General features: G+C 37.3%; 46 protein-coding genes. 22 read left to right on the top strand and 24 right to left on the bottom strand.

Annotated elements, in window-relative coordinates:
• Nucleotides 1-102: 102 nt before the first annotated feature.
• The 5 genes from ACRD62_RS18500 to ACRD62_RS18480 form a co-directional block, all read right to left on the bottom strand.
• Complete coding sequence (locus tag ACRD62_RS18500; protein WP_430821594.1) at nt 103-963, bottom strand: DUF4249 domain-containing protein; 861 nt, start codon at nt 961-963, stop codon at nt 103-105.
• 2 nt (nt 964-965) lie between these two features.
• Entirely contained in the window at nt 966-3314 is a 2349-nt protein-coding gene (locus ACRD62_RS18495; RefSeq protein WP_430821593.1) for a TonB-dependent receptor, read from the bottom strand.
• 193 nt (nt 3315-3507) lie between these two features.
• Nucleotides 3508-4110, bottom strand: a complete 603-nt coding sequence (locus tag ACRD62_RS18490) for a LysO family transporter (protein WP_430821592.1) — start codon at nt 4108-4110, stop codon at nt 3508-3510.
• Between the two features lie 6 nt (nt 4111-4116).
• Complete coding sequence (locus ACRD62_RS18485) at nt 4117-4404, bottom strand: LysO family transporter (protein WP_430821591.1); 288 nt, start codon at nt 4402-4404, stop codon at nt 4117-4119.
• Nucleotides 4405-4415: 11 nt separating this feature from the next.
• Nucleotides 4416-6194 (bottom strand): alanine/glycine:cation symporter family protein, encoded by a 1779-nt coding sequence (locus ACRD62_RS18480; RefSeq protein WP_430821590.1) that lies wholly within the window; start codon nt 6192-6194, stop codon nt 4416-4418.
• Between the two features lie 204 nt (nt 6195-6398).
• Between ACRD62_RS18480 and ACRD62_RS18475 the strand changes: the two genes are divergently transcribed.
• Nucleotides 6399-7889, top strand: coding sequence for an ATP-binding protein (locus ACRD62_RS18475; RefSeq protein ID WP_430821589.1), 1491 nt, complete (start codon nt 6399-6401; stop codon nt 7887-7889).
• Here ACRD62_RS18475 and ACRD62_RS18470 read toward each other — a convergent pair.
• From ACRD62_RS18470 to ACRD62_RS18425, 10 genes are all read right to left on the bottom strand, one after another.
• Nucleotides 7870-9999 carry a Tex family protein gene (locus ACRD62_RS18470; protein ID WP_430821588.1) on the bottom strand — a complete coding sequence of 710 codons (2130 nt, stop codon included), beginning with the start codon at nt 9997-9999 and terminating at the stop codon, nt 7870-7872. The two genes, ACRD62_RS18475 and ACRD62_RS18470, sit on opposite strands and share 20 nt — an antisense overlap.
• Nucleotides 10000-10093: 94 nt before the next feature.
• Nucleotides 10094-11326, bottom strand: a complete 1233-nt coding sequence (locus tag ACRD62_RS18465) for a DEAD/DEAH box helicase (protein WP_430821587.1) — start codon at nt 11324-11326, stop codon at nt 10094-10096.
• Between the two features lie 19 nt (nt 11327-11345).
• Nucleotides 11346-12533 carry a class I SAM-dependent rRNA methyltransferase gene (locus tag ACRD62_RS18460; RefSeq protein ID WP_430821586.1) on the bottom strand — a complete coding sequence of 396 codons (1188 nt, stop codon included), beginning with the start codon at nt 12531-12533 and terminating at the stop codon, nt 11346-11348.
• A 6-nt stretch (nt 12534-12539) separates the two neighbouring features.
• Nucleotides 12540-13142, bottom strand: coding sequence for a 3'-5' exonuclease (locus tag ACRD62_RS18455; RefSeq protein ID WP_430821585.1), 603 nt, complete (start codon nt 13140-13142; stop codon nt 12540-12542).
• 12 nt (nt 13143-13154) lie between these two features.
• Nucleotides 13155-13784 carry a DUF5063 domain-containing protein gene (locus ACRD62_RS18450; RefSeq protein WP_430821584.1) on the bottom strand — a complete coding sequence of 210 codons (630 nt, stop codon included), beginning with the start codon at nt 13782-13784 and terminating at the stop codon, nt 13155-13157.
• Nucleotides 13785-14007: 223 nt separating this feature from the next.
• Nucleotides 14008-15915, bottom strand: coding sequence for a RecQ family ATP-dependent DNA helicase (locus ACRD62_RS18445; RefSeq protein ID WP_430821583.1), 1908 nt, complete (start codon nt 15913-15915; stop codon nt 14008-14010).
• Nucleotides 15916-16094: 179 nt separating this feature from the next.
• On the bottom strand, nt 16095-16619 hold the full coding sequence (locus ACRD62_RS18440) for a hypothetical protein (RefSeq protein WP_430821582.1): 525 nt from the start codon (nt 16617-16619) through the stop codon (nt 16095-16097).
• Between the two features lie 184 nt (nt 16620-16803).
• Nucleotides 16804-17484 (bottom strand): SGNH/GDSL hydrolase family protein, encoded by a 681-nt coding sequence (locus ACRD62_RS18435; protein WP_430821581.1) that lies wholly within the window; start codon nt 17482-17484, stop codon nt 16804-16806.
• Between the two features lie 12 nt (nt 17485-17496).
• The gene (locus ACRD62_RS18430) at nt 17497-18489 is read right to left on the bottom strand and encodes a glycoside hydrolase family 43 protein (RefSeq protein WP_430821580.1); all 993 of its coding nucleotides are present in this window, start codon (nt 18487-18489) and stop codon (nt 17497-17499) included.
• Nucleotides 18490-18624: 135 nt separating this feature from the next.
• Nucleotides 18625-19506: a TonB family protein gene (locus ACRD62_RS18425; RefSeq protein WP_430821579.1), complete on the bottom strand. Its 882-nt coding sequence runs from the start codon at nt 19504-19506 to the stop codon at nt 18625-18627.
• A 210-nt stretch (nt 19507-19716) separates the two neighbouring features.
• On the opposite strand from ACRD62_RS18425, the gene ACRD62_RS18420 reads away from it, so the two are divergent.
• The 12 genes from ACRD62_RS18420 (at nt 19717) to ACRD62_RS18365 (ending at nt 33333) form a co-directional block, all read left to right on the top strand.
• The gene (locus ACRD62_RS18420) at nt 19717-21612 is read left to right on the top strand and encodes a mechanosensitive ion channel family protein (RefSeq protein WP_430821578.1); all 1896 of its coding nucleotides are present in this window, start codon (nt 19717-19719) and stop codon (nt 21610-21612) included.
• Nucleotides 21613-21623: 11 nt separating this feature from the next.
• Nucleotides 21624-23156 carry a carbon-nitrogen hydrolase family protein gene (locus ACRD62_RS18415; protein ID WP_430821577.1) on the top strand — a complete coding sequence of 511 codons (1533 nt, stop codon included), beginning with the start codon at nt 21624-21626 and terminating at the stop codon, nt 23154-23156.
• A gap of 99 nt (nt 23157-23255) precedes the next feature.
• Complete coding sequence (locus tag ACRD62_RS18410; RefSeq protein ID WP_430821576.1) at nt 23256-23882, top strand: carbonic anhydrase; 627 nt, start codon at nt 23256-23258, stop codon at nt 23880-23882.
• Between the two features lie 35 nt (nt 23883-23917).
• The gene (locus tag ACRD62_RS18405; protein ID WP_430821575.1) at nt 23918-24469 is read left to right on the top strand and encodes a GNAT family N-acetyltransferase; all 552 of its coding nucleotides are present in this window, start codon (nt 23918-23920) and stop codon (nt 24467-24469) included.
• A gap of 84 nt (nt 24470-24553) precedes the next feature.
• On the top strand, nt 24554-25369 hold the full coding sequence (locus ACRD62_RS18400) for a ZIP family metal transporter (protein WP_430821574.1): 816 nt from the start codon (nt 24554-24556) through the stop codon (nt 25367-25369).
• Nucleotides 25370-25611: 242 nt separating this feature from the next.
• Entirely contained in the window at nt 25612-27081 is a 1470-nt protein-coding gene (gene guaB / locus ACRD62_RS18395) for an IMP dehydrogenase (protein WP_430821573.1), read from the top strand.
• 212 nt (nt 27082-27293) lie between these two features.
• Entirely contained in the window at nt 27294-29219 is a 1926-nt protein-coding gene (locus ACRD62_RS18390; RefSeq protein WP_430821572.1) for a peptidylprolyl isomerase, read from the top strand.
• A 64-nt stretch (nt 29220-29283) separates the two neighbouring features.
• On the top strand, nt 29284-30144 hold the full coding sequence (locus tag ACRD62_RS18385) for a hypothetical protein (protein ID WP_430821571.1): 861 nt from the start codon (nt 29284-29286) through the stop codon (nt 30142-30144).
• Between the two features lie 147 nt (nt 30145-30291).
• On the top strand, nt 30292-31644 hold the full coding sequence (locus ACRD62_RS18380) for a peptidylprolyl isomerase (RefSeq protein WP_430821570.1): 1353 nt from the start codon (nt 30292-30294) through the stop codon (nt 31642-31644).
• Nucleotides 31645-31650: 6 nt separating this feature from the next.
• Nucleotides 31651-32604, top strand: a complete 954-nt coding sequence (locus tag ACRD62_RS18375) for a hypothetical protein (RefSeq protein ID WP_430821569.1) — start codon at nt 31651-31653, stop codon at nt 32602-32604.
• Between the two features lie 74 nt (nt 32605-32678).
• Nucleotides 32679-32999 (top strand): DUF2752 domain-containing protein, encoded by a 321-nt coding sequence (locus ACRD62_RS18370; protein ID WP_321405363.1) that lies wholly within the window; start codon nt 32679-32681, stop codon nt 32997-32999.
• Nucleotides 32992-33333 carry a TM2 domain-containing protein gene (locus ACRD62_RS18365; protein WP_430821568.1) on the top strand — a complete coding sequence of 114 codons (342 nt, stop codon included), beginning with the start codon at nt 32992-32994 and terminating at the stop codon, nt 33331-33333. The genes ACRD62_RS18370 and ACRD62_RS18365 overlap by 8 nt, the downstream gene beginning before the upstream one ends.
• 44 nt (nt 33334-33377) lie before the next feature.
• On the opposite strand, the gene lpdA is transcribed toward ACRD62_RS18365, so the two are convergent.
• The 4 genes from lpdA to ACRD62_RS18345 all read right to left on the bottom strand — a co-directional run bounded on the left by lpdA (nt 33378) and on the right by ACRD62_RS18345 (nt 38367).
• Entirely contained in the window at nt 33378-34769 is a 1392-nt protein-coding gene (gene lpdA / locus ACRD62_RS18360; RefSeq protein ID WP_430821567.1) for a dihydrolipoyl dehydrogenase, read from the bottom strand.
• A gap of 189 nt (nt 34770-34958) precedes the next feature.
• The gene (locus tag ACRD62_RS18355; RefSeq protein WP_430821566.1) at nt 34959-36056 is read right to left on the bottom strand and encodes a redoxin domain-containing protein; all 1098 of its coding nucleotides are present in this window, start codon (nt 36054-36056) and stop codon (nt 34959-34961) included.
• A 32-nt stretch (nt 36057-36088) separates the two neighbouring features.
• The gene (meaB, locus tag ACRD62_RS18350; RefSeq protein WP_430821565.1) at nt 36089-37207 is read right to left on the bottom strand and encodes a methylmalonyl Co-A mutase-associated GTPase MeaB; all 1119 of its coding nucleotides are present in this window, start codon (nt 37205-37207) and stop codon (nt 36089-36091) included.
• 74 nt (nt 37208-37281) lie between these two features.
• The gene (locus tag ACRD62_RS18345) at nt 37282-38367 is read right to left on the bottom strand and encodes a DUF1573 domain-containing protein (RefSeq protein WP_430821564.1); all 1086 of its coding nucleotides are present in this window, start codon (nt 38365-38367) and stop codon (nt 37282-37284) included.
• A gap of 288 nt (nt 38368-38655) precedes the next feature.
• Here ACRD62_RS18345 and ACRD62_RS18340 point away from each other — a divergent pair, with 288 nt between their 5' ends.
• Both ACRD62_RS18340 and fdxA read left to right on the top strand, forming a co-directional pair.
• On the top strand, nt 38656-39837 hold the full coding sequence (locus ACRD62_RS18340; protein WP_430821563.1) for a M20 metallopeptidase family protein: 1182 nt from the start codon (nt 38656-38658) through the stop codon (nt 39835-39837).
• 180 nt (nt 39838-40017) lie between these two features.
• Nucleotides 40018-40185: a 4Fe-4S ferredoxin gene (gene fdxA, locus ACRD62_RS18335; RefSeq protein ID WP_321405371.1), complete on the top strand. Its 168-nt coding sequence runs from the start codon at nt 40018-40020 to the stop codon at nt 40183-40185.
• Nucleotides 40186-40222: 37 nt separating this feature from the next.
• Here the strand turns inward: fdxA and ACRD62_RS18330 are convergent, their stop codons facing one another.
• From ACRD62_RS18330 to gldB, 3 genes are read right to left on the bottom strand one after another with little or no spacing between them, the layout of a single operon-like run.
• On the bottom strand, nt 40223-40762 hold the full coding sequence (locus ACRD62_RS18330) for a 5-formyltetrahydrofolate cyclo-ligase (protein ID WP_430821562.1): 540 nt from the start codon (nt 40760-40762) through the stop codon (nt 40223-40225).
• Nucleotides 40762-41556, bottom strand: a complete 795-nt coding sequence (locus ACRD62_RS18325; RefSeq protein WP_430821561.1) for a nitrilase-related carbon-nitrogen hydrolase — start codon at nt 41554-41556, stop codon at nt 40762-40764. Before ACRD62_RS18325 ends, ACRD62_RS18330 begins: the two co-directional genes overlap by 1 nt.
• 10 nt (nt 41557-41566) lie before the next feature.
• Complete coding sequence (gldB, locus tag ACRD62_RS18320) at nt 41567-42580, bottom strand: gliding motility lipoprotein GldB (protein WP_430821560.1); 1014 nt, start codon at nt 42578-42580, stop codon at nt 41567-41569.
• 69 nt (nt 42581-42649) lie between these two features.
• Between gldB and ACRD62_RS18315 the strand changes: the two genes are divergently transcribed.
• From ACRD62_RS18315 to ACRD62_RS18305, 3 genes are all read left to right on the top strand, one after another.
• Nucleotides 42650-43267, top strand: coding sequence for a porin family protein (locus tag ACRD62_RS18315; RefSeq protein WP_430821559.1), 618 nt, complete (start codon nt 42650-42652; stop codon nt 43265-43267).
• A gap of 24 nt (nt 43268-43291) precedes the next feature.
• Complete coding sequence (locus ACRD62_RS18310) at nt 43292-44941, top strand: NAD+ synthase (RefSeq protein WP_430821558.1); 1650 nt, start codon at nt 43292-43294, stop codon at nt 44939-44941.
• A 98-nt stretch (nt 44942-45039) separates the two neighbouring features.
• Nucleotides 45040-45747: a Crp/Fnr family transcriptional regulator gene (locus ACRD62_RS18305; protein ID WP_321405377.1), complete on the top strand. Its 708-nt coding sequence runs from the start codon at nt 45040-45042 to the stop codon at nt 45745-45747.
• 11 nt (nt 45748-45758) lie between these two features.
• On the opposite strand, the gene ACRD62_RS18300 is transcribed toward ACRD62_RS18305, so the two are convergent.
• Entirely contained in the window at nt 45759-48206 is a 2448-nt protein-coding gene (locus tag ACRD62_RS18300) for a bifunctional UDP-N-acetylmuramoyl-tripeptide:D-alanyl-D-alanine ligase/alanine racemase (protein ID WP_430821557.1), read from the bottom strand.
• A gap of 1 nt (nt 48207) precedes the next feature.
• A complete protein-coding gene (locus ACRD62_RS18295; protein ID WP_430821556.1) occupies nt 48208-48780 on the bottom strand; it encodes a thymidine kinase in 573 nt (190 codons plus the stop codon).
• Between the two features lie 71 nt (nt 48781-48851).
• Between ACRD62_RS18295 and ACRD62_RS18290 the strand changes: the two genes are divergently transcribed.
• The 4 genes from ACRD62_RS18290 (at nt 48852) to ACRD62_RS18275 (ending at nt 52101) form a co-directional block, all read left to right on the top strand.
• Nucleotides 48852-49661, top strand: a complete 810-nt coding sequence (locus tag ACRD62_RS18290; RefSeq protein ID WP_430821555.1) for a DUF8457 domain-containing protein — start codon at nt 48852-48854, stop codon at nt 49659-49661.
• Nucleotides 49662-49667: 6 nt separating this feature from the next.
• Entirely contained in the window at nt 49668-50345 is a 678-nt protein-coding gene (rsmI, locus tag ACRD62_RS18285; RefSeq protein ID WP_321405381.1) for a 16S rRNA (cytidine(1402)-2'-O)-methyltransferase, read from the top strand.
• Between the two features lie 22 nt (nt 50346-50367).
• On the top strand, nt 50368-51231 hold the full coding sequence (locus ACRD62_RS18280) for a Cbp1 family collagen-binding glycoprotein adhesin (protein ID WP_321405382.1): 864 nt from the start codon (nt 50368-50370) through the stop codon (nt 51229-51231).
• 171 nt (nt 51232-51402) lie between these two features.
• A complete protein-coding gene (locus tag ACRD62_RS18275; protein WP_430821554.1) occupies nt 51403-52101 on the top strand; it encodes a YjjG family noncanonical pyrimidine nucleotidase in 699 nt (232 codons plus the stop codon).
• Nucleotides 52102-52459: the final 358 nt, after the last annotated feature.

Below are 52459 nucleotides of genomic sequence, written 5' to 3'. Positions count from 1 at the left end.
CATATAAGCTCTCAGCTGGATGAAATAATTTAAGGAAGAACTCCATTTTTTTGAATAATAAAAAGAGGGTGCCTCAATTTTGGACACCCTCTTTCATTTTTTTTATCTCACAAACTGAACAGAATCCACTGTATAACTATAGGTATTAAAAAAACCAAGAGCCCCGTTACTAACATTTCCTTGAACATTTGCTGGAGGGCCACTAAATAAAGGAGCTTTAAAATTCACTTCTTCCTCCAAGGCTTCGAGATATAAATAAAACTCCTCAGTTATCCCTTGCATATATAGTTTAACCCAATCACCTTCTTTCAAGGTCAGCTCCATATCTTCTTCGTCGATTGTCTGAACCCATACTCCGCCAGCATAATTTCCATCAAAAAACTTATCATCCACAAAACCAAGATCAGAATATCTGTCTGTTAGTAAACTATCATTTAAGGCTATTGAAAAACTGTAAAAATCCTTTGTTTCTGATGGTTCCTGCGCAAACAATAACACTTTCCACAGATCCCATGTACTTTCATATTCCAATCGAACAGAATCAATTGGTGCCACGGGATTGATTCTAGATTCTGACTCATACACTTCAAAAACTCCATCATTATCAATATCTACATTTTCTATGGTAAGATGATAAGTTCTCCCGGGTAATCCATAATAATCCGAGGGAGTTAAGTAGTATCCCGGATACTGGATACTCTCTTCCAGTATTATTGTCTGGGCTTCATCCTGAATGGTAACCAACGCGCCTGAGATTCCTTCTGGTTCGGTATTGCTGTAATAACTAGACGAAGAAGTTAACCGAACAAGATGAGTTGTTGTGTCAGTTGAAATTTGGCCATCAACTACGAGTCTTGGCTCAGTATCATTTAGCTTAATAGTCATATCTTCAGTACAGGCATTGCTAATAAATAGAAGTAGCAGACTTCCGATAACTGGATATATATTGTTTTTAGCTTTCATAATCAGAATTTAAAGTTGTAGGTTACAGAAGGAATAAATGAGAATAAATACGTTTTTTGAGCCTTGGTAATGTTTGGATTATCTTCATCACGCACAAAATTAATGGTCCACGCATTTTTACGACCATAAGCATTATATACCGAAAAAACCCATTCTCCCTGCCATTTACGGTTTGGTTTGTTCTTGCCAGCCAGTGTCAATGATAAATCCAGACGATGATAATCAGGCATACGTTCGGCATTCCTTTCAGAATATAAGGGAACGATATCACCTCCAACCACATACCTGCCCACTGGAAAAGTAACAGGAGCACCCGTATAAAACACCCAGTTGGCCGACAAACTGGTACGTTCTGATAATTTCCGGTTTAACACAATACTACAATCATGTGTATGATCATAAGGCGATAGATATGGCTTCCCTCCGTTGATTTCAGGTACTGTACGTTCAACCCTTGATAGGGTATAACTAATCCAGCCATTCCATTTAGGCCGATTAAAGCGAAGCATCATTTCCAATCCATAGGCCTCTGCCTCACCAAATCGAAGCTCCCCTTCCAGATACTCATTCAATAAAAGATCCGGATGATCCTTAAAATCAATGCTGTTATCCATCTTTTTATAAAACCCTTCGATGGATGTTTCAATTGTATTTTCCTTAAAATTTCGAAAGAATCCTAAGGCAAACTGATCAGCCTTTTGAGGTTTTACATTTGGTGATGATGGAAACCAAACATCCAGAGGCGTGCCCGAAGTTGAATTAGAGGCTAAATGCAAATACTGAAATGTACGGTTATAGGATGCTTTGATCGATGCATTTTGACTGACAATAAATGTGGTTCCTATGCGTGGTTCAATACCATGATAAGTATTATATACCTCACCCGTTCCATATTTTTCCTGATGGGTAAACTCATAATTTTCATTGTAATAAAACTGAGTACCTGCACCAATATTCTGAAACACAGACCACCTTAAACCATATTTCAATATCAGCCAGTCTGATACTTTTTGAGTATTCTGTGCATAGATTGCATGTTCCAGCGACCTGTTTTCCGGCACCTTAATTTCACTATAAAGAGAGTTATCATCCGTTCCACGTGCTAAACCAGGAAGGATTTCACGAAAAATGGTCTGACCTCCAAACTCTACTGTATTTTCGGGATTTATATAATAATCGAAATCGAATTTAGCGCTCAGATCATACAAATCTGATTGCCATTCGAAGGAATCAGCACCTCCTTGTACAGTGCCCAAGGCATAATCATACTGTGAACCAATCACTGTAAAATTGGAAAACAGCTTTGGTGAGAAGATATGGTTCCATCGGAAAGTAACAGTTTTATTACCGTAATCCATTTTTGAAAAATCATTCTTAAAAACATCGCGTCCAAAATAACCACTCAAATAAATACGGTTATTTTCATTAATGGTATGATTCACCTTTGCATTTAAATCATAAAAATACAAACGGTTATCACGAACAGCCTCATCAGATGCAAGAGGCAAAAACAAATCAACATAAGTACGACGTCCACTAACAATAAAGGATGTTTTATCTTCAACAATCGGGCCTTCCAGTGTTAATCGTGACGAAATGGTTCCTATACCACCCGTACCGGAAAACTTCTTTGAATTTCCGTCTTTCATTCTGATATCAAGCAATGATGCCAAACGGCCACCATTACTGGCTGGTATATCGCCTTTATATAACTTTACATCCTTAATCGCATCATTATTAAACACCGAGAAAAAACCCATTAAATGCCCGGCATTATACACACTTGCCTCATCTAACAGAATCAGATTCTGATCGGGATTACCTCCACGAACACTAAATCCACTGGACCCTTCGCTGGCCGGAGATACTCCCGGCAATAGCTGAATGACCTTAACCAGGTCCGTCTCACCCATCAAAACAGGAACGTTTTTTATCGTTTTACTTTTCAGCTTCTCAACTCCCATTTGAGGTTCCCGCACGTTGGCATCTTTTTTCTCCGAAGTCACTACAATCTCTTCAATTGATTCGGATGATGGTTGTAAATCAATATTCATCACTCTATTTTCAGACAAAGTAAATTCTACTTCATAAGGATCATAACCCAGATATGCAAATACCAGATGATAGTTACCGGCAGGCAATGAAATTGAATAGAATCCATACAAATTGGAAATATTACCACTTTTGGTTTCTTCAATATAAACAGTTGCACCAATAAGAGCCTCACCAGTTTTAGCATCTTTGATGGTACCACTTATTGTTATTAAATCTTTTACTACAGGATCCTCCTCAGCAAAAACAGAGTTCGTAAAAAGGAACAGGATTAGAAAGGGTAAGATACGATTGATCATTTTAGATTAATTAGGTATTAATTGTGCTTTTCTTTTATTCATTTATCAAAGTCACATAAAATAAATGAAGGTTGCACCAAAAACGAAGCAGCATACAATCTCATACCGAATATTTAACATCAGTATTCCATATAACATTGAATTACATGAATTTAATATCACTTAAAAACAGTAAAGTTTTTGAAAATTTCTATTAAAACTCAAGGATAAGTGTCACCAATACAGGAACCAGTACGGTTAAGATAATACCACTAAAGATGGCAATGATACCATAATCCTTACCTGTAAATTTTACGATAACCGGCAATGTTGTATCCATAGATGTTGCTCCACCGGAAGCTATTCCGGCAAGCTTTCCAAAAAAACGCACCAAAAGAGGAACCGCCAGAAGCGTAAATATTTCGCGAAAAATATTTGAAAGGAGAGCAATAACCCCTAACTCCTGCCCACTTATTTTACTGATAAATATGCTGGATAATGAATAATAGCCAAACCCGGATCCTACGGCCATAGCCTGCTGAATGGTAATATCATTTAAAAATAATGCCACCACAGCTGTACCTGCCAGGCTGCCAAAAATCACAGTAAGTGGAACCAGTACAACCTTAAAATTCATTTTCCTTAACACAGAAAAAGCCCCTTTGTCACTACCAATACTAATACCCACCAAAAGCATTAAAACATACAAGGCGTAAGTAGTCAGATCATCATTCAATAACCAGTTTGGAAATAAGTCAAAATATCCTCCCAATAACCCAATTCCGAAAAAACTCAATATGATTAAGCTGCCTTTCATTACCAATTACTTATCCTGATATCTCTTAAAGAAAAAAACATATACCAACTTGGCAAGCAATACACTTCCGGCAACTGCGCCAAATGTTAATAACAAAGCTTTATAGCCAATCCTCGAAAAATTCTGAATGATATCGTCATTGATTCCCACTGAAATTCCAAGCAAAAACAGAAGCAGATAAACTGCGTATGTAACAGATTTATCCACTTTCTTTCTTGTCTTTTCCTTGTCTTTAAGTTGTCGACCAATAATTATCCCAACAACAAAAAGAAAAATTACAATGTATGACGTCATTACTTATTTCGTTAATCAACAGGCACTCCTTTTTCGTCAGGGAAACGATCTTTATATTCTGACCAAAAAGACTTGACCTCACTTTTCATTTCCCGATGTAAAATAAGTAAACCAATTAGGTTGGGAATTGTCATCAAAGCAATGGTAATACCAGATAATGTCCATATAATAGTAGTATCAACAAATGAAGCTAGGAAGAAACCAATAACATAAATTAAATGATACCAAATGACAGCTTTTGATCCCCAAAGATATGTGATGGCCCTATCTCCATAATACGACCATGAAATAGCGGTAGAAAAAGCAAATAACAACAAGCCAATTGAAACAATATATTTTCCCCACGAACCAAACCACCCCCTGGTAAAGGCAACTGTTGTTAGAGGCGCACTATGTAAGAGAGATTTACCTTCGAAAACAATTTTTTTATTATTATCATCTGTTGAAAATTGCGCTTTAATGCGGTCAATCAATCCCATTTCCTCTTCCTGTAAGGTCACAACTCCATCGTTAACTTCTATGCTACCAGTATATGGTTTCTTACCCTTCTTAATAACCACACCTTCTGCTAACGATCGGGCATGAATCAGTTGAACATCAGAGGTAATCTCACCATTTGCCACTTCCATATTGCCTGTAAACAAAGGCAATGTTTCCTCTCCTTTGATATGATTAGCCAACGCCAATCTTCCTTCCGGAGTTGTGTCATCATACTCAGCACCTTGAATAACTTGCAAATCTGCCATCTGAAAACGATTATCAAGCTTCTCGTTCCAAACTCCTGAAGCAAGTAACGTAAGACCTGTTAACGTACAAATAATAATGGTATCAATAAACGGTTCAAGCAAGGCTACCATACCTTCAGAAACCGGTTCATGAGCACGTGCTGCAGCATGAGCTATTGGTGCAGACCCCTGCCCGGCTTCATTTGAGAATAAACCACGATTAACTCCACGATTAAAAGCAAATGCCAAAGTTGCCCCCAGAAATCCTCCCGTAGCAGATGATCCGGTAAAAATATCAGCAAAAATAGCTTGAATCGAAGGCCAGATATTTTCATAATTCATACCAATAACTGAAATGGCTCCAATAAAATAAATAAGAGCCATCGCAGGCACCAGCCGCGATGTTACTTTAGCAATTCGTTTTATACCTCCAATGATTACAAATCCCAACAAAATAGCAAGAACGAAACCAGTAATTACATGAGGTAAACCAAACGTAGCAAATATTGAATTGGAAATACTGTTGACCTGCGGTAAACTACCGGTACCAAATGAAGACAGCACTGTTGCAAATGCAAATATGGCGGCAATCCATTTTCCAGTTTTAATGAGTTTACCAGAAGGCATTTTAATATTCAGACGTTCCCGCATAAAATACATTGGTCCTCCAGCAATCGATCCATCGGCAGCCTTTTCTCTGTATTTATGAGAAAGTGTTACTTCCACAAACTTTGTTGTCATACCTATCATGGCGGTAACTAACATCCAGAAAAGTGCTGCCGGACCACCTAAGTGAACCGCCAAAGCAACTCCTGCAATATTCCCAGTTCCAACCGTTCCGGAGAGAGCCGTTGTTAAAGCCTGGAAATGTGATGTATCTCCTTCATCACCTTCTTTATCATATTTCCCTCTAACGATGCGTAAAGCATATTTAAAATACCTGATTTGAGGAAATTTAAGATAGATTGTAAAGAATAGTCCGGTTCCTAATAATAACCAAACGAACCAATAATGGCTTCCAATATAAGAATCAATTAATTGTAGAAAATTATTCAGCTCTTGCATAAAATTCGGGCTTTTGAATTAACGAAAATTTAATTCGGATTTTTTCAGGTTATGCTAAAAAACAAATTTTTATTCGATTGACCTTTATTTTAACGATATTTTTCATCATTCTTATCTATTTCTTTTTATCTCTCATAAAAAAATGAGGTATTAAGGATACTTAAAAAAATCAAATCCCTTATATTTGAATTTCTAATACCTGAAATGCAAAAACCTAACACACAACAGTTCCGAAGTCTTTTTAAAGATGATGCCGTTTGGGGAGAACAAAAAGTTATCCACTTTCGCTGGTTTCTTATAATTGTAATTCTGTTTTTTGTAAGCTACATTTATCTGGAAGGATATGAAGAAAGAGCTCTCATCTCATTGCTGCTTTCGAGTGTTTACATTTTTTACAATGCAGCTCTCAATTTCTTATTAAAGAGATTTGGCAGCGCTACCTGGATTCGGTTTTTATCTGCAACATTTGACATCTCAATATTATCATTACACATATTTAACTATTCCTATTATTTTCAACCAATTGCAGTAACCACAGCAGCTTCAGTATTTCTGTATCCTGTATTAATTTTACTGGCTGTTTTACGGTACGATGGAAGATTAGTGATCTTTTCAACATTGTATTCAATTTTCTGCTTTAACCTTATTTACTTTTTACGATCGCCCCATATCTCTCCTGAGTTGCTTGAACAAGTTGCTTCAGCAGATTGGGCAGGACAAGTGTACAAGAGCACTTACTTATTACTAATGGGGTATTTCTTATTAGGAGTACCTGAGATGATTAAAAGATTAGTAAGCAAGCAACTGGTTTCAATAGAACAACAGAATTCTGTTAAGATCGACCTGGCTTTGGAAAAGCAAAAAAACGAAATGACTCTCTTTCAGTTAAGGAAGGAAAAAATCCTTAATAAAAAACTGGAAGAACATCAGGAAACCATTGAAGAACAAAAGAAAAGCCTTGAAGAAGCGATAGAAATAAAAAACAAATTATTCAGTATTATCGGTCACGATTTGAAATCTCCTTTTGCCGCTCAAACATCAATTGTAGATCTTCTTTTAGCAGATTTTAAATCATATAACAACGAAGATATTATCTCTATCCTTAAGTCTATTAAACGATCATCACATCAGGGTTTAGAATTACTTGAGAATATTCTTGATTGGTCGAGGCAGCAAAATAATATGATTAAACCTCGAACGCACGCTATTTACATTATGGATGTCGTTAACAATGCCCTTGGTCATCTCCATAACAATATCAACCATAAACGCATACGCATCCACACATTTATTAATCCAAACATGCAAATTATTGCTGATGAGGACATCTTAAATACTATTTTAAGAAATCTGATTTCCAATGCAGTAAAGTTTTCATATGTCGATGGCTCAATAAAAATAAGTACGCGCGAAAAAAACGATATGATTTATATCGAGATCAGTGATGAAGGAATTGGTATGAGCCCTGAACACGTTAGCATGATATTTGATCCAGGGCAAAAAATATCTACCCGTGGCACACAAAATGAGCCAGGTACCGGACTTGGATTATTTCTTTGTAAAGACCTGGCATCTATGATGGCAGCAAATATCGACGTTGAAAGTGAACAAGGGAAAGGAAGCACTTTTTCTATTGCCTTCCCTTCCATAAAAAATCCTGTTGAAAAGAAATTACTTAATTCAAACCTTTCATAGATAGCTGAATTCTTTTTCGCTGACGATCAACTTCCAGCACTCTTACTTTCACCTGCTGTTGAAGCTTAACCACCTGTGAAGGATCACTCACATATTGATTTGACAATTGTGAAATATGTACTAATCCATCCTGCTTCACACCAACATCAACAAAAGCACCAAACTTGGTTATGTTGGTTACTAGACCCGGCAACTCCATTCCTTCATGCAAATCATCAATCGAATAAATTCCTTCAGCAAATGAAAATGCCTTGATAGCTGCCCGTGGATCTCGTCCCGGTTTATCCAGCTCCTGCATAATATCATTTAAAGTTGGTAAACCTACTTTATCATTTGCATACCGCTTTAAATCAATTTTACTGCGCAGTGTTTTATCCTTAATCAGATCAGCCACTTCACAATTTAAGTCCTTGGCCATAGCTTTTACCAACGGGTACGATTCGGGATGAACAGCCGTATTGTCCAATGGATTTTTAGTTGATGCGATACGAAGAAAACCAGCACTTTGCTCAAAAGCTTTTGCTCCCAAACGAGGCACTTTCTTTAACTCATCACGAGAATCGAAAGCCCCGTTGGCTGATCGATAATCAACAATGTTCTGTGCCAGTTGAGGACCTAACCCGGATACATAAGTCAGTAAATGCTTACTGGCTGTATTCAGGTTAACACCCACCGAGTTTACACACGATTCAACAACCGTATCCAATGACTTCTTTAACTGAGACTGATCTACATCGTGCTGATATTGTCCAACACCAATAGACTTAGGATCAATCTTCACCAATTCGGCAAGCGGATCCATCAATCGACGACCAATTGAAACAGCTCCACGCACGGTTACATCGTAGTCAGGAAACTCCTCGCGAGCGACTTTACCTGCAGAATAAACCGATGCACCATCTTCACTAACCACAAAAACATCTACTTTTTGAGTAAAATTAAGGCCTTTTGCAAAAGCTTCTGTTTCGCGCGATGCAGTGCCATTACCAATTGCTATGGCTTCTATCTTATGCTTATCTGCCAGCTTTAAGATCAGATCCTTTGATTTTTGATATTCATTTTGAGGTGGGTGTGGATAAATGGTGGCATTCTCCAACAAATCTCCATACTGATCGAGACATACCACCTTACATCCGGTTCTGTATCCGGGATCTAAGGCCAGCACACGCTTCTGCCCCAATGGAGATGCCAACAATAATTGTCTCAGGTTATCAGCAAATACTTTTATTGCTTCATCATCTGATTTCTCCTTAAACAGATTTGAGAATTCTGTTTCGATAGACGGAGCCAATAAACGCTTATAAGCATCTGTAACTGCATCCTGCACCTGAGCAGCCGAATCAGTATCACTTTTCACAAAGTAACGATCCAATCGTTCCATAGCATTTTCAGCATCCGGTGCGATTGTGAGTTTCAGATAACCTTCTTTCTCACCACGACGCATTGCCAGGTAACGATGCGAAGGACATTTCTTCAACGGTTCAGACCACTCAAAGTAATCTTTATATTTTGCAGCTTCCTCTTCTTTACCTTTCACCACCTTAGATGAAATAACAGCCTCTTTCTCGAAAACAGAACGAACAATCTCACGTCCCACTTTATGCTCATTAATCCATTCTGCTATAATATCACGTGCTCCTTGCAATGCATCTTCTACTGTTGGCACATCAGCTTTAACAAAAGCAGCTGCACGCCCTTCCACATCACGTTCGTGTTGTTTCATGATGATTTTAGCTAATGGCTCCAGTCCTTTTTCACGAGCCATAACTGCACGGGTCTTACGTTTTGGCTTATAAGGAAGGTAAATATCTTCCAGCTCAGTGAGATTATAAGTAGCTTTTATTTTTGCTTTTAATTCTTCTGTTAACACTCCTTGCTCTTCCATCGACTTGAGAATGGTTTCTTTTCGTTTCTCAATCTCCTGAAGCTTTTCATAACGTTCCTTTACTGAACCAACCTGAACCTCATCCATGCTTCCAGTCATTTCTTTTCGATAACGGCTGATGAAAGGAATGGTTGCTCCTTCATCAAGCAGGGATAAAACGTTGGTCACGCCACGGGTTGCCAGATTTAGCTCTTTGGATATAATGTCAACAAACAAATTTTGCATGGTACGATATATTTAGATTTAAACACAAAAATTGCCTGAACTGGTTAGAGCAGGCAAAATATGTATGCTTCAATAAAAACGTTCTTTTAAAGGATTATTTCTTGTTATCCTTCTTTTTGAAGTTATTTTTCTTGTTCCCTTTATAACCACCTTTTCTCTTCCTGCCCTTTTTAAGATCCTCCGGATTATAAAGGGGTGCTTCTCCCAAATCGGGTGGCAATGGTATTTTATAAATATTGGTCTCTATCAATTGCTCAATACGGTAAAACTCGAGAATTTCCTTCTCATTAATTAAGGTTATTGCTACTCCCTGAGTGGCAGCCCTTGCTGTTCTTCCTACACGGTGCACATAATCCTCAGCATCGCGTGGCACATCAAAGTTAATAACCAAATCAATCTTTTCTATATCAATTCCACGAGCTATAATATCTGTAGCAACCAATATCTGAACATTACGGTTACGGAATTCACGTAATACATCCTCCCGTTCGGCCTGTTCAAGATCTGAGTGAATGGCTTTGGCGTTAAACCCATTGTTTAAAAGCGAACGGGCTATCTCTTTCACCTTTACCTTGGTGGATGAAAAAATAATGATGCTTGGGAGGTCTTTATCTTTCAATAATCCATTAAGCAATGGAATTTTTTGAGTATCATAAACCATGTAAGCCGCCTGTAATATTCCTTCTGCCGGTTTACTGATGGAGATATTCACTTCTTCCGGATTAATCAAAATATTTTTTGCCAACTCTCTTATTTTAGGAGGCATGGTGGCAGAAAACATCAATGTTTGCCTTTCTTTTGGAAGATGGGTTACAACCTGCATAATATCATCAAAGAATCCCATATCAAGCATACGGTCCGCCTCATCCAGGATAAGGTGCTGCAAGGTTGACATATTGACGTATCCCATACTCAGGTGCTGTATCAAACGTCCCGGAGTGGCTATCACAATATCAGCCCCGGTTGTTAAAGCATTCTTCTGACGATTCCATTCTTCCTTATCATTACCTCCGTAAATAGCTGTAGATGAAATATCCAGAAAATAACCAAACCCTTCCATTTGTTGATCAATCTGGATAGCCAGCTCGCGAGTCGGCACCAAAATCAAAGCATTGATTTTATTATGTCCGTTACGAACCAATTTATCCAGTACCGGAAGAAGATATGCTGCTGTTTTACCTGTTCCCGTTTGAGCACAGGCAATCAAATCATTTCCTTCTTTGATCACAGGTATAGTCTTTTCCTGAACAGGAGTTGCTTTCTCAAAACGCATGGCTTGTAAACCATCAAGCAACTCATCGGCAAAATTGAATTCTTTAAATTTCAATGGTATCGTATTACTAAGTCTATTCTACATAAATCACCAAACCTTTCAGGTATTCTCCTTCCGGATGATAGATATCCACCGGATGATCGGCAGGCTGAGTTAGTTGTTGCAATATACGAACTTTCCGATTAGCCTTTGCTGCTGCTGAGAAAACCATGGTTCGGAATTGTTCTTTACTGATAACCTGTGAGCACGAAAAAGTAAAAATAATACCTCCTGAACGAATCTGTTCAATGGCTTTTGCATTTAATCTTCGATAGCCCTGAATGGCATTCTTCACCACATTCTGATGCTTGGCAAATGCCGGCGGATCAAGAATTATCAGATCATATTTATCTTTTATACCTCCCAAAAACTTAAATGCATCTTCGGCATATGCCTGATGACGTTTATCGTCAGGGAAGTTTAACTCTACGTTATTATTGGTAATGTAAATGGCACGCTCTGAACTATCAACTGAATGCACCAGCTTGGCACCACCACGCATGGCATAAAAAGAAAAGCCTCCGGTATAACAGAACATATTTAGTACTTCACGTCCTTTACTATACTTCTCAAGTAATGCACGGTTATTACGCTGATCGACAAAAAAGCCTGTTTTCTGTCCTTTTTCCCAATCCACATGAAACTTCAATCCGTTCTCAAGGGCAATCTTCTCTGTTTTAGTACCAAAAACATATCTGTTAACAGCAGTTACATGAGCTTTATATGGTAATGTACCTTCCGATTTACTAAAAACCGATTTTAACCGATCACCCATCACTTCTTTTAATGCCTGAAGAATGGTTTCTTCAATGCGGTACATACCCACTGTATGCATCTGCACCACGGCAGTACCATTGTAGAAGTCGATAATTAGTCCCGGCAGATAATCACCTTCGGCATGAACCAAACGAAAAGCATTGGTATCAGGATTATCAATCAATCCAACCGACATTCTTAAATCAAATGCATTCTGAATTTTATTTTTCCAGAAATCATAATTAATCTCTTCCTGATTAAAAGTTAGTATTCGAACAGAAATTGATCCTATGATGGAATGACCAATGGCCAGAAAGTTCTCGTTATGATCAAGCACTTCTACCAGATCGCCCTCAACCAAGTCACCTTTAATTTTTTTAATGGCTCCTGAAAACACCCAAGGATGAAAGCGACTTAAGCTCTGCTCCTTACCGGGTTTTAAAACTAACTTTGGCAACTTTGCCATATATTATTAAATGCTTAATGTTTGTACTTCTTTCTTTGGAAACAAGGTCGTTAGCTTGTTATAAAGTTCAATGGCAACCCATGCATCAGTGGCAGCATAAATAACCTGACTGGTTGACAAATGCGGAGCTTCCCAGTTAGATAAACGCTGACGTTTGCTCACTCTGAAATGAAGCAATAAGCCAGCTAATTTACGTAAGCTGGTATCTTCAATGCCTACTTGCTTCACATAATCCTGCAACTCAACAAAACCAGCATGTTTAAATGGTATTAATCGTTGCAAGCCCCTGATATCATCTCTAATTCCTACTCCTACTTTAGCTATATCCGGATTTTCCATTAACCTGATTAATGCCGGATGCATACCTGTTTTATTTAATCTAAACAGATATCCCTTCTCGGTAGTTGCAAACTGCAACAACGACACTTTGTTTACCTTACCTTTCTGAAACGAAGGCTTTGTTTCGGTATCAAAACCAATGACTGAATATTGTTCCAATTCATGCACCAGTTCATCAATTCTTGTTTCATCTTCAACCACCATTACATCACCTTCAAAATGCTGTAATGGCAACTCGCTCAATGCCTCCTTCGAAATGGATTTCTGCATTCAAATGTTGTTTTAGCTAAGTTCTTCATCGTCATCCGACCATTCTTTCTGGAAACGATCGAACCATGATTCTTTTCTTTTTTCCTCTTTTACTTCTTCTTCCCCTTCTTCCTCATCCAGTTCATCCTCACCGTATAGCAGAGCATGAAGTGCCCGCAAGGTATTTACAGCCTTTTGACCCCAGTAGAGTTCGAAGTTACTCTGAACCACCGATACAGCATCATTCATTATCTCAGTAACACCAATCCGGTAGGCTGAAATAAAATCTTTTAAATCCTGATAAACATCTGCCAAGTCTTCGGCAATGTATGAAATAACAGGAGTATCACTTCGCTGCATATCCTGATTAAATACTTCAAGGTAATCATTAAAGCGTCCCATCAGTAATTCAAGTTTATTTTGAATATGAGCATAAGTCATCTCATCCACTGTCTTTTCAAGTTCATCTTCCATTTCGGCATCTAACTTGGGCAACATGCTTGCTTTTAAATACAAAAGAGGAATGATGCGGGTGGCAATTGTAATAAATTCTCTTCGAGGATATTGTTCGGCACTTTCCAGAAAATCGCAAAACTCTTTTGCTACCGTCACAAATTCAATTACATTTTTTGAATAGACTACATGCTTTAATGGCTCTTCCATAATGTGATAATAAACTCCCGCGCTACGTTCTGAAAACTTTTTATTGTTGAGCAAAAGTAAGAAAAAAAAAGCAGAGTGCATGATAAGTAAAAGCTAATACCTAATGACTGATTGCTTTTAGTTGAGCACAATAAGAAGTAATGGTTAATGATGAGTGATTAATGAATTTTTTTGTAACGATTACAATGTATACCTTAAGTTAACTGATTGCCGACAATACTTTTCAATTGCGCCACCACTCATACTCGCCCTGCTCATTTTCACCAATCACTTCATATTCTTCGAGCCAACGAATTACTTTCATTAAGTTATCGTCATCAATCTTCAAATTGACAGATAACTGATTGAGAGTCATAGCTTGATTTTTTAACTGCTTTTTAACCAGCCGCTCTATTTCGTCAAAGTCTTTAACCGACAATTCTGTTTTCTTCATTTGCTGGCAAACATCACAATGGCCACAATTCTCAATATTCTTCTGTCCAAAATAACTTAACAACAACTTACTGCGGCAGATATGATTCGTACTTCCGTATTCAATCACACTTTGTATACGATCTTCATACCGTGCCTTTCTATCCTGATAGACCTCTTTACGCAATTCGATATACTTATCGTCTTCGCGTGAGGTTGTATAGGTAATCAATGGTGTTTTTCGTTGTGGTATAAATTTGATGACTTTCAGCTTAGATAAAGTTACCAGGTACTCGTAAATTTTTTGTCGGGTAACATTCATACGCTTTGCTAAGACCTCTTCATTAATTGAAACGTATTCGGTAAATAATCCTGTATAAGAACGAAGCAAAAGTTTAATAAAATTATCATAAACTTCGTTAGCTACCTGAAATTTATACAACTCATCACGACGCATTATGAATATTACTTTCGATGATAGGTTAAGCTCTTCCGTAAATTCGATATAACCAGCCCGCTGCAATATTTTGAGGCTGTTAAAAACAACCATTACATTTAGTTTATAAGTGCTGCAGAATAATCCCATATCAAAGTCGTAAACCATACCAAATCCACTCCCCACAGCCAATTGAAAGAAGTTACCCAAAGCTTTGTATACATTTATAACGGTTTCTTTTTCGGGAAATGATATGGGTATACTTCTTTTCAGACGAGCTTTATCATTGTTAGACCAAAGTAATAAAGCATAAGCTTTTTTCTCATCCCGACCTGCTCTACCGGCTTCCTGAAAATAGGCTTCAAGAGAATCAGGAGCATCCATATGCACAACCAATCGCACATCCGGTTTATCAATGCCCATACCAAAAGCATTAGTCGACACCATTACCCGAATCTCACCATTGGTCCATTGTTTTTGCCTCTGATCCTTTACTTCCTGAGGCATACCTGCATGAAATGAAGATGCCGAAATACCGTTTTTTAATAACAACTCGGCATATTCCTTCGTTTTCTTACGGTTACGAACATAAACCACTGCACTACCAGGCACTTTTTTCAATACCATCAGCAATTGCTCTTCCTTATCTTCAGCATAACGAACTACATAAGCCAGGTTATCGCGTTTGAAGCTCTTTTCAAAAACATTTTCTTCCTTAAAATGCAGTTTCTGCTGAATATCTTTTACAACTTCAGGTGTGGCTGTAGCTGTTAATGCCAGTATCGGAACGCCAGGCAAATGCTCTCTGATCTCTGCTATTTTCAGATAAGATGGTCGAAAATCATAACCCCATTGCGAAATACAATGTGCCTCATCAATGGCCAGCATTGACACCTGCATGTGCGGTAATTTTTCGAGAAAAAGCTCGGTTCCGATGCGTTCAGGCGAGAGATACAAAAACTTGGTTCCGCCAAAAATGCAATTTTCAAGGATCGTGTTTATTTCGTCGCGTGTTAAACCCGAATGAATGGCGGCTGCCTTCACATCGCGACGCCGCAGGTTCTCAACCTGATCTTTCATCAGAGCAATGAGCGGTGTTACCACCAGGCAAATTCCCTCTTTGGCTAAACCGGGAACCTGAAAAGTCAAAGACTTACCTCCTCCGGTTGGCATCAAACCCAGTGTATCTTTACCTGATGCTACCGAACGGATAATATCTTCCTGCAAAGGCCTGAATTGCGTATAACCCCAATATTGTTTTAATATATGATGAAAGATGTCCATTTGTGAGGATAAAGTTAATCTGAACGATTGATATAATTTAAAAAAATTATCAACATCAGAAATTTTGTTAGCTCCAATTAATCAGAACTCACTTATCAACACAAATTACAAAAGGATAAATAAATCAGAAAGTACATAAACAAGTGACATGAAAACACTATTCATGCCACTGTAATGTTTTATAAAAATAAAAGAATAACAGCAATAACCAGCCCCACAGCTGTAAAAATCATTCCTCTTTTAAAAAGTCGTGAACTGACTTTAAACATCCAAAAAGAAGATATGGCCAAAAAGAACAGACAAATTCCATAAATTAATCCAAACCAGTGCACAATGCTTTTGCTCGAAGTCTTATGAAAACCATTTAAAGTATTAATCCACCCGGGTAAAGAATTTTCGGAATATGTTGCCAGACCAGTTGATTTATTATAGGTTCCATCTCCATTAAAAACAATGATATCTCCTTCTGTTTTTTCTATCTTAAATCTTCGCATATGCAATTCCTTACCCAGATCTGATTCCGAGATTCCCGGCTCCAGTTGCTTCTCAATAATCTTCTCTGATTTTAAGAAATTAGTATCGCGATAAATTAAAACCACCCCACTGATTGCATAAATAAGTGTCATCCCAATTACGAGGAATCCGATGTCGCGATGTAATGCACGCATGATCTTGTTCAAAGACATTTTTCCTTGTTTCTCCATTTTTGTCTAATTAAAATTCTTGTAAGCAATTTGGAAGTAGCTGATGAAGGATTTATTAGATAGACTCTCTTAATCATCATTTCCTGCGTTTATTAAGGGAAAAGAATCTGATCTATAAGAATATTTAAATAAAAAGCTCCTTCCGAGATATTTCAAAAGGAGCTTTTCAATGCTGTTACTATTATTACAAGGCTTTTTTAATGGCTTCTTCAGCCAAAGGTCCCATTATTTTATAACCTGCTTTTGTTGGATGCACACCATCATCTGTCAACTCACTTTTCAATCCTTTCTTTTCATCCACCATTTTAGAATAATAATCGAGATACACCATCTTATTAGCTTCGGCATATTCTTTAATCATAGTATTTAACTCAAATATTTTTTCGGCAGGCTCCTTTCCAGGGCTCCAGGCATATTCAAAAGCTGGCAAAACTGAACAAAGCACCACTTTTATTTTATTTGCTTTTGCCAATTCAGCCATCGACTTTATGTTATCCATTATCATATCCAATGTGGATGGTCCTGTATTACCTGCTATATCATTCGTTCCGGCCAGTATCACTACAACTTTGGGTTTCAGATCTATCACATCAGCTCTGAATCTAATAAGCATTTGCGGTGTGGTTTGCCCTCCAATCCCCCGATTGATGTATGGCTTTCCTTCAAAAAACTCAGGATTATGAAAACTCCACCCCTGGGTTATAGAATTACCCATAAACACCACCCTCTTTTCTTTTTTTGCCGGCGGATCTAACTTTTCATTTTCAGTTTTAAATCGTTCCAGATTAGGCCAATCCTGAGCCTCACAAAACTCATTTGATAAGATCATTGAAATTAGAATAAGGATAAAAGTTAAGTTTTTCATTCTACTAGCTATTTAAGGTTTATAAATATCTCCAACGATCAGTTGATCTCCTGATAAATCAACTTCGAACAGATGTGGGACTCTGACATATCTTCCATTCACTACTTTATGACTATGAACCGACATCAGCCATTTACCTTCCAGAGTCTGAAATAACATTCCATGTCCGAAATTAGGAGGGGTTATGGGTTTTTCTTCCTGAACCCAGGGCCCATCAAGCGTACCACTTTCAGAGTAGGCTACTCCCTGCGTATAAACGTCATAAACCCAACTGGTCCAAATCATTCCTAAGCGACCTGTTTTTGTTCGAAAAACAAATGGACCATCAGTAACTTTATTAAACGTTATATCGCCATTACTATTCTTTTCTCTGCTCCAGGGTGAATCACTGGCTCTAAAAAGAACTGAACCACTCCCCAATGATCCGCTCAAATCGGGCTTCAATTCAATTTTCTCCATTGTTCCATTCCAATTCTTCAACCATTCACCACAATAAATCATATAAGGCTTATCATCAGTATCAACCCAGAAAGCTCCGTCTAAAGTTGGAATATCTGCAGAAAGATAAATGGAATCCTTCATTGGTACATAAGGACCATCGGGTTTGTCACTAACCAGTATGTGTGAAGCCCGCCTTTCAATGACATTACCCGCAACCGTATCGATTTTCACATCCCGATTTGTAAAAGTAGCGAAGTAATAATACTTCTTTTTATAATGAAACAATTCTGCTGCCCAAATCATTGGTTTAGGTCCCATCCAGGAATGCGGGTCTGTTTTGGCAATCTTAAAAGGACCCTCCCATAATTTTAAATCTGTACTTTTCCATAAACGACCACCTGTGCCGGTCATATAATACATTTGAGAGGTATGATCGGTCAAAATAAAAGGGTCACTAAGAATGATAGAATCCAGAGAAACATTTTGCCTAACAGGTTGATTTCGTTGCGCTTCAAGCCCAACAAATACTATAAAAAGAAACAACAGACTGAGTAATAGTTTCATAAAAGAATAGAATCTTAAAATCACGAACCGTTAAAAATAAGCAGAAAATTATTTTTAATGGATAAACACTGTAATCAGAAAATAAAAAAAGCAGAAGAATCTTCTGCTTTTACTCTTTATTAAACTTTAACCCGATTACAGATGAACTACAGCCAGCTGATTATCTTTTAACAACTGGTCTTCAAATGTTTTTGCTTCAGCCAATTCCACATATCGATTTAAAATATCATTCATCATTTTTTCATTTCCCTGCAACTCACATATTCTTGCCTGCCAGAACAGAATTGATAAATCATCCGGTTTAAATTGTTCAGCATGACTCAAATAGTAATCAGCCACCTTTAATTTTCTGTTTATTTTTTTTGTTTTCTGTTTCTCGGACAAATATAAATTTCCGTCAATTGCATCAACCAGAATAATTTGCTTTATCGCCATGTTTAAATTATTTCTGGCCATATCCACATGAGATTCATTACCTGGCAAATCAAACTTCACATAGATAGTTTTATCCATCGATGTTGCTATTCCGTTAATCTTGCCAGCCATCCATTGTTTAGTACTTTTATTAACAACAGTAAGAACTGCATCATCCAATAATTTTGAAACCGAATTGGTTACTTTAGCATTTACAATCGTACCATCCTTCTCTATTACAAAATCAACCACAACTACACCTTCTTCACTCACAAAATCCAAATCTTTAAAATAACTCAAATTTGCAACCAGATAACTATTGAAATTAGCTGCATCTTGTTCCATATTATCTCCAATAAACACAGGTGCTTCCACTCGTGTTTCCTTAATAAACTTTTGCTTAATATTTTCCTCCTGGGCAACAAGGCCTGATGTAAGCAAAATTAGTCCTAGCATTAATCCTAACCGTCTCATATTATTATTTTTTGTTTCATCATCTACAATACAACCACCAGACCAAACATCATACCTAACTAAATTACTGCACATTAAGATTAAATCTTCTTCAAGATAGCTGTTCAAAGATGAACTATTGATGTTCACCAATGAACGTTTAGATAATACTTTTAAAAATTGTGGAAATATTAGACCTAATCAGAAAGAGTGTATGAAACTAATCCATATATTTCACCCATTAAATAGCTAATATTTTTAATGTTTGGCGCAATTGTGTATATTTTATTAACAAATTGAACTAATTAACCTATCAAGTAGTTGCTGATAGTATACACCATTCTTTTAATAATGGCAGTTATGAGCAAAACCATCTTTTTCTTTGTTCTTTTATTCTTTTCTGGTCAGTTCTCATTCGGACAAGCTGATAGCATTACTCTAAGCCAGGACAGCTCAAAGCAGTCATCTGACACGATTAACCTTAATGTATTACTGGATATTAGTGAACGCTTGCAAGAAGTGGAACAACAAAGAGTCACTGACTCATTAAAAAAACTGGAACTTGAAAAGCAGATAAACAGACTTAAAACAACCGACAATCTTGAAAAAGAAGAATTACTGAATCAGTTAAAAACCATTGAACTTGCAGATAAACAACGCAAACAGGAAAAGATTGCTCATATCGATTCATTGCGAAAAACAGCAAAAGGATACCCTATAATAGGAACGCTTAACGATACTATATTAAACATCTATTCAAAATTCGGAGCGCTTACCGCAAGAGAGAGAGTTGAGAATATTAATAGAAAAATTGAGCAATTATACGACAATGACTTTTTCAACCCCGACTCCATCCTGATAAATTCTTCTGAAACTTCATTTGATCTAATTTATGGCGAAACCATTTTAATGAGTATCTCAGAAATGGATGCTATATGGTATGGAAGTGATATGCATACATTAGCAAATCAACTAAGAGATTCCATTAGATCTTCTATTATAGAAGCAAAAAAAGAAAATAAGATTGCCAAGATAATGGTTCGTATTGGACTTGTAATATTGGTAATTTCGATCACCTGGTTTATAATCTGGTTAATAGGCAAAGGTTACGGCCAATTAATGAATTTGATAATGTTGCAAAAGGAAAAGTGGCTAAAGAATCTTACCTATAAAGATTATACTTTTCTTACCATTGAGCAGCAGATTAAAACTATTGAAATATTAATAAAATTAATACGTTGGTTTACTTACATACTACTTCTATACATCACATTACCAATTGTTTTTAGCATTTTTCCATTTTCAAGACATTGGGCAGATGCCTTATTTCAATTAATCTGGTCACCTTTTAAAGGTATCATTATGGGTGTTTGGAATTACCTCCCAAACTTATTCAGTATACTGGTTATTTACCTGGTGATGCGCTATGTGATTAAATTTGTGGGATATATTTTTCATGAAATTGAATTAGAAAAATTAAAAATATCAGGCTTTCATGCGGATTGGGCCATGCCAACATATGGTATTATAAGGTTTTTATTATATGCTTTTATGTTTGTCATGATATTTCCTTCCTTGCCTGGATCAGATTCACCCATTTTCAAAGGAGTTTCTGTATTTATAGGAATATTATTCTCTCTCGGATCATCATCTGCTATTTCAAATATGATTGCAGGTTTGGTTATAACCTATATGCGCCCATTCAAAATTGGCGATCGAATTAAAATAGGTGAAGTCTCGGGAGATGTTGTTGAAAAATCGATGCTGGTTACCAGAATAAAAACCATCAAAAATGAAATGATAACCATCCCTAACTCATCTGTTCTTACAGGCAATACAACCAATTTCACCAGTATTGCAAAAGAGAATGGTTTAATAGTTCACACAACTGTCACTATTGGGTATGATATTCCGTGGAGAAATATGCACGAAGCATTGATTGAGGCTGCCTTAAAAACCGAAATGATATTATCCGAACCACGTCCATTTGTACTTCAAACCAGCCTCGATGATTTCTATGTATCGTACCAGATTAATGCTTTTACAAATGAAGCTAGTAAACAAGCTGTTATCTACTCAACCCTTCATCAGAATATTCAGGACGTATGTAATGAAAAAGGGATTGAAATACTATCTCCTCATTACAGAGCAGCCCGGGATGGCAATACAACCACAATACCGGAAAGCTATCGCCCTGAGAATTATAAGCCGGAAGGTTTCATTGTAAATATTGACAAAAAAGATCAGAAACAATAAAATAACCATTTATGGATATTATAGATAATATTGAATTAGTATATCTTAAAATAGAAGACTACGAAGACATAAAAAACGCCATGATTGAAGCCTATTCCAATATGCCGGGCTCTTATTGGCGAGAAGATCACATAAAAGCCCTCTTAAAAAAATTCCCGGAAGGACAAGTGGCAATAAAAATCGACAATGAGCTGGCTGGATGCGCTCTCTCCATTATTGTTGACTATAAGAAATTTGATGACCGCCATACATATCGTGCCATAACAGGTAATTATACTTTTAGTACACACACCAACAAAGGCGATGTACTTTATGGTATCGATGTTTTTATCAGACCCAAATTCAGAGGATTAAGATTAGGAAGAAGGCTATACGATTATCGAAAAGAATTATGTGAAAAGTTAAACCTTAAAAGCATTGTTTTTGGAGGAAGAATTCCGAATTTTTACAAACATGCGGATGAAATGACTCCTAAAGAGTACATTGATAAAGTTCGAAAAAAAGAGATCCACGATCCGGTTCTTGACTTTCAGATGTCCAACGATTTTCACCCAAAAAAAATTCTTAAAGGATATCTCGAAGGAGATAAAGAATCTAATGAATATGCTGTTCTCTTGGAATGGAACAATATTTATTACGAACAGCCCTCCATTACTGCTACAACAACAAAAACAATTGTAAGATTAGGATTGATTCAGTGGCAAATGCGGTTGTATAAAGATCTGGATGAAGTGATGCAGCAAGTAGAATATTTTGTTGATGCAGTTTCTGGTTATCGATCAGATTTCGCTTTATTTCCTGAGTTCTTCAATGCGCCATTAATGTCGGAGTTCAATCATTTATCAGAACCGGAAGCTATTCGAAGACTGGCTGAATATACCAGTGCTGTCGTTCAACGTTTCTCGCAGCTGGCCATCTCTTATAACATAAATATTATCACAGGCAGTATGCCCGAATTAGTAGATAACGAATTATTTAATGTTGGATACCTATGCAAACGAGACGGAGGTGTAGAACGATTTGAAAAAATTCATGTTACTCCTGACGAAGCCAAGGTGTGGGGATTACAAGGCGGAGACAAACTAACAACCTACGACACCGATTGTGGCAAAATTGGAATATTGATTTGTTATGATGTTGAATTTCCCGAACTGGGCCGTTTACTGGCAGATGAAGGAATGGATATACTCTTCGTCCCTTTCCTGACCGACACTCAAAATGGTTATTCACGGGTACGTCATTGTGCTCAGGCCCGCGCCATTGAAAACGAATGTTACGTAGCCATTGCCGGTAGTGTTGGAAACTTACCGAAGGTTCATAACATGGATATTCAATATGCTCAATCCATGGTTTTTACACCTTGTGATTTTTCTTTTCCAACCAATGGAATAAAAGCAGAAGCAACACCCAATACCGAAATGATATTAATTGCAGATGTTGATCTGGGTATGCTTCGCGAACTCAACCAGTTTGGCAGTGTAAAAAACCTGAGAGACCGGAGAAAAGATATTTATTCACTTACTCACCTTAATAAGAGTAAGTAGATAATTAATTCATAACTGATTCAACCCCTTCATTCATTTTTTGTTACTTATGTAATAAAGAATGGGATTATATTTAAAAATCAAATCAAAATAGTATCGATGGACATTCAGCAAATATTTAGAAACAACCAGGAGTGGGTGCAGGAAAAATTAAAAATGGATGAAAAATATTTCGAAAATCTTTCGGAAGGTCAAAATCCGGATATTCTTTACATTGGTTGCTCCGACAGTCGGGTGACAGCTGAAGAGTTAATGGGCATGAAACCTGGTGAAGTATTTGTTCATCGTAATATTGCCAACATGGTACCAAATACAGATTTAAGTGCCATGTCGGTTATAGATTATGCTGTTGTTCACTTAAAAGTAAATCACATTGTAATTTGTGGTCACTACTACTGCGGTGGAGTAAAAGCTGCCATGCAATCAGAAGATCTTGGAATTTTAAATCCATGGTTGCGTAATATCCGCGATGTTTACCGTCTGCATAAAGATGAACTGAATTCTATAAAAGAAGAAGAAGATCGTTATAAAAGATTGGTGGAACTAAATGTTCAGGAACAATGTCTGAATGTTATTAAAACGGCTGAAGTGCAACGAGGGTATCGCGATCGTCACATTACTGTTCATGGTTGGGTTTGGGATATGCATACCGGGAAATTGATAGATCTTGAAATCGATTTTGAGAAATTACTTGAGAATGTAATGGAGATTTATCATTTAAAATAAACAACCTCAATTCTAATCAACGCCTGACTTTAACTATGAATATAAAAATTAGACCTTGGGATAAAAGTGATCTTCCAAGCCTGGTTAAATATGCTAATAATCCTAATGTAGCTCAATATTTAACCAATCAATTTCCGCATCCTTATACCGAAGAGGATGGAAAGGCATTCATTGAATTTTCGCGAAAGGATGATCCCATACATATATTTGCTATTGAATTTGATGGAGAAGCCATTGGCGGAATTGGAGTACATCCGAAAGATGATATCCATTGTAAAAATGCAGAACTTGGTTACTGGATTGGCGAACCTTTTTGGGGAAAAGGTATAGCCACTCTTGCCTTACAACATATCATTGATTTTGCTTTTGAAAATTATAACATCGATCGTCTTTATGCTTCAGCTTTTGGACCCAATAAAGGTTCTCAAAGAGTTTTAGAAAAATCCAATTTCAAATTAGAAGCAACCTTTATCAAAACAGTATTTAAAAACAATGAATATTACGATGAACTGTGTTATGCCATGAGAAGAACTAAATGGAAGTCAATAAGAAATAGCAATGGACGAAGTACTATTTTAAAAATGTAAATGAAGCTTCTCTTCATCATTATTTCGAGCCTTATTCGTTACTTTTATGAAATTTATTTATTGAATCAGACAATTTATTGAACAATGAGTTTTGACGTTATTTTAGAATACAATCCAATTTTATTGGCACTGATTGCTACCATTTTTACATGGTTAGTAACTGCAGCCGGGGCTTCAATGGTTTTCTTTTTCAAATCCATTAATAAAAAGATATTAAACTCTATGTTGGGATTTGCTGCAGGTGTAATGATTGCAGCCAGCTTTTGGTCGCTGCTAAAACCGGCCATTGAGATGGAAGAAGGTAACGGAGGAATTGCGTGGTTGCCTGCTGTGATTGGTTTTCTCTCAGGTGGTGCATTCCTGTTATTGGTAGACAAAATATTACCTCACCTACACATGGGTCTATCAACAGATAAGGCAGAAGGCATTAAAACCTCGTGGCAAAGAAGTGTTTTATTAGTATTAGCAATTACCTTACACAATATACCTGAAGGATTAGCTGTAGGAGTAGCCTTTGGAGCTTTAGCCAACATTCCAGAACCAGGTATACTGGCCGGAGCCATGGCGTTGGCTTTTGGTATAGGCTTGCAAAACTTTCCGGAAGGAGCTGCTGTTTCCATTCCATTGCGTCGTGAAGGTTTTTCAAGACTAAAAGCATTTAATTATGGACAGTTATCAGGTATTGTTGAACCAATTGCAGGAGTTATTGGAGCTTATTTGGTATTAAGCATTACTCCATTATTGCCATATGCATTATCGTTTGCAGCCGGGGCTATGATTTTTGTGGTGGTAGAAGAATTAATTCCGGAATCTCAGAGTGGCAATGAAACGGATTTATCTACGATTGGTGCCATGTTGGGATTTGCTACCATGATGCTACTTGATGTAGCGCTAGGATAAGAAAACTATAAAAACAGACATTTTTACTATAATCATTTAGTTCAATAGAAATATCAATATAGATTCAAAAACATTTCTTAATAAACTATTTAAAACCAATTCTGCATTTTTAACGAAAAACCCCATCTAGACCAATTGGTCTGCTTGATTTTATTAAACCAAGTTTAACATTTATACAATGTTTTTGTCTACTATTTTTTACTACTTTTGCCAAAATTTTTTAATCCCAAAAACAAGGTTCCATGTCATTTACTGAGGATAAAATCGTTACGGAAGGTTTAACCTTTGATGATGTTTTACTCATCCCGGCTTACTCGCAAGTTCTCCCAAGGGACGTAAAATTGAACGGTCTTTTTTCAAGAAATATTGTTGTTAACACACCTATTGTATCTGCCGCAATGGATACAGTAACTGAAGCCAGATTAGCAATAGCTATTGCACGTGAAGGGGGTATTGGTGTGATTCACAAAAACATGACCATTGCTGAACAGGCACGCCAGGTATTAACTGTTAAACGTGCTGAAAATGGTATGATTTATAATCCTGTTACCATTCTGCAAGGAAGCACTGTTGGTCAGGCGTTAGATTTAATGAAGGAATATAAAATTGGTGGTATTCCTGTTGTTGATAATGCAGGATACCTTGTTGGTATTGTAACCAATCGCGACCTTCGTTTTGAGCCGGATATGGCACGTAAGATTGACGATGTGATGACAACCGAAAATCTGGTTACCACCAATCAAAGCACAGACCTGGAGAAAGCTGCCGCTATTCTTCAACAATATAAAATCGAGAAGTTACCAGTTGTTGATAACAACAATAAATTAATTGGACTGGTAACTTATAAAGATATTACCAAGGCAAAAGATAAGCCGTTTGCCTGTAAAGACGAAAAGGGTCGTTTACGTGTAGCTGCCGGTGTTGGAGTAACAGCTGATACATTTGACCGAATTCAGGCTTTGGTTGAGGCAAACGTTGATGCTATTGTAATTGATACTGCTCACGGACATAGTAAAGGAGTCTTAGAGACTCTTAGCGAAACAAAAAAACGTTATCCTAACCTGGAAGTAGTAGTGGGTAATATTGCTACTGCCGAAGCTGCTCTGGATCTGGTTAAAGCCGGTGCTGATGGAGTTAAAGTGGGTATTGGTCCGGGTTCTATTTGTACTACACGTGTTATTGCAGGTGTTGGTGTTCCTCAGCTATCAGCTATTTATGATGTATCCAAAGCATTAGAAGGAACAGGGGTACCTGTTATTGCCGACGGTGGATTGCGTTACTCAGGAGATATTGTAAAAGCCTTGGCTGCCGGTGCTCATGCTGTTATGGCGGGTAGCATGTTTGCAGGAGTTGACGAGTCTCCGGGCGATACCATTATTTACAATGGTCGTAAGTTTAAAGCGTACCGAGGTATGGGATCTGTTGAAGCAATGCAAAAAGGATCGAAAGACCGTTACTTCCAGGATGTAGAGGACGATGTGAAAAAATTAGTTCCTGAAGGAATTTCAGCTCGTGTACCTTATAAAGGAACCTTATACGAAGTAATCTACCAGTTAATTGGTGGTTTACGTGCAGGTATGGGATATTGCGGTGCTGCAACCATTGATGATCTTCATCAGGCCAAATTCACTAAAATTACCAATGCAGGTATGAATGAGAGTCACCCACACGATGTATCAATCACCCGTGAGGCTCCCAACTATTCAAGATAATTAAATAACAACGCATATTACTGAAGCCTGGACCGTCATTGGTTCAGGTTTTTTTATTCATTTAACTACTATTAAAAAGTTATAGACATCATTTTTTTTACAAAACAATAATGAGACCAAATTTTAGTTTCATTATTATCCATTACCATCAATAATATTTTACATTTGCATCCGTTAGTTTATAGATGTTCAAATTCCAAATTGTATATAAAATGAACAAAAGTAAAATCTACCGTATTTTATTTATTGCCCTTATAAGCTTAAGTTATGTAGCTGTAAATGCTCAAGACAACAATCTGTTAGTTGTTGGTGATCATCAATATAGTGTTGATGAGTTTAATTACATTTATAACAAAAACAATTCACTGTCGCAAAATCCGCTTAGTAAGGAAGAATACATTCCATTATTTGTCAACTATAAGCTTAAAGTTTTAGAGGCTATGAACCAGGGTTACGATACCATTCCCAGCTTCAAAAATGAGTTGGAATATTATCGCAATGAATTAGCCAAACCATATCTGACAGATAAAAAAGCAACCGAGGCAGTTATTGAAGAAGCATACGATCATCTCAAATACGAGCTAAATGCTTATCACATTCTGGTAAAACTACCTCAGTCACCAAGTCCCGAAGACACACTGGCTGCATATAACAAGATTAAAGAAATTAAATCTAAAATTACCGATCTTCCATCCTTTGAAACGATGGCTAAAAAGAGTTCTGATTGCCCATCTTCAGCTAAAGGAGGTAACTTAGGATACTTTACCGGCTTTATGATGGTTTATCCATTCGAAAAAGCTGCTTACGATACCGAAGTCGGACATATTTCAGACATCGTTCGTACATCTTTTGGCTATCACATTATTTATATAAAAGATAAAAGACCAAATAAAGGAGAAATAAAAGTGGCTCATATCATGAAAATGTATCCACAGAATGCTCCTCAGAATGTAAAAGATGAGAAAAAAGCTGCAATCGATTCTATTTATCAGGCATTACAGAATGGTGCTGACTTTACAGAAATGGTTAAAAAACATACGGATGATAAGAATTCATTGAGCACCAATGGAGAATTACCATGGTTTACAACTGGCCGTATGGTACCTGAATTCGCAGAAGCTTCTTTTGCATTGACTGAGAATGGTCAGATCTCAGCACCTATTCAAACAGCTTTTGGGTGGCATATCATCAAACGCATTGATCAAAAACCGATGAAAAGCCTTGACGAAAGCAGAGATGAAATCGAACAAAAAATCAAACGTGATGAGCGTGCATATGCCGGTAAAATGGCAACAATAGCTCGTTTGAAGAAAGAATATTCATACAGCCAGGATGATGAAGCATTGACAGATGCTTACAAAATCATCATGGAAAACAAAGATAAAAACAGTGATGATGTGCTTGCGATGATGTCATCAACAGATTACACTTTAGCAAGTTTTTCTGATAATAAAATAAGCACCGAAGATTTTGCTGATTATCTGAAATCGCATAAAGTTGTCCTTAGCAGGATCAACGAAAAATCGTATGAAAATCATTGGAACGAGTGTGCTGAAGAAAAAATCCTTGCATTTGAGAAAAGTGTTCTCGAGGAAAAATATCCTGAATTCAGGTTTCTGATGAACGAATACCACGATGGCTTATTGATTTTTGAGATTAGTCAAAAAGAAATCTGGAACAAAGCATCTGAAGATACTACAGGATTAGAAAACTTCTTTGCTAATCACAAAGATGACTATATCCTTCCTGAAAGATTTGAAGGAACCATTATTCAATGCAATAAAAAGAAAGAGTTGAAAGAAATTCAGACGATAATATCTGCTCCTGACTTTGCATTAACAGATTCTTTAAAAGATGTAATTTCTACTTTTGGCACAATTAAAGAAGGTTCTTTTACAAAAGGTGAAAATGCACTGCTTGATCAACAGGTTTGGGGAATTAAATCAAAGATAAAAGGCGATTTTAAATACCTGCTTAAAATAGGAGACCTTAAACCTTTGGCAAAACGTGAATTGAGCGAGGTTCGAGGACAGGTTCTATCTGATTATCAAAAAGAATTGGAGGATCAATGGATCGCTAAGCTGAGGTCTAAATACAATCCTGTCATCAACGAATCGGTAGTAAAAGATAAAAAATAATAATTCCGGAAGCGATCCAAGAATTGTATATTTGTATCAATAGCATCTTTTTCAACAATTTATAATGAGATATTCAATAAAATATCTGGCTTTAGTTTTAACCATCAGTTTAAGTGTAATGTACGGGTGTTCTTCAGCACCTGATGATCCGGGTGCAAGACCACTTGTTGCGGTTGGCGACCATCAGTTAACATATCGTATGCTGGGTTCTGCAGTTCCTAATCATTTATCTGTTGAAGACAGTGTTGTTTTTGTTCAGGATTATATCAACCGCTGGATTCGGTCGGAATTGCTACTTCAAAAAGCAGAGTTGAACCTTAGTCCCAAAGAAAAAGATGTTGAAAGGCTCCTTGAAGAATATCGTCGATCGTTGCTTATTCATCAATACCAACAAAAATTACTGGCACAGAAATTCAGTCCGTTTATTACAGGTAATGAAATAAATAAGTGTTACACCGATATGGAGGATAACTTTCGCCTGGAGGATGTAATTATCAAAGGGACATTCGTTATTGTTCCTAAAACAGCTCCGAACATTAACACACTGGAAAAACTTTATCGATCAGAAGATCAGGAAGATCTGGTAAAACTGGAAACTTATTGTTTTCAGAATGCTAGGAAGTATGAGATATTTTTGGATCATTGGTTGCCCATGGAAGAAATTAACCGGGCATTACCGGAACCAATCAGCAGAACCGATCAGTTTGTAAAATACAATAAGATTTACAACACATCCGATTCATTAAATCAGTATTTCCTGTCGATTAAAGACTTTAAACTTCCATCGGATCTGGCTCCGATTGAGTATGTAGAAGAAAAAATTAAATCTATTCTGATAAATAAAAAAAGAATGGAATTTCTGAAGCAACTGGAGACCGATTTGTATGAAGAAGGACTGAATAATAAATCGATTAAATTTTATTAAAAGCACAAACATCTTGCAATTCGCCTTTTTAAGGTTAAAAAGCTAATCTTTTTTTTATATTTGCAAGTCAATAATACACCTTTGTTTATACTATTTAACTGGCATAGATATGCCCTCATTAAAACAAGGAATTTCAAAAACGATAACATGCGAAAAATAATTATACTTAGCTTGTTTGCTTCTATTTTAGTTACTTTTAATTCTACTGCTCAAAACAATATTATTGACGAGGTGATTGCTGTTGTTGGTGATAATGCAATTCTGAAATCAGACATTGAACATCAGTACGAACAGGCCCTGATGGAAGGAGTAAACTTCCCCGGCGATTTAAAATGTAATATCTTCGAACAACAATTGATTAGTAAATTATTACTGAATCAAGCCAAACTCGACAGTATTGAAGTAGGCGAAAACCAGGTAGTAAATCAGGTTGATGCCCGCGTCAACTACTTTATCAATCAAATTGGAAGCAAAGAAAAACTGGAAGAATACTTCAATAAGTCATTGCTTCAGATCAAACGAGATCAGATGGAAATGGTAAGAACTCAAATGCTTACTGAAAGTATGAAAGGAGAAATTACCAAAGACATTAAAGTAACACCAGCTGAAATCAGAGCATTTTACCGCAATGTTGATAAGGACAGTTTACCAATGATTCCAACTCAATTTGAATTGGAACAAATTGTACTGTATCCTAAAATTGAGCAAAAAGAAATTGACCGAGTTAAAACACAGCTTCGCGATTTTCAACGTCAAATAAACGAAGGACGTGACTTTGCAACCTTAGCGGTATTATATTCTGAAGATAAAGGATCGGCTGCCAGAGGTGGTGAATTAGGCTGGATGCCGCGTGCACAATTAGTACCTGAGTTTGCCAGTGTGGCTTTTAACCTGCAGGATAAAAACAAAGTATCCAAAATTGTTGAAACAGAATTCGGATATCATATCATTCAGTTGATTGATCGTAAAGGAGAACGTATCAACTGTCGTCACATATTGATTAAACCAAAAGTCTCGGAAGCAGCTCGCAAAGAAACACAAGCAAATTTGGATACTATTCGTGGTTTGATAATGGACAACACCATGTCTTTCGAAGAAGCTGCTCTTCGTTTTTCGATGGATAAAGACACACGCACAAGTGGTGGTTTGATGCTAAATCCACAAACCGGAACAGCAAAATTCGAGATGTCGCAAATTCCTGTTGCCATCAACAAACAACTGCAAACAATGAATGTGGATGATATTTCACCGTCGTTTTATATGTTGGACGAGGCTAAAGGAAAAGAGACATACTGCCTGGTTAAACTAAAAAAGAAAACCGATCCACATAAAGCAAACATTAAAGATGACTATCAAATGCTTCAACTAATGCTTGAAAATAAAAAGCAGCAGGAAACTCTTGATAAGTGGATTAAAACAAAACAAAAAGAAACCTACATTACCATCGATAAGAATTGGGCGAATTGCGACTTCAATTATGCGGGATGGGTAAAAGAATAAAAGAATGTGAACCTCAAAGGATTCCATAGAAAACTATTAACAGGAATACTTTCAACGGTATTCCTGTTTCTTTCTTGTTCAAAGGAATCCTATAATATTGTCTGGAGCGGAGTATTGCTGGATGCAGAAACTTCTCACCCCATTCCGTTTACCAACATTCAAACCAAAGCTGTATATCAGCTTAATATAGACCACTCTGAAGAAAAGAAGATCAATCTGATTACAGACGAGTCCGGTAATTTTTCCTGTCTTATTAAAAAAGCCTATCTGGTTTCTGTTTTTATTGAGAATTCGCGTTACCAGTCATACACCAACTCATTCCATACTAATAAAGAGACACTTCCTGATACACTTTTTCTACAACGATCAGAACAGTCCAGTAACCTGTTTTTAAGTATTAACGAAGACGGTTTCGACCATAACACACCTTTCATAAGTCAGAAAGCACATTATACAAACTTAAATCAAAAACAGATCATATTAACAGAACAATACGGATTTGACTTCATCAATAAGCAGAGAAATGTCACAACATTCGATTTATCGCTGAACCTGAAAAAAGTGAATAGTAAGTTTGATCTGGAATTATTAAGTGCAGAAAAAGGAGGTATATTGCCAATATACAAAGAACAAATCAGTGATTCCTTCTTTCTTGAAATGGAAATAGCCCCCTCCTTTGGCTATCAAAAAAACTACAATATAAATGGCAAAGAAGCAGGCTTTTTTGTAAAATGTCGCGATGGCAAACACTTTGCCAAAGTAATATTTCAACCTCAATTATATAAGCTCAATTGTAATAGCGAACAGGATTCTCTGGTAGAACAGGGACTAAAGTTTAGCTACATTTTACAGAAAGATACTATCCATTCGCGTTACTTCCCCACTGTTGCCATTATTGAACAATTAAATGAACAGCAATTAACATCTATTAAAAACACAATTAAAGGTTCGAATCAATAAAAAAATTTATTTTTGCGACGAAAGAGTGAATAACAGAATTTTTTCATTAATTTAATATCGTTAAAAGCTTTTAGGTGGTAAAAATTAAGTATCAGTTTCGAAAAGGTCATATTGAAGCTTATTTCTGGATCTTATCATTGATATTACTGGCATTTACCAACCCTGAAGCAGATTCCCATTATTCACTTTGCCTATTTAAAAATCTGGGCTTTGATTTTTGCCCTGGGTGTGGTTTGGGCCATTCTATTGCATTCTTTTTTAAAGGACGTTTTTTAGAATCCTGGCAGGCACATCCTATTGGATTTTTAGCGATTGTTATATTGATTTTCAGAGCCTATAAAATACTTAAACCGGACATTAAACTAAAAACCTTTAATTCGACAAATTATGAATAGAATTTTTACTTTGCTACCAGAGGCTGAAAGTGAAGAAGCCATCTTTCTTGAATCATTATTAAAAGACAGTTCTGATGATCAGGTTCAGAACTTTATTTTAATCTATCGTGGAAGAAGAAAAGATCCACAAACCATTTTATTAACAGCCCTAATTGGATTCCTGGGTGTATCAGGAATACATCGTTTTTTGGTCAACCAGATAGGAATGGGAATTCTTTATTTATTAACCGGAGGATTGTGTATGATCGGAACTATTGTTGATCTTGTCAATCATAAAAACCTGGCATTTGAATACAATCAAAGAGTTGCTCGAGAAATCAAGATGCTGATATAAAAAAAAGGGGCCTTAAGCCCCTTTTCTCTTTATCTGTTTCTTTATTAAATATGTATTACTTCTCCGTAGGCTGCAGCTGCAGCTTCCATCACAGCCTCCGACATAGTTGGATGCGGATGTACTGCTTTAATAATTTCATGACCGGTAGTCTCAAGCTTACGAGCGGTTACTAATTCAGCGATCATTTCGGTTACATTGGCTCCAATTAAATGAGCACCTAACAACTCACCATATTTAGCATCAAAAATCAATTTTACAAAGCCATCTTTATGACCGGCTGCACTTGCCTTACCTGATGCTGAAAATGGAAATTTACCTACCTTTAGCTCATATCCCGCATCTTTTGCTGCTTTTTCCGTCATACCAACAGATGCCACTTCTGGTACTGTATAGGTACAGCCCGGAATATTTCCGTAATCCAGCGCCTCCGGTTTATGACCGGCAATTTTCTCAACACAAATAATTCCTTCCGCTGAAGCAACGTGAGCCAATGCCTGTCCTGGAACAATATCACCGATTGCGTAAATTCCATCTACAGATGTTTTATAGAATTCGTCTACCTTAACACGGCCATTTTCAACCACAACTCCAACTTCTTCCAATCCAAGATTTTCAAGATTAGGTGCAATACCTACGGCTGACAATACAATATCAGCTTCCATCTCTTCTTCTCCTTTTTTGGTCTTAATAACAGCTTTTACCTTAGCACCTGATGTATCCACTTTAGTTACCTCAGCTCCTGTCATTACATCAATACCTGCTTTCTTAAACGAACGGGCCAATTGTTTTGACACCTCTTCATCTTCAACAGGAACAATGTTTGGCATATATTCAACCAAAGTAACTTTAGTACCAATGGCATTATAGAAATAAGCAAATTCACTTCCAATAGCACCGGATCCAACCACGATCATTGATTCAGGTTGCTTATCCAAAACCAGCGCTTTACGATATCCAATCACTTTTTCTCCATCCTGAGGAAGGTTAGGAAGCTGACGGCTTCGTGCTCCTGTTGCCAATATAATATGATCAGCCTGGTATACTTGTTTTTCACCACCTTCAGTAGTTACTTCCACCTTTTTATTTCCCAATAACTTACCAGCACCTTTAATGACTTCAATCTTGTTCTTTTTAAACAGATACTGGATTCCGCCACTCATTCCTTCAGCAACGCCTCTGCTTCGTTTTACCATCGCAGTAAAATCAGCTTTAGCCTCACCTTCAATTGTCACTCCGTACTCCTCGGCATGTTGTAAGTATTCGAAAACACTGGCACTTTTCAATAAAGATTTAGTAGGAATACATCCCCAGTTTAAACAAATACCTCCTAATTCAGAACGTTCAACAACAGCTACTTTTAATCCTAATTGTGAAGCCCTGATTGCAGCAACATAACCACCCGGACCACTACCAATGACAATAACATCGTAATTCATATGATTGTGTTTTAATTCTTATTTAGACAAATTTTAAATAGCAAATATATAAAGATATCTATTAACTCAAACAGATACCTGTTACATAACAAATTTATCCACGGGTGGTTTGAAATAAAATGATAAATCTTTCTGAAAACAAAAAAAGGGAGCTAATTGCTCCCTTTTTTCATATCATAAATGAATTGTTTAATTCAACAATTCAGCTAATTTCTGATCCAATGCTTCACCTCTTAGGTTCTTTGCAATAATTACACCTTCAGTATCTAACAACAAGGTTGTTGGAATACTTTGAATGCCATATAATTTACCAACTTCTTTCTCTGTATCTCTTACCTGTGTCCAGATTAGACCATCAGCGTCAACAGCTTCCAACCACTTTTCTTCACTGTCATCAACAGATACACTGAATACTTCAAATCCTTTTTCATTGAATTTTTTGTAAGCAGCCACCACATTCGGATTTTCATTACGACATGGACCACACCAGCTAGCCCAGAAATCAACCAAAACATATTTTCCTTTGAAACTGCTTAAGCTAACATCTTCACCATCTTTAGTTTTCAAAGTAAAATCAGGAGCAACAGCGCCTACTTTTGTAGCAGCTACACTAGCTTCGCGCTTTTCCATTGTATCTAACATTTCTTTTAGCTCAACAATATAAACGTGCTCAGGCATAGCAGCTTCTAATTTCTCAACCAATGGCTTCAGTTCTTCTAAAGGCATCTGCGAACCCATATTAAGTGCCAAAAATGCACCCAATGCGTTACCAGTGTTGTCTTCTAAAAACTTTTTATAGTAAGCTTGCATATCACCCATGATACTGTTTGCCTCTTCTTCAAGAACAGCTCTCTTTTCCTGATCCTGAGCCATCTGAGCTTGCATGTATTCTTGTTGCAATTGTTGCATACGATCTTTTCCAGGAACTCCATCATTAAATGTTTTCCAAAGGTCATTGACAGGTGACCCGGCGATTTCAACATTAGCAATATCTTCAGCATTACCTGTGATTGTAATGTTAGCATTCTCAATAAAGAATTGAATTGGCTGTTGCTGTCCTTCAATAAAAATCAAAGCAAATTCAGGAGCCCCAACTTCACCTTTAAAAGTAAATGTACCATCCACAACTTTTGCTGAATCCATTAATTCAGGTCTTCCTTTGCGAATATTTTTTAATACAACATTTTCAGCCGTAACACCCTCAAGCGTTCCTGTAATCTGATAATTTTTTGGTTGACAAGAAGCCAACAATGCAACACTTAAGATTGCTAACATCCAATTTTTCATTTCTTCTCTCTTTTATAACCTCGCGGCTTTAGTTATTTAATATTCTTAAAATATGTATCCAACAAATCTTTGGCAGCCATAAAGGAACTCTTTTCATCGTTCAAAACCAATTTTTCATTCAAATCTAAATTATTTTTTATTAGTTCGTGATGATAAAAATGATTACGTAGTTGTTCATTAATGCTTTCGTACATCCAATATTTAGCCTGTGATCTGCGGTTTAAGTCAAAGTAATTATTTTTTTTAGTCAATTCTATATATTCCAATACCATTTCCCATATTTCAGGAATACCTTGATGATACAGTGCCGAACAGGTTTTCACTTCCGGAGTCCAGCCCGATTTTGTAGGTGGAAACAAATGTAAAGCACTTCTGTACTCAGCCTGTGCCAGATTAGCTCTTTCTTTATTCGATCCATCAGCCTTGTTAATGGTGATGGCATCGGCCATTTCCATGATGCCCCGTTTAATTCCTTGCAACTCATCACCGGCTCCTGCCAACATTAACAAAAGAAAAAAGTCAACCATTGAATGGACAGCTGTTTCAGATTGTCCCACTCCCACTGTTTCAATGAATATGGTATCAAAACCAGCTGCTTCACACAAAATAATGGTTTCTCTTGTTTTACGGGCAACTCCACCGAGAGATCCTGCTGAAGGAGAAGGTCTTATGTAGGCATCCTTCTCACCAGATAATTTCTCCATTCTTGTTTTATCCCCCAGGATACTTCCTTTAGAACGTTCACTTGACGGATCAATTGCCAGTACAGCCAATTTACCCCCATTGCGAATAATGTGCATTCCCATCGACTCAATAAAGGTACTCTTACCGGCTCCGGGAACACCTGTTATACCCAAACGAATACTCTTACCTGCATGAGGTAAACATCTTTCAATAATTTGTTGAGCTATCTCCTGATGATCAGGCTTCGAACTTTCAACCATTGTTACAGCCTGACTTAACACTGTAACATTCCCTTCCAATATACCATTCACATAGTCATCGACACTTAGCTTAGGCTTTCGTTTTTTAAGGAAACGCTTTGCGGCATCAGGATTAACAGAAGGTGCAGACTGCACCCCTTTATTCACCTTCAAACCCTTAAAGTTCGAATCATTTTCTATATGATGATGATCATCAAATGTTGACATTATACTTTTGTTTTTTACACAAAAAGGAGAGCCGGCACCAAACTGACTCTCCCGATATTATCATTAAATCTTACTTATTGAATCGCAACGTTTCCGCTGATTCGCAACAAAGTAGTTGTTGTCTTTGGATCGTTTGTAACTACAGTTACTGACTTATTCTGGCGACCACTCTTACCTGTTGAGTTGAATTCTGCCATGATGGTCGTTTCTTCTCCAGGAGCTAAAACAGTCTTTTCTGGTTTGATGGCAGTACATCCGCATGAAGCTTTAACTTTACGAATGATTAGCTCACTTTTGCCATCGTTTTTCACCACAAATTTATGTGTTACTTTATCTCCCTGATTGATATCGCCAAAATTCCAGGTTTTCTCTTCGAAATTAACAATTGGTGCTTTAGCTAACTTTTCAGGAGTCCAGCTATCAAAATCTTCTTCGATTGAAGCACTTAATGTCAGACGATTTTTATAATCTTTAGTATCATTAAAATTGATAAAAACGTTATCTGTAACAAATCCCCAGTCACTTTTGGCAGCTGCATCATATGTAGCAGTAATTACACCTGCTTGTTTTGGCTGCAAAACCTCAGGAACGGCTTTGATTGTTACATGCTTTGGAACATTAGCAAATGATATTTTTAACGGTTGATCAGAAGTACTGATAATCTTTAATTGTTCCGTTTTCTTTTGATCAGGTGTCATTTTAGTAAATGCCAGATGCGATGACTCCAAACGGATAACATCCATATTACGTGGATAAATATCCTCTACAGTCTTTTCACGTGGAATTACATTACCGGTAATACGTAAAACTACGGTTCCATTCTCAGCATTTGACTGAACGGTAATAGTTTTATTGAAATTACCCGGACGATTTCGTGGATCAAAAATAGCTTTTACTTCCCCATGCCCCCCAGGAGGAATTGGTGTTTTTGTCCATTCTGGTGTTGTACAACCACATGAGGCCTTAACATTGTGCAAAACCATAGGTTGACCACCATTATTGTTAAACTTAAACACATATTCAACTTTGCCATCCGACTCCTGAATATCACCGAAATCGTGAATGGTTTCACTAAAACTAAGATTTGCTTTTGCATGCTGTGCCATTGAAGAAGTAACACCTGCCAACGCAACAGCTAAAATTAAAAAGATCCTCTTCATAGTTAATTATATTTTATACTAACCAGTTAATGTTAGAGTTTAATGTCCAGACTTTACTACGTAATATTAATTAAAGTGTTCAAAAAACAGGCCATTTTAAGAAAACTTTAACACAGAGCACAAATCTAACAACAATTTTCTATGACATTACAAAATAAACACTATTTATTGGGTATGTCCCCCTATTGACGACTTTTAGGTATTAAATTGTGTTTTACTGCTTATATTTGTCTTCATAAAACATTAACAAAAAATGAAAATCATCCGATTTTCACCAATGTATAAAGCATGAAAGCAAAAATTCAGGAACTGACTCAACAGTATATCAATGATATTATAGCTATTAGAAGACATCTTCACTCCAATCCGGAACTATCATTTGCAGAACATAAAACCTCTGCCTACATCAAAGAGCAACTGAATAAAATAGGCATTCCCTTTCAGGATGGTTTTGTTAAAACCGGCATTCTTGGACGGATTGAAGGTAAAAATCCTCAGAAGCGAATCATTGCTTTACGTACCGACATGGATGCTTTGCCTATTAATGAATCAACCCAATTGGAATTTACATCCCGAAACGAAGGCGTAATGCATGCTTGTGGTCATGATGCACATACAGCTGCACTTGTGGGTGCTGCCATGATTTTGAATGAGATAAAAGATGAATGGGAAGGAACCATATTACTAATCTTTCAACCAGCAGAAGAGGTTTTCCCCGGAGGTGCCAAATTAATGATGGAAGAAGGACTATTTAAAGACTATGAGCCAGAATTAATAATTGGTCAGCATGTATTGCCCAATATGAAAACAGGACATGTCGGGTTTAAAAGTGGCATGTACATGGCATCGGGCGACGAAGTATACATAACCGTAAAAGGAATAGGCGGTCATGCAGCCATGCCTCATACGCTGACTGATAATGTTTTGATCGCTTCTCATATCATTGTTTCGTTACAACAGATAGTTAGTCGAATTGTGCCGGCTCAAATACCAACAGTACTCTCTTTTGGTAAAGTAATTGCCAATGGTGCAACCAATATCATTCCTGAAACGGTTGAAATTGCAGGAACGCTTCGTACAATGAATGAAGAATGGCGTGCTAAGATAAAAGATAAGATACGTGAGATTGCCACAAGCATAGCTCAATCAATGGGTGCTGATTGTGAAATCGATATTAAAGATGGTTATCCGGTTTTACATAACAACGAAGCCATCACTGAACAAGCTATTTCATTTTCGAACGAATATCTGGGCAAGGAACAAACAGAACACATGGATATTCGAATGACTGCTGAAGATTTTGGATATTTTTCACAAAAATATCCATGTACCTTTTATCGCTTTGGAGTGGAACAGGTTGATACAGAAACTGGCAGTTTACATACTCCACAATTCAATTTGAATGAAAACTCGTTGGAAACTGCAGCTGGTTTAATGGCTTATTTGGGATATAAATTCATGTCGAAATAAAATCAACAACCATTACCAAGCACACATTGTAGCCTGACTTAATGCATATTACCATAAATAAGACCTCGAAGCCTTATTTATATCCGTTCAAAATTAAGTTGTTTGCAAAGGAATTCTTTTAATTATTAAAAAAAGCAAATAATTTTGCTTGAGTAATAATAACCATTAAAGAACAAAAAAATGGCCTACGTAATTAATGAAGACTGTATTGCTTGCGGTACTTGTATTGATGAATGTCCAGTAGATGCTATCGCTGAAGGCGATATCTATAAAATTGATGCAGAAGCTTGTACTGATTGTGGTACTTGTGCAGATGTTTGCCCAACTGAAGCTATTCATCCAGCGTAAGTAAAGAAAATATAAAAAAGCCCCGTTTGGGGCTTTTTTATTTTGGATGAATTATTTTATCCATCTTAATATCATGAGGTTCTACCGGCACCTTAGTCACCATCTGAAAATCAAAAGCCAGGGCCAGCCTTTTAGCCTGTGGAACACGTTTTAAAATACGATCGTAATAACCAGCTCCTCTGCCCATTCGATTCCCTGAATTATCAAAAGCTACACCAGGTACTATCACCAAGTCAATTATACTTTCATCTTTTAATGGCTCTCCAGTTGGTTCGGGAATACCATATTTAGCTCCAGGAACCAGACAGTCTTCCCCACTGAAAAGCACTATTTCAAGATCATCACCTTTAATAACCGGCAGATAAATATGTTTGATTTTATAATACGACAATATAAAGTCATGAGTTGATACCTCATCGTTCATCGACCAGTAGAAAAGTATATTCTTTGCGTTTTTAAAATCAATTGAATCGATAAGCTTTTTATAAATCAATTCTTCCTGATATGCTGCATCTTCTTTGGAAAAATCTTTTTTAAGCAGGCGAATCTTTTTACGCAATTCTTTCTTTTCAAACATCAGTTAAGATTTAAATCGCCATAAACATCAGAACGACGATCGTTCAAAGCATGGTTGCGAGGAGTTATATGTTTGTTAAGAGCCTGCGAAAGATCCACTTCATGCTTTATTAATTTATTTTCTTCCTCTTCTCCCCTCTTTAACACAATTCCTTCTGGTGAAACTAAAACCGATTGCCCAGTAAATTTTAGATCCCGCTCTTTACCTGTACGATTAGCTGTAGCGATAAAAAACTTATTTATGATCGCATAAGACTGAACAACCCCCTGACAATAAGATAAAACCAGATTTGCAGGATGAGCAATCAACTGAGCTCCTTTCATTGCCAGAACCCGCCAGGTTTCAGGAAACATCCAGTCGAAACATATTTGCATACCTATTTTCCCCAAAGGAGTGTCAAAAACAGGTAAACCTAAATCACCCGTTTCAAAAATATCCTTCTCATCCAGAAACAAATGTAGTTTGCGATATACACCAATTAATCCTTCCGGTCCAACCAATACCGATGAATTATAAAGCTTATCTCCCGAGCGTTCACAAAAGCCCGAAACCAAATAAGCTTCCTTTGCTACGGCAATGGCGACTAAAGCATTTAGAAAAGGACTATTGGTGGTTCGTTCGGAATACAGAACTGCCTCGTCTCTGTTTTTGAAACGATAACCTGAATTAGCCAACTCAGGCAACACATATAAATCACATCGTCGTTTAGATGCAATAAGCTCATTAATCGTTTGAATATTTTCGTTGACCTTCCCCAACTTAGGTGCAAACTGAATAATCCCTATCTTCGACATATTCACTATTTTATGGACGATATCTTGATTGTTGAAAAATCATATGTCCATCCTTTTGCCTTATCAAATCGTCCAACGTAAGTTCTGGATTATTTTTCATATATGCCTCCACTATCTGATAGCCAAGGTAAACAGCTGCTCTTCCAGGAGAATCCTGTCCAAAATAATAAGTAAACGGACTGTCTCCTGTATATTTCTGAATGGTCATCCGATCGGTATTAAACAAGTCTTTTCGCTCTACCATACCGGCCCAGATATCAGCTTCATATTTTTCACACCATTTCACTTCCTCCTTAGACATATCAAAAAGATACGTTTCTTTAATGCCTGGCACCATATGATGAACAAAATACAAGACTTTCCCTTCTTCAATCATACTACTGATCACATCATTATTATTCATCCCTCCAGCATAGGTAGTGAGCACCACAGCTTTCATAATATCAGGAACTATCTTCTCACGTACCATTCGCTTACGCATATATTGGGGTTCGGCCAACCACTCGTAAAATTCACATTCTTCACCAAGATATTTTTCAACACTCACTGATATCCAGCTGGAATCAACAGCTACAAACTGATTAAACCCTGATATATGAAAATATAAGTCTGGTACTGTAATGTTTGGGAAATAGTACTTATAATATTTGAATGCCTGCTCGGCATCTTCAACTATATCATCAACCTCTGAATATTGTTCTTTACACTTCTCAAAAACGTCCCTGTTAGCATCATAATCTAAAAATGCTTTAAGATTCTCAGGAAACTCAGGTTGATCGGGATTTCCTATTCGAATGACTTTTTGACAATAGGCATAAAAATAAGTTCCATACTTCTCTTTCAGATTTTTAGTCTTCTTTTCAATATCTTCGCTGCCATTCTCAAATAAATCTTTAAAAAACAGATGCGACTCCATTTCAACATGAATATCGCTTACATCCGGAGCCTTTATTCCTCCTCCACATGACGATAAAACTAAAATCAGAACCGTATAAACCCAATATTTTTTGATAAAAGCTTGCATGGTGTATTCTTTAATTTGCCATAAAAATAAGTAAGTTTGTAGAGTTTTCAACCATTAAAACATTACTCGATGCAAAGAAAGCTTTTAATAATGGCAGGTTTGCTCATCTGTATCTTAACCAACGCCCAAACAGAGAAAAAAACACGACTTGGATTTTTGTTGAGTCCTCAAATCTCATGGATGTCTTCAGATGCAAATTCAGTTAACTCTAATGGAAGTTTATTCGGATATAATTTTGGAGTATTAGTGGATCGTTTCTTCGATACCAATTATGCATTTTCAACAGGATTAACCATCAATACAGGAGGTGGTAAATTATCCTATGATGCCACAAGTGAGCTTGAGAAACTTAATGCAACTTATCGCTTAAAATACATCGAAGTACCACTAAGCCTTAAATTATTAACCAACGAATTTCATCGTTCACGTTATTTTGGGCAGTTTGGATTATATTCGCAATTCAATATCAAGGCCTCCGATATTGATGGAAACAACATAAGCAGTAACGTAAACTTTTTTGACATGGGTTACCAATTAGGAGGTGGCATGGAGTACTCATTGGGCGGTAACACCTTCTTAACCGTTGGATTGATTTATTACGGCGGATTTTTGGATGTAACTGATTTCAGAGTCACTGATAAGTCGAACCTTAAGCGATTTGTATTTCAATTTGGAGTAATTTTTTAACAGCAGAATAAAGAGATAAAGGGAATGAAGGTTGTATTGGCGCAATTGAATTATCATATTGGAAATTTTGAATCCAATTCAGGAAAGATTATCAGTACCATTGAGAAAGCCAAGAAAGAAGGAGCCGGATTGGTTGTTTTTTCTGAACTGGCAGTATGTGGTTATCCATCATACGATTTTCTGGAACGAAAGGAGTTTATCGAGAAATGTAACGAATCAATTGACAACATTGCCAAAAGTTGTGTTGGTATTACTGCTATTGTTGGAGCTCCTGAAATTAATCCTGAACCACTGGGTAAAAACCTTTACAATGCAGCCTATGTATTGAGTAATGGTAGTATTCAGCAAATCGTAAGAAAAACCTTATTACCAAATTACGATGTATTTGACGAGTATCGCTATTTTCAACCCAATAACCAATTTGAATTAGTTGAGATAAATGGCAAAAAAGTAGCCCTTACTATCTGTGAAGATATTTGGGAAGATCAGCCGGTGGCCAATGCTTTTGCAAGAGATAAACTGTATACCATCTCTCCAATGGATGAGTTAATTAAACAAGGACCGGATTTTGCCATTAACATTGCAGCCTCTCCGTTCTCATACACTCAGGTAGATGTGCGTCAGAACATAGTTCGAAACAAAGCAAAAAAATATCAGATTCCATTCATCTATGTAAACCAAGTAGGTGCCAATACTGAACTTATCTTTGATGGAAACAGCATGGCTGTTAATTCAAAGGGTGAAATAATTCAGTCAACTCAGGCATTTGACGAAGATGTTGTTTCTATTGAAATGGATACGATTGATCAGACTGCCGGTACTGAACCAGAGAAAAAAGAAACCATCGGTTTAATACACGATGCCCTGGTTTGCGGTATTCGTGATTATTTTGCCAAGATGGGCTTTACAAAAGCTACTTTGGGACTTTCCGGAGGAATTGATTCTGCCGTAACAGTTGCCCTGGCTGAAAAAGCTTTAGGTAAAGAAAACATCAGAGTATTATTATTACCATCTCAGTATTCTTCGCAACACAGTATTAAAGATGCTGTTGATCTGGCCAATAATCTTGATATTGAATACAACATCGTTCCAATCAAAGAAATATTTGACACGTACAACTTCATTATGGGGCCTTTATTCGAAGGCAAAGAAGAAGATGTAACAGAAGAAAATATGCAGGCCCGTATTCGCGGAACCTTATTGATGGCTCTTTCGAATAAATTTGGTCACATCTTGTTAAACACTTCCAATAAGAGTGAAGCTGCCGTTGGTTATGGAACTTTGTATGGTGACATGAATGGTGGACTTTCAGTATTGGGTGATGTATATAAAACCGATGTTTTCAAACTGGCCCGTTACATCAACCGGGATAGAGAAATTATACCGGAGAACACAATCATTAAACCACCTTCAGCTGAGTTACGACCCGATCAAAAAGACTCTGACTCATTGCCTGATTATGATGTGCTGGATGCCATACTTTTCAAATACATAGAAAAGCATGAATCACCGGCCGACATTATCAATGATGGCTTTGATGAGGCGACAGTAAAAAAAGCAGTTCGATTGGTTAATATGAATGAATACAAACGCTTTCAAACAGCCCCAACATTAAGGGTTTCGGGTAAGGCTTTTGGCATGGGTCGCAGAATGCCTTTAGTAGCCAAATACTAATAATTGTATACCTTGAGTATCAATTTTTAAAAGAAATATGGTACTCCTATACATTTTTATTAATTTTGTGTTATACAACATTGTTTTACAACATAAATATGCCGGTAAAGAAGAAATCGGAGGGATTAGATCCAACCATCAAGGACATTACCAAACTCTATAATATCCTTAGTGAGGAAGAGAAAGAATATCTTCTTGCGAATCATTCAACCTTATACTATAAGAAGAACGATATTATCTATCGAGAGAGTGATAAACCAACCGGCTTGCTTTGTCTGGGTTCAGGTAAAGTAAAAATTTTTAAGGAAGGTGTTGGTCGTAGAGAACAAATTGTAAGGATGGCCAGTGCCCCTGATTTCATTGGATACCGTGCCCTTTTTGCAGAAGACTTACACATTGCAGCGGCTGAGGTGATCGAACCATGCATCATTTTTCATGTTCCCCGTAACGTTATTTATAAATTGATGCAGACAAATCCTGCCTTATCAATGGCTTTTATGAAGTCGATGGCCAAGGAGCTGGGATTTGCCCGATACAGAACGGTTACCCTTACCCAGAAACATATCCGTGGTCGTCTTGCTGAAAGCCTTTGTGTTTTAAAAGAAGTATATGGTTATGAAGAAGACGGTGAAACCCTGAGTGTGTATTTATCGCGCGAAGATCTGGCGAATTTTTCAAATATGACCACATCCAATGCCATTCGTACTTTAACTACTTTTGTAAACGAAAAAGTTCTGGCTGTAAACGGACGGGTAATTAAGATCCTGGATGAGGATACCCTTGAAAAAATATCCCGCTTAGGTTAATCTTATATTTTTTACTCAAGATAATAAACCCGTTTTACCCTTCGACTGATTCCGGTAAGTATTTCGTATGGAATGGTTCCAAGTTGCTCTGCCATCTCATCCATGGTGATATGGTTTCCGAATATCTCCACTTCATCACCTTCTTTAACAGATAAGCCGGTAACATCAACCATACACATATCCATACAAATATTACCCATCAAGGGAACTTTGTGTTGGTTAATAAACAATTGGCCTACGCCATTACTTAATAGTCTGTTCAGACCATCGGCATAACCAACAGGTACTACAGCAATGGTTTTATCTTCCGAAGCAACTCCTCGTCGTCCATACCCGATGGTAGCACCTTTGGGTACACGTTTTAACTGCGACACATAAGACTTTAGAGTTGCTACCGTTTTTAAATCCTTACCGGATGCCGAAATTCCATACATTCCAATACCCAGACGAACCATTTCCATTTGCAACTCCGGGAAACGCTCAATTCCTGCCGAATTTAAAATATGACGGATAAAACTATACCCAATGCCATCGGCAAGTTTTTCACAACAACGGCTGAAGATTTCTCCCTGTTTACGGGTAAAATCATCATGGAAAACTTCGTCACTTCCTGCCAGATGCGAAAAAACCGAGGCTACTTTTAACAAAGGTGCTTGGTCTAAACGAATTATCAGTTCATCCATTTCATCAGGTAGAAATCCCATACGATTCATCCCTGTATCTATTTTGATATGAACCAATACCTTTTGATTCCCTTGTCGTTCGGCTGCATTAAGAAAAGTATCAAGAAGATGAAAACTATATATCTCCGGTTCCAGATCGTATTGGAGCATTAACGGGAAGCTGCTCACCTCGGGATTCATTACGATAATAGGTAAATTAATTCCGGCCTCACGTAATTCTATTCCTTCATCAGCAAAAGCAACACCCAGATAATCTATTTTCTGACGTTGCAGCACATTAGCAATCTCAAACGATCCACTTCCGTATGAAAATGCCTTCACCATTGCAAGCATCTTTGTTTCCGGCTTCAGCACTGAGCGAAAAGTTTGCACATTATGCATCAAAGCATTTAAATCCACCTCAAGAATGGTTTTATGGCGTCGTTGCTCCAGAAAGGATGAGATATGTTCAAATGAAAAAGATCGCGAACCCTTTAACAAAATGGCTTCATCCTTGAAACTATTAATATGAACGTGACTTAAAAAATCCTCTGTCGAACGATAAGCATTTTTTCCGTTAGTGGCTTTGTATAATTCAGGACCAATACCAATGAAACGCTCTATATTTTTCAGTTTCATCAGGCGCTGAATTTGCTCAAACCAGGCTTCTGATGACATTCCGCTCTGAAAAATATCAGAAAGGATAAGAGTCTTGCTTAATCCTTTTTTAGCTCCCAACTGATCCAGAAAATCGAGGGCCAACTCCAACGATGTTAAATCAGAGTTGTAGGCATCGTCAATGATGATACAATTATTTATTCCTTCTTTTTGCTCGAGGCGCATGGCCACAGGCTGCAAATTTTTAACAGCATCTGTAATAGCCTGTTTGTGCATGCCCAGATGCAACGCCAATAAAACAGAAATCATTACATTTTCAACCGATGCATCATCATTAAAAGGCAACTCAACCTTAAAAGTATTACCCTGATAACTGCATTGAATACTCCTACCCTTCGACGTATTTTCCTGACTGATGATATGCAGATCAGCTTGTCCGGAAGAGCCGTAAGTTAAAGTCTGCAGCTCTGGCAACAGTTCTTTAATACCAGCATTTATCAGTTGATCATCCAGGTTGTATAATAAAATCTCAGCCTTTTGAAAAAGCTTTAATTTTTCGTGTAATTTGTGTTGGAGTGATTGAAAATTCTCCTGATGTGCCTGTCCGATGTTGGTAATAACACCAATTTGAGGATCAATCATTTTTTGAAGTAACTGCATCTCGCCGGGCTTGGATATACCTGCCTCAATCAAAGCTACATCACAATGGGGCTCTAACATAAAAACAGATAAAGGAACTCCCAGCTGACTGTTATAACTCCGGGGTGAACGCCCCACTTTAAACTGCTTTTCTAAAATACGGCTGGCCCACTCCTTCACAATGGTTTTACCATTACTTCCGGTAATGCCAACAATGGGGAACGGGAAAGTTTTTCTTATTTGCGCAACTACTTTATGAAGTGCCTGCACAGCATCATCCACTAAAACAAATCCGGCTTCGTTATAAGTAGAAAAATCAAAATCCTTCTCAACCAAAAAAGCCCTGACACCTCGTTTATAAAGATCCGGAATGTATGAATGGCCATCGTGATTGAGTCCTTTAATAGCTATAAAAAGAGCCCCTTCAGTCAATAATAATTTTCGACTGTCGAAGGCAATACGCTCAATAATTGAAGAAGAAGAACCGATCAATGTTCCTTCGGCATAATCGGCAAATTGTTTGAGCGTAATATGAGCCATTTTATTTCAATTTAGAATAACACTTACGGCATAAGGGTTCATATTCAGCTTTTTCGCCTAAAAGAACCAGTTTGTCATTTTCGGAAAGACGATGAGAAAAATGAGCCAGATCGCCACAGCGCATGCAAATCGCATGAACTTTAGTTACATATTCGGCAGTAGCGAGTAATCCGGGCATCGGACCAAATGGTTTGCCTTTAAAGTCCATATCCAAACCAGCCACAATCACCCTGATTCCCTGATTGGCCAAAGTTCGACACACATCAACCAGTCCGTTATCAAAAAACTGGGCTTCATCAATACCAACCACATTAACATTGCTGCTTAAAAGCAATATATTACCCGATGATTCCACAGGTGTAGAACGTATGGCATTGGAATCGTGCGAAACGACTTCTGTATCGCTGTAACGCACATCCACCATCGGTTTAAAAATCTCAACTTTTTGTCTTGCTATCTCTGCTCTCTTTAATCTTCTTAATAATTCTTCGGTTTTGCCCGAAAACATTGAACCCACAATTACCTCAATCCAACCTCTTTGAGAGTCTCTATTTGCCTTATTTTCAAGAAACATTTAGTGTACGAAGTTTTTTAAATTGCAATCACTACCTTTGCAAAAGTAAGTAAAAAGCCACGTTTTTCACTATGGAAAGAGAAGCACTTATCGACATAATTTTGAACGACCTTAATGAGATGCGAACATTGGTATCAACATTTAAAGGTAAACCGCTTATTAACTCAGCTTTTATCAACCTGGCAAAAACCAAGTTGAATAATATAAGCGAGGAACTCAATTTGCTCGAAGCCGTTCAGAACGAGCCAGCCCCGGTAAAAGAAAATACAGAATCATCCATGACTTCAGCGGCGAGAACCTCAACTCCGGCTGAAGATGCAGAAGAAATTGCTGAATCTTCGAAAAAATTTGCCAGTGGTGAAGCCAGCGAAAAGCCTCAGGAAACACAACCTGTTGAAGAGGTTAAAACAGAAGTAAAAAATGAACCGGTTGCAGAGGTAAAACCCGAACCTGTTATTGAGGTTAAGACTGAAGAAGCTACCAGGGTGGTTGCTGAAACGAAAGTGATTACCGAAGAACCTCCTAAAGAAACTGTTGAAAAAACAGTGGAAAAGAAAAATACGGTGTTAGGTGAGCAAATTCATACCGAAGTGAAATCGGTAAACGAGCAGATTGCTGTAAAAAAAGAAGGCAGCCACTTTACCCAGATTGGAAAGCCCGTTGATGATGTGCGAAAAGCCATTGGTATCAACGACCGTTTTTATTATCAGCGCGAATTATTTGGAGGCAGTATGGAATTACTGAACCAGACACTTGATCAGCTAAACCAAATGGACTCATTTGAATCGGCACGACAATTTCTGCAGTCAAACTTCAAATGGGAAGAAGACAATGAAGTAAGTCAATCCTTTATTAAAAACATTCAACGACGATTTATATAAGCTGATATGGGTAAATTATTTGTAGTACCGACTCCCATCGGCAACCTTGAGGACATAACACTTCGCGCCATCAGAGTGCTGAAAGAGGTTGATTTTATTCTGGCTGAAGATACCCGAACCACAGGCTTTCTGCTGAAACACCTCGAAGTATCAACACGAATGATGTCGCATCATAAATTTAACGAACATGCCACGGTTGAAAATGTGGTAAACCGACTGATGGCCGGCGAAAATGCAGCCCTGGTTTCTGATGCCGGAACACCTGCCATCTCCGACCCGGGTTACCTGGTGGTTCGCAAATGTCTTGATGAAGGTGTGGAAGTGGAATGTTTACCCGGTGCAACAGCATTGGTTCCTGCCATTGTTAATTCAGGATTACCCAACGATCGTTTTTGTTTCGAAGGTTTTTTGCCTCAGAAAAAAGGGCGTAAAACACGATTGGATTCTTTGATGGAAGAAAGCCGTACCATGATTTTTTACGAATCACCTTATCGCTTGGTAAAAACGCTTACTCAGTTTGCCGAGCATTTTGGAGGCGACCGAAGAGCATCTGTTTCAAGAGAATTAAGCAAGTTACATGAAGAAAATAAGCAAGGAAGTCTTGATGAACTTGTACAATATTTCTCATCAAAAACCGTTAAAGGAGAAATAGTGATTGTAGTAGAAGGAAACGCACAAAAATAAACACCCATTTAATATTCTACGTATGAAAAGACTTATTCCTATTGCTTTGATAGTGCTGGCTACTGCCTGTAACTTAAGCGAAACAAAAGAAGTCAAGCAACAAAAAGACTCTTTGATGATGGAGGTTGCAGAGAAAGACCGCCAGATGAATAGTCTGGTAACAGCGATGATAGCCATCGACGACAACCTGCAACAGATAAAGGAAAAAGAAAATATCATCAGCATGAATGTTTCCAGTGGTGAAGCTTCGGGCAAAGCACTGGAAGACAGAATCAACAGTGACATTCAGTTGATTTACGATTTAATGTTGCAGAACAAAGAGCAAATATCAAAGCTTGAAAAAGACCTGAAACAATCGGGCACCAACAATGCCAATCTGAACAAACTGGTGAATCGTCTGAATCAGCAGTTAAAAGATAAAACGCTTGAAATTATCAAGCTGAAGCAACAGTTAGAAAGTCAAAGCCTTGAGATTACCGAATTAAACTTCACAATCGATGGCTTGCAAAGTGTTGTTGATTCGCTCGAAAGTGTGAGAACAGCTACACAACAACAACTGGCCCAAGCTACAGAACAGCTTTACAAAGCGCATTATGTTTTTGGCACTAAAAATGAATTAATGGATCAGAAGATCATCGAAAGCGATGGCCTTTTCAGCAAGAAAAAAGTTACCGGCGAAGGATACGATGAGGAGTATTTTACAACCATCGATTACCGCGAAATCGATTCTATTCCTTTGTTCCGTCCAAAAGCTAAGATTTTAACCGTTCATCCTGAGTCGTCGTATGTTTTGGAAGAAGGAGCTGAAGGAAGCATGGTTCTTAAGATTGCCGACAAAGAAGCTTTCTGGAGCAGATCACGTTATTTGGTGATACAGGTAAATTAATTAAGCATTAGTCAGACGTTTGCCTAGCAATGTCATTGGATGAAAATCACGTGACAATCCGAATCAAACCGAAAACAATAGAAATTAGATAAATAACGAAAAGGCGATCTCAAACGGGGATCGCTTTTTTATTGCTTATTCTGCACTATCTTTGTAACCAGAAACACTGTTATGGAAAGAAAATACAAACATCTTTTTTTCGATTTAGATCATACGCTTTGGGATTTTGAAGCCAACTCTGAAGAAACCTTGCTTGAGTTATTCGACACCTTTGAGCTAAAGGAATATTTCGACGATTTTGATGATTTTCATAACCGATACGAATACCATAACCTTTATTTGTGGAGCCAGTACCGTAAAGGCAAGGTGGATAAAAAAACGCTGAACACACAACGGTTCTATCTTCCTTTTTCCGAAGTAGGTTTCGATGATATTGACATTGCGCGTAAGTTTGCCGAGCAATACCTAACCATCAGCCCCACAAAGACAAGGCTTTTCCCAAACACCCTTGAGGTACTCGAAAAACTGCAGCCTCATTACGAGATGCATATCATCACCAATGGTTTTCGGGAAGTGCAGAGTAAAAAACTGAAAAACAGTGGCCTCGCTCCTTTCTTCAAAAATATCTTTATCTCTGAGTTGATTGGCGTGCAAAAGCCCAATCCCTATTTTTTCGATTACTTTATTAAAAGCTGCAACATCAGTAAAAAAGAAGCACTGGTTATTGGCGACAGTCTCGAAGCTGATATTGAAGGAGCTATCAATGCCGGTATCGATCAGGTATTTTTCAACAGCAAACAGCTGCAACACGATAAAAAGATTACACACGAAATTAGCGATCTGGATCAGTTGTTGCCCTTACTTCTATAGCATCTCACTTTATCATTTCTCTATTGTAAACCCCAGATCCTGTCAAGCCGTTATTGATAGTAAACTTTCCAACAATAGCGTCCTAAATAATATTTGATGAAGAAAGAAAGCAACTGTTTATAAAAGGCCTCAGTTGGCGAGCAAAAAAACAAGGTTGAAATGACGATTAAAAATCGTTTTTTGTTTGAGTTGAGCGAAGCCAACGAGTTTAAACGATTTTAGTCAATTGACCGTAGTTTTTTTAGTGAGACTGGTGCAGCCTTGGAGGGTGTCCAAAAAGTGATTCTGCAAATAAGGAATCTTTCAAATTGTAACTTTACTTTCATTATACCCCACCAAACCTCCCCTAAAAGGGAGG

This window comes from Carboxylicivirga caseinilyticus (assembly GCF_050589785.1).
GTDB lineage: Bacteria > Bacteroidota > Bacteroidia > Bacteroidales > Marinilabiliaceae > Carboxylicivirga > Carboxylicivirga caseinilyticus.
The sequence above is the reverse complement of the archived record's forward strand: the minus strand, read 5'-3'. Positions and strand labels throughout refer to the sequence as shown.

Coding starts and splice junctions, on each gene's coding strand:
- ACRD62_RS18435 (WP_430821581.1), bottom strand. CDS start 17,484: ATGAAAAACTTAACTTTTATCCTTATTCTAATTTCAATGATCTTATCA.
- ACRD62_RS18305 (WP_321405377.1), top strand. CDS start 45,040: ATGCCGGTAAAGAAGAAATCGGAGGGATTAGATCCAACCATCAAGGAC.
- ACRD62_RS18290 (WP_430821555.1), top strand. CDS start 48,852: ATGGAAAGAGAAGCACTTATCGACATAATTTTGAACGACCTTAATGAG.
- ACRD62_RS18430 (WP_430821580.1), bottom strand. CDS start 18,489: ATGAAACTATTACTCAGTCTGTTGTTTCTTTTTATAGTATTTGTTGGG.
- ACRD62_RS18500 (WP_430821594.1), bottom strand. CDS start 963: ATGAAAGCTAAAAACAATATATATCCAGTTATCGGAAGTCTGCTACTT.
- ACRD62_RS18380 (WP_430821570.1), top strand. CDS start 30,292: ATGCGAAAAATAATTATACTTAGCTTGTTTGCTTCTATTTTAGTTACT.
- ACRD62_RS18485 (WP_430821591.1), bottom strand. CDS start 4,404: ATGACGTCATACATTGTAATTTTTCTTTTTGTTGTTGGGATAATTATT.
- ACRD62_RS18355 (WP_430821566.1), bottom strand. CDS start 36,056: ATGAAAAATTGGATGTTAGCAATCTTAAGTGTTGCATTGTTGGCTTCT.
- guaB (WP_430821573.1), top strand. CDS start 25,612: ATGTCATTTACTGAGGATAAAATCGTTACGGAAGGTTTAACCTTTGAT.
- ACRD62_RS18325 (WP_430821561.1), bottom strand. CDS start 41,556: ATGTCGAAGATAGGGATTATTCAGTTTGCACCTAAGTTGGGGAAGGTC.
- ACRD62_RS18340 (WP_430821563.1), top strand. CDS start 38,656: ATGAAAGCAAAAATTCAGGAACTGACTCAACAGTATATCAATGATATT.
- ACRD62_RS18310 (WP_430821558.1), top strand. CDS start 43,292: ATGAAGGTTGTATTGGCGCAATTGAATTATCATATTGGAAATTTTGAA.
- ACRD62_RS18345 (WP_430821564.1), bottom strand. CDS start 38,367: ATGAAGAGGATCTTTTTAATTTTAGCTGTTGCGTTGGCAGGTGTTACT.
- ACRD62_RS18415 (WP_430821577.1), top strand. CDS start 21,624: ATGGATATTATAGATAATATTGAATTAGTATATCTTAAAATAGAAGAC.
- ACRD62_RS18405 (WP_430821575.1), top strand. CDS start 23,918: ATGAATATAAAAATTAGACCTTGGGATAAAAGTGATCTTCCAAGCCTG.
- ACRD62_RS18300 (WP_430821557.1), bottom strand. CDS start 48,206: ATGGCTCATATTACGCTCAAACAATTTGCCGATTATGCCGAAGGAACA.
- fdxA (WP_321405371.1), top strand. CDS start 40,018: ATGGCCTACGTAATTAATGAAGACTGTATTGCTTGCGGTACTTGTATT.
- ACRD62_RS18390 (WP_430821572.1), top strand. CDS start 27,294: ATGAACAAAAGTAAAATCTACCGTATTTTATTTATTGCCCTTATAAGC.
- ACRD62_RS18455 (WP_430821585.1), bottom strand. CDS start 13,142: ATGCAGAAATCCATTTCGAAGGAGGCATTGAGCGAGTTGCCATTACAG.
- ACRD62_RS18475 (WP_430821589.1), top strand. CDS start 6,399: ATGCAAAAACCTAACACACAACAGTTCCGAAGTCTTTTTAAAGATGAT.
- ACRD62_RS18450 (WP_430821584.1), bottom strand. CDS start 13,784: ATGGAAGAGCCATTAAAGCATGTAGTCTATTCAAAAAATGTAATTGAA.
- ACRD62_RS18470 (WP_430821588.1), bottom strand. CDS start 9,999: ATGCAAAATTTGTTTGTTGACATTATATCCAAAGAGCTAAATCTGGCA.
- ACRD62_RS18420 (WP_430821578.1), top strand. CDS start 19,717: ATGAGCAAAACCATCTTTTTCTTTGTTCTTTTATTCTTTTCTGGTCAG.
- ACRD62_RS18445 (WP_430821583.1), bottom strand. CDS start 15,915: ATGGACATCTTTCATCATATATTAAAACAATATTGGGGTTATACGCAA.
- rsmI (WP_321405381.1), top strand. CDS start 49,668: ATGGGTAAATTATTTGTAGTACCGACTCCCATCGGCAACCTTGAGGAC.
- gldB (WP_430821560.1), bottom strand. CDS start 42,580: ATGCAAGCTTTTATCAAAAAATATTGGGTTTATACGGTTCTGATTTTA.
- ACRD62_RS18275 (WP_430821554.1), top strand. CDS start 51,403: ATGGAAAGAAAATACAAACATCTTTTTTTCGATTTAGATCATACGCTT.
- lpdA (WP_430821567.1), bottom strand. CDS start 34,769: ATGAATTACGATGTTATTGTCATTGGTAGTGGTCCGGGTGGTTATGTT.
- ACRD62_RS18440 (WP_430821582.1), bottom strand. CDS start 16,619: ATGGAGAAACAAGGAAAAATGTCTTTGAACAAGATCATGCGTGCATTA.
- ACRD62_RS18365 (WP_430821568.1), top strand. CDS start 32,992: ATGAATAGAATTTTTACTTTGCTACCAGAGGCTGAAAGTGAAGAAGCC.
- ACRD62_RS18480 (WP_430821590.1), bottom strand. CDS start 6,194: ATGCAAGAGCTGAATAATTTTCTACAATTAATTGATTCTTATATTGGA.
- meaB (WP_430821565.1), bottom strand. CDS start 37,207: ATGTCAACATTTGATGATCATCATCATATAGAAAATGATTCGAACTTT.
- ACRD62_RS18295 (WP_430821556.1), bottom strand. CDS start 48,780: ATGTTTCTTGAAAATAAGGCAAATAGAGACTCTCAAAGAGGTTGGATT.
- ACRD62_RS18330 (WP_430821562.1), bottom strand. CDS start 40,762: ATGTTTGAAAAGAAAGAATTGCGTAAAAAGATTCGCCTGCTTAAAAAA.
- ACRD62_RS18280 (WP_321405382.1), top strand. CDS start 50,368: ATGAAAAGACTTATTCCTATTGCTTTGATAGTGCTGGCTACTGCCTGT.
- ACRD62_RS18400 (WP_430821574.1), top strand. CDS start 24,554: ATGAGTTTTGACGTTATTTTAGAATACAATCCAATTTTATTGGCACTG.
- ACRD62_RS18490 (WP_430821592.1), bottom strand. CDS start 4,110: ATGAAAGGCAGCTTAATCATATTGAGTTTTTTCGGAATTGGGTTATTG.
- ACRD62_RS18410 (WP_430821576.1), top strand. CDS start 23,256: ATGGACATTCAGCAAATATTTAGAAACAACCAGGAGTGGGTGCAGGAA.
- ACRD62_RS18460 (WP_430821586.1), bottom strand. CDS start 12,533: ATGGCAAAGTTGCCAAAGTTAGTTTTAAAACCCGGTAAGGAGCAGAGC.
- ACRD62_RS18495 (WP_430821593.1), bottom strand. CDS start 3,314: ATGATCAATCGTATCTTACCCTTTCTAATCCTGTTCCTTTTTACGAAC.
- ACRD62_RS18385 (WP_430821571.1), top strand. CDS start 29,284: ATGAGATATTCAATAAAATATCTGGCTTTAGTTTTAACCATCAGTTTA.
- ACRD62_RS18315 (WP_430821559.1), top strand. CDS start 42,650: ATGCAAAGAAAGCTTTTAATAATGGCAGGTTTGCTCATCTGTATCTTA.